The 56545-nt window shown below is 59.2% G+C and carries 55 protein-coding genes (2 of these 55 cut by a window edge); 31 read left to right on the top strand and 24 right to left on the bottom strand.

Going from position 1 to position 56545, the window contains the following annotated elements:
* The 6 genes from ASD46_RS00805 to dnaE form a co-directional block, all read left to right on the top strand.
* On the top strand, positions 1-359 hold the 3' end of the coding sequence (locus ASD46_RS00805) for a ribonuclease J (RefSeq protein WP_003512693.1). Its footprint begins 1309 nt before the window's first position; only the last 359 of its 1668 coding nucleotides appear in the window; its start codon lies beyond the left edge, outside the window; its stop codon occupies positions 357-359.
* 148 nt (positions 360-507) lie between these two features.
* Complete coding sequence (locus ASD46_RS00800; RefSeq protein WP_003512694.1) at positions 508-813, top strand: DUF1467 family protein; 306 nt, start codon at positions 508-510, stop codon at positions 811-813.
* Between the two features lie 685 nt (positions 814-1498).
* Positions 1499-2821 carry a proline--tRNA ligase gene (proS, locus tag ASD46_RS00795; RefSeq protein ID WP_019565481.1) on the top strand — a complete coding sequence of 441 codons (1323 nt, stop codon included), beginning with the start codon at positions 1499-1501 and terminating at the stop codon, positions 2819-2821.
* A gap of 122 nt (positions 2822-2943) precedes the next feature.
* Entirely contained in the window at positions 2944-4251 is a 1308-nt protein-coding gene (locus ASD46_RS00790) for a lipoprotein-releasing ABC transporter permease subunit (protein ID WP_003512696.1), read from the top strand.
* A gap of 15 nt (positions 4252-4266) precedes the next feature.
* Entirely contained in the window at positions 4267-4950 is a 684-nt protein-coding gene (locus ASD46_RS00785; protein WP_013635957.1) for an ABC transporter ATP-binding protein, read from the top strand.
* 483 nt (positions 4951-5433) lie between these two features.
* On the top strand, positions 5434-8934 hold the full coding sequence (dnaE, locus tag ASD46_RS00780; RefSeq protein ID WP_025593264.1) for a DNA polymerase III subunit alpha: 3501 nt from the start codon (positions 5434-5436) through the stop codon (positions 8932-8934).
* A 12-nt stretch (positions 8935-8946) separates the two neighbouring features.
* Here dnaE and ASD46_RS00775 read toward each other — a convergent pair whose 3' ends face one another.
* The 3 genes from ASD46_RS00775 to ASD46_RS00765 form a co-directional block, all read right to left on the bottom strand.
* Positions 8947-10185 carry a L,D-transpeptidase family protein gene (locus ASD46_RS00775; RefSeq protein ID WP_025593265.1) on the bottom strand — a complete coding sequence of 413 codons (1239 nt, stop codon included), beginning with the start codon at positions 10183-10185 and terminating at the stop codon, positions 8947-8949.
* 165 nt (positions 10186-10350) lie between these two features.
* Positions 10351-11634: a DNA polymerase IV gene (locus tag ASD46_RS00770; protein WP_025593266.1), complete on the bottom strand. Its 1284-nt coding sequence runs from the start codon at positions 11632-11634 to the stop codon at positions 10351-10353.
* 69 nt (positions 11635-11703) lie between these two features.
* A complete protein-coding gene (locus tag ASD46_RS00765) occupies positions 11704-12012 on the bottom strand; it encodes a DUF3572 domain-containing protein (protein ID WP_019565486.1) in 309 nt (102 codons plus the stop codon).
* A gap of 131 nt (positions 12013-12143) precedes the next feature.
* On the opposite strand from ASD46_RS00765, the gene ASD46_RS00760 reads away from it, so the two are divergent.
* Both ASD46_RS00760 and ASD46_RS00755 read left to right on the top strand, forming a co-directional pair.
* Positions 12144-12515 carry a response regulator gene (locus ASD46_RS00760; RefSeq protein WP_003496409.1) on the top strand — a complete coding sequence of 124 codons (372 nt, stop codon included), beginning with the start codon at positions 12144-12146 and terminating at the stop codon, positions 12513-12515.
* An 18-nt stretch (positions 12516-12533) separates the two neighbouring features.
* On the top strand, positions 12534-13904 hold the full coding sequence (locus ASD46_RS00755; RefSeq protein ID WP_003512711.1) for a PleD family two-component system response regulator: 1371 nt from the start codon (positions 12534-12536) through the stop codon (positions 13902-13904).
* Between the two features lie 880 nt (positions 13905-14784).
* Here ASD46_RS00755 and rpmG read toward each other — a convergent pair.
* From rpmG to topA, 6 genes are all read right to left on the bottom strand, one after another.
* On the bottom strand, positions 14785-14952 hold the full coding sequence (rpmG, locus tag ASD46_RS00750) for a 50S ribosomal protein L33 (RefSeq protein ID WP_003496403.1): 168 nt from the start codon (positions 14950-14952) through the stop codon (positions 14785-14787).
* Between the two features lie 89 nt (positions 14953-15041).
* On the bottom strand, positions 15042-16205 hold the full coding sequence (locus tag ASD46_RS00745; RefSeq protein ID WP_019565488.1) for an MFS transporter: 1164 nt from the start codon (positions 16203-16205) through the stop codon (positions 15042-15044).
* A gap of 17 nt (positions 16206-16222) precedes the next feature.
* Positions 16223-16891: an NUDIX domain-containing protein gene (locus ASD46_RS00740; RefSeq protein ID WP_019565489.1), complete on the bottom strand. Its 669-nt coding sequence runs from the start codon at positions 16889-16891 to the stop codon at positions 16223-16225.
* A gap of 20 nt (positions 16892-16911) precedes the next feature.
* Positions 16912-17355 carry a DUF983 domain-containing protein gene (locus ASD46_RS00735; protein ID WP_003512717.1) on the bottom strand — a complete coding sequence of 148 codons (444 nt, stop codon included), beginning with the start codon at positions 17353-17355 and terminating at the stop codon, positions 16912-16914.
* A gap of 46 nt (positions 17356-17401) precedes the next feature.
* Positions 17402-19756: a ribonuclease R gene (gene rnr / locus ASD46_RS00730; protein ID WP_025593270.1), complete on the bottom strand. Its 2355-nt coding sequence runs from the start codon at positions 19754-19756 to the stop codon at positions 17402-17404.
* The gene (topA, locus tag ASD46_RS00725) at positions 19753-22437 is read right to left on the bottom strand and encodes a type I DNA topoisomerase (protein ID WP_025593271.1); all 2685 of its coding nucleotides are present in this window, start codon (positions 22435-22437) and stop codon (positions 19753-19755) included. The genes rnr and topA overlap by 4 nt, the downstream gene beginning before the upstream one ends.
* A gap of 259 nt (positions 22438-22696) precedes the next feature.
* Here topA and ASD46_RS26120 point away from each other — a divergent pair, with 259 nt between their 5' ends.
* Complete coding sequence (locus ASD46_RS26120) at positions 22697-22927, top strand: hypothetical protein (protein ID WP_019565491.1); 231 nt, start codon at positions 22697-22699, stop codon at positions 22925-22927.
* Here ASD46_RS26120 and dprA read toward each other — a convergent pair.
* From dprA to ASD46_RS00705, 4 genes are read right to left on the bottom strand one after another with little or no spacing between them, the layout of a single operon-like run.
* Complete coding sequence (gene dprA, locus ASD46_RS00720; RefSeq protein ID WP_025593273.1) at positions 22883-24022, bottom strand: DNA-processing protein DprA; 1140 nt, start codon at positions 24020-24022, stop codon at positions 22883-22885. The two genes, ASD46_RS26120 and dprA, sit on opposite strands and share 45 nt — an antisense overlap.
* Positions 24023-24043: 21 nt before the next feature.
* Entirely contained in the window at positions 24044-24661 is a 618-nt protein-coding gene (gene plsY / locus ASD46_RS00715) for a glycerol-3-phosphate 1-O-acyltransferase PlsY (RefSeq protein WP_003512722.1), read from the bottom strand.
* Between the two features lie 48 nt (positions 24662-24709).
* Complete coding sequence (locus ASD46_RS00710) at positions 24710-26002, bottom strand: dihydroorotase (RefSeq protein ID WP_003512723.1); 1293 nt, start codon at positions 26000-26002, stop codon at positions 24710-24712.
* On the bottom strand, positions 25999-26940 hold the full coding sequence (locus ASD46_RS00705; RefSeq protein WP_003512724.1) for an aspartate carbamoyltransferase catalytic subunit: 942 nt from the start codon (positions 26938-26940) through the stop codon (positions 25999-26001). Before ASD46_RS00705 ends, ASD46_RS00710 begins: the two co-directional genes overlap by 4 nt.
* 129 nt (positions 26941-27069) lie before the next feature.
* Between ASD46_RS00705 and ASD46_RS00700 the strand changes: the two genes are divergently transcribed.
* The 5 genes from ASD46_RS00700 (at position 27070) to ASD46_RS00685 (ending at position 30987) form a co-directional block, all read left to right on the top strand.
* Positions 27070-28722, top strand: a complete 1653-nt coding sequence (locus ASD46_RS00700) for an acyl-CoA dehydrogenase family protein (protein WP_025593276.1) — start codon at positions 27070-27072, stop codon at positions 28720-28722.
* Positions 28723-28861: 139 nt separating this feature from the next.
* Positions 28862-29473, top strand: a complete 612-nt coding sequence (locus ASD46_RS00695; RefSeq protein ID WP_025593279.1) for a GNAT family N-acetyltransferase — start codon at positions 28862-28864, stop codon at positions 29471-29473.
* A 135-nt stretch (positions 29474-29608) separates the two neighbouring features.
* Entirely contained in the window at positions 29609-30253 is a 645-nt protein-coding gene (locus ASD46_RS00690; protein ID WP_003512728.1) for a TetR/AcrR family transcriptional regulator, read from the top strand.
* 258 nt (positions 30254-30511) lie between these two features.
* Positions 30512-30673, top strand: a complete 162-nt coding sequence (locus tag ASD46_RS26890; protein ID WP_013635969.1) for a hypothetical protein — start codon at positions 30512-30514, stop codon at positions 30671-30673.
* Positions 30670-30987 carry a DUF6105 family protein gene (locus tag ASD46_RS00685; protein ID WP_003512730.1) on the top strand — a complete coding sequence of 106 codons (318 nt, stop codon included), beginning with the start codon at positions 30670-30672 and terminating at the stop codon, positions 30985-30987. The genes ASD46_RS26890 and ASD46_RS00685 overlap by 4 nt, the downstream gene beginning before the upstream one ends.
* Here ASD46_RS00685 and ruvX read toward each other — a convergent pair.
* Positions 30939-31418 (bottom strand): Holliday junction resolvase RuvX, encoded by a 480-nt coding sequence (gene ruvX / locus ASD46_RS00680; RefSeq protein WP_003512731.1) that lies wholly within the window; start codon positions 31416-31418, stop codon positions 30939-30941. The two genes, ASD46_RS00685 and ruvX, sit on opposite strands and share 49 nt — an antisense overlap.
* 15 nt (positions 31419-31433) lie before the next feature.
* Positions 31434-31736, bottom strand: coding sequence for an alkylphosphonate utilization protein (locus tag ASD46_RS27305; RefSeq protein ID WP_025593281.1), 303 nt, complete (start codon positions 31734-31736; stop codon positions 31434-31436).
* Positions 31737-31820: 84 nt separating this feature from the next.
* Here ASD46_RS27305 and ASD46_RS27300 point away from each other — a divergent pair, with 84 nt between their 5' ends.
* From ASD46_RS27300 to gatA, 3 genes are all read left to right on the top strand, one after another.
* Positions 31821-32525 carry a metal-dependent hydrolase gene (locus tag ASD46_RS27300; protein WP_025593283.1) on the top strand — a complete coding sequence of 235 codons (705 nt, stop codon included), beginning with the start codon at positions 31821-31823 and terminating at the stop codon, positions 32523-32525.
* Positions 32526-32650: 125 nt separating this feature from the next.
* A complete protein-coding gene (gene gatC / locus ASD46_RS00665; protein WP_025593285.1) occupies positions 32651-32938 on the top strand; it encodes an Asp-tRNA(Asn)/Glu-tRNA(Gln) amidotransferase subunit GatC in 288 nt (95 codons plus the stop codon).
* Positions 32939-32993: 55 nt separating this feature from the next.
* Complete coding sequence (gene gatA / locus ASD46_RS00660; protein WP_060641777.1) at positions 32994-34475, top strand: Asp-tRNA(Asn)/Glu-tRNA(Gln) amidotransferase subunit GatA; 1482 nt, start codon at positions 32994-32996, stop codon at positions 34473-34475.
* A gap of 59 nt (positions 34476-34534) precedes the next feature.
* On the opposite strand, the gene ASD46_RS00655 is transcribed toward gatA, so the two are convergent.
* Positions 34535-34792 (bottom strand): YjhX family toxin, encoded by a 258-nt coding sequence (locus tag ASD46_RS00655; protein WP_003512746.1) that lies wholly within the window; start codon positions 34790-34792, stop codon positions 34535-34537.
* Between the two features lie 298 nt (positions 34793-35090).
* Here ASD46_RS00655 and ASD46_RS00650 point away from each other — a divergent pair, with 298 nt between their 5' ends.
* A complete protein-coding gene (locus tag ASD46_RS00650) occupies positions 35091-35600 on the top strand; it encodes a GNAT family N-acetyltransferase (protein WP_003512748.1) in 510 nt (169 codons plus the stop codon).
* Here ASD46_RS00650 and ASD46_RS00645 read toward each other — a convergent pair.
* Positions 35582-35914, bottom strand: coding sequence for a DUF1294 domain-containing protein (locus tag ASD46_RS00645; RefSeq protein WP_025593287.1), 333 nt, complete (start codon positions 35912-35914; stop codon positions 35582-35584). The two genes, ASD46_RS00650 and ASD46_RS00645, sit on opposite strands and share 19 nt — an antisense overlap.
* A 151-nt stretch (positions 35915-36065) precedes the next feature.
* Here ASD46_RS00645 and gatB point away from each other — a divergent pair, with 151 nt between their 5' ends.
* The 5 genes from gatB (at position 36066) to ASD46_RS00620 (ending at position 39789) form a co-directional block, all read left to right on the top strand.
* A complete protein-coding gene (gene gatB / locus ASD46_RS00640) occupies positions 36066-37571 on the top strand; it encodes an Asp-tRNA(Asn)/Glu-tRNA(Gln) amidotransferase subunit GatB (protein ID WP_003512750.1) in 1506 nt (501 codons plus the stop codon).
* 159 nt (positions 37572-37730) lie between these two features.
* Complete coding sequence (locus tag ASD46_RS00635) at positions 37731-38228, top strand: GNAT family N-acetyltransferase (RefSeq protein WP_025593289.1); 498 nt, start codon at positions 37731-37733, stop codon at positions 38226-38228.
* Entirely contained in the window at positions 38225-38698 is a 474-nt protein-coding gene (locus ASD46_RS00630; protein ID WP_025593291.1) for a GNAT family N-acetyltransferase, read from the top strand. Before ASD46_RS00635 ends, ASD46_RS00630 begins: the two co-directional genes overlap by 4 nt.
* A 109-nt stretch (positions 38699-38807) precedes the next feature.
* Positions 38808-39206 carry an NADH:ubiquinone oxidoreductase subunit NDUFA12 gene (locus ASD46_RS00625; RefSeq protein ID WP_013635978.1) on the top strand — a complete coding sequence of 133 codons (399 nt, stop codon included), beginning with the start codon at positions 38808-38810 and terminating at the stop codon, positions 39204-39206.
* 145 nt (positions 39207-39351) lie between these two features.
* A complete protein-coding gene (locus tag ASD46_RS00620; RefSeq protein WP_013635979.1) occupies positions 39352-39789 on the top strand; it encodes a DUF2155 domain-containing protein in 438 nt (145 codons plus the stop codon).
* A 16-nt stretch (positions 39790-39805) separates the two neighbouring features.
* On the opposite strand, the gene aat is transcribed toward ASD46_RS00620, so the two are convergent.
* From aat to ASD46_RS00595, 5 genes are all read right to left on the bottom strand, one after another.
* The gene (gene aat / locus ASD46_RS00615; RefSeq protein ID WP_003512757.1) at positions 39806-40420 is read right to left on the bottom strand and encodes a leucyl/phenylalanyl-tRNA--protein transferase; all 615 of its coding nucleotides are present in this window, start codon (positions 40418-40420) and stop codon (positions 39806-39808) included.
* Between the two features lie 5 nt (positions 40421-40425).
* Positions 40426-41772 (bottom strand): acetyl-CoA carboxylase biotin carboxylase subunit, encoded by a 1347-nt coding sequence (gene accC, locus ASD46_RS00610; RefSeq protein ID WP_013635980.1) that lies wholly within the window; start codon positions 41770-41772, stop codon positions 40426-40428.
* Between the two features lie 12 nt (positions 41773-41784).
* Positions 41785-42270, bottom strand: coding sequence for an acetyl-CoA carboxylase biotin carboxyl carrier protein (accB, locus tag ASD46_RS00605; RefSeq protein ID WP_003512759.1), 486 nt, complete (start codon positions 42268-42270; stop codon positions 41785-41787).
* 25 nt (positions 42271-42295) lie between these two features.
* Positions 42296-42733 (bottom strand): type II 3-dehydroquinate dehydratase, encoded by a 438-nt coding sequence (aroQ, locus tag ASD46_RS00600; RefSeq protein WP_025593294.1) that lies wholly within the window; start codon positions 42731-42733, stop codon positions 42296-42298.
* 124 nt (positions 42734-42857) lie between these two features.
* On the bottom strand, positions 42858-43625 hold the full coding sequence (locus tag ASD46_RS00595) for a DsbA family protein (protein ID WP_025593296.1): 768 nt from the start codon (positions 43623-43625) through the stop codon (positions 42858-42860).
* 171 nt (positions 43626-43796) lie between these two features.
* Here ASD46_RS00595 and ASD46_RS00590 point away from each other — a divergent pair, with 171 nt between their 5' ends.
* Positions 43797-44954, top strand: a complete 1158-nt coding sequence (locus ASD46_RS00590; protein WP_025593298.1) for a pyridoxal phosphate-dependent aminotransferase — start codon at positions 43797-43799, stop codon at positions 44952-44954.
* A 31-nt stretch (positions 44955-44985) separates the two neighbouring features.
* On the opposite strand, the gene ASD46_RS00585 is transcribed toward ASD46_RS00590, so the two are convergent.
* Entirely contained in the window at positions 44986-45669 is a 684-nt protein-coding gene (locus tag ASD46_RS00585; protein WP_025593299.1) for an ArsR/SmtB family transcription factor, read from the bottom strand.
* A 74-nt stretch (positions 45670-45743) separates the two neighbouring features.
* Here ASD46_RS00585 and ASD46_RS00580 point away from each other — a divergent pair, with 74 nt between their 5' ends.
* The 3 genes from ASD46_RS00580 to ASD46_RS00570 all read left to right on the top strand — a co-directional run bounded on the left by ASD46_RS00580 (position 45744) and on the right by ASD46_RS00570 (position 47284).
* Entirely contained in the window at positions 45744-46070 is a 327-nt protein-coding gene (locus tag ASD46_RS00580; RefSeq protein ID WP_025593301.1) for an NIPSNAP family protein, read from the top strand.
* The gene (locus tag ASD46_RS00575; protein WP_025593303.1) at positions 46067-46432 is read left to right on the top strand and encodes an antibiotic biosynthesis monooxygenase family protein; all 366 of its coding nucleotides are present in this window, start codon (positions 46067-46069) and stop codon (positions 46430-46432) included. The genes ASD46_RS00580 and ASD46_RS00575 overlap by 4 nt, the downstream gene beginning before the upstream one ends.
* Positions 46433-46579: 147 nt before the next feature.
* A complete protein-coding gene (locus ASD46_RS00570) occupies positions 46580-47284 on the top strand; it encodes an SDR family oxidoreductase (protein WP_025593304.1) in 705 nt (234 codons plus the stop codon).
* Positions 47285-47490: 206 nt separating this feature from the next.
* Here the strand turns inward: ASD46_RS00570 and ASD46_RS00565 are convergent, their stop codons facing one another.
* On the bottom strand, positions 47491-50448 hold the full coding sequence (locus tag ASD46_RS00565) for an Rne/Rng family ribonuclease (protein ID WP_025593305.1): 2958 nt from the start codon (positions 50446-50448) through the stop codon (positions 47491-47493).
* A gap of 645 nt (positions 50449-51093) precedes the next feature.
* On the opposite strand from ASD46_RS00565, the gene ASD46_RS00555 reads away from it, so the two are divergent.
* The 4 genes from ASD46_RS00555 to ASD46_RS00540 form a co-directional block, all read left to right on the top strand.
* Positions 51094-52365, top strand: a complete 1272-nt coding sequence (locus ASD46_RS00555) for an N-acetylmuramoyl-L-alanine amidase (RefSeq protein WP_025593308.1) — start codon at positions 51094-51096, stop codon at positions 52363-52365.
* Between the two features lie 326 nt (positions 52366-52691).
* Positions 52692-55136: a penicillin-binding protein 1A gene (locus ASD46_RS00550; RefSeq protein ID WP_003512768.1), complete on the top strand. Its 2445-nt coding sequence runs from the start codon at positions 52692-52694 to the stop codon at positions 55134-55136.
* 98 nt (positions 55137-55234) lie between these two features.
* Positions 55235-56366 (top strand): peptide chain release factor 2 gene (prfB, locus tag ASD46_RS00545; protein WP_097102382.1). Its coding sequence is split into 2 segments (ribosomal slippage): positions 55235-55303 and positions 55305-56366, totalling 1131 coding nucleotides; the frame shifts between segments, so codons are not numbered across the junction.
* Between the two features lie 73 nt (positions 56367-56439).
* Positions 56440-56545 carry the beginning of a cysteine hydrolase family protein gene (locus ASD46_RS00540; protein ID WP_035198176.1) on the top strand. The gene runs 365 nt beyond the window's last position, so 106 of the gene's 471 nt are visible here — the first part of the coding sequence; it begins with the start codon at positions 56440-56442; its stop codon lies beyond the right edge, outside the window.

The following is a 56545-nucleotide window of genomic DNA, read 5'->3' as shown; positions in this document are numbered from 1 at the left end:
ACGGCCGCGTCTTCAAGGACGGCAACCTCATCGGTGACCTCGACGAGATGGGGATCAGCAACCGCCGCAAGCTTTCCTTCGCCGGCCATGTCTCCGTCAATGTGCTGCTGGACAGCCGCTACGACTTCCTCGGAGATCCCGATGTCGTACCTTTCGGCCTGCCGGAATTCGATGATGAGGGCGAGGACATGGAAGATACGCTCTATGACGCCGTACTCGGCGCCGTGGAAAGCATCCCCCGGGCCCGCCGCAAGGACCTTGCGCTGCTGCGCGAGTCAGTGCGCCGCGCCGTACGCGCCGCTGCCAATCAGGCATGGGGCAAGAAGCCGATCGTGACGGTTTTCGTCACCAAGGTCTGAACCGGAAAATCCCGGGTTTTCAAACCGTCACGCCCCGTCATGTCCGGGCCATCTCGGACATGACGCAATCGCCGTCCGCGATCGTTCCTTCTCCTCTCGTGCAGCTTTTTATACATCTTGCAGGGAAGTGATTCCGGTTCGCGGATGAATGCGTTACAAGGGGCGCATCACGCAGGAGGACGTCATGCCGCTTCTTTCGGTCTTCGCCATTTATTTCATCGTCTGGTGGACGGTGCTTTTCGTTGTGCTGCCGATTGGCCTTCGCACCCAGGAGGAAGACGGCGATGTGGCGATCGGCACGGTTGCAAGCGCCCCGTCAAGGTTCAGGGGCGGGCGCATCGTGTTGTGGACAACGCTGATATCGGCTTTGATCTGCGGGCTCTGGTACGGCGTAACCTGGTGGTTCGGCGTCAGCATGGACGACCTTCCGAGAATTATCCCGGTTTTCGACTGAAGCACTTCACCCACGCGCCAGGATTAAGCGCGCCGTAGAATTTGCAGCGTGGCGGGCTTCGTGATGCGATTTAAGGCAACATAAGCTGTGCTGCCGTTTTATGAACGGTCGCCACAAGATGCGCCAGTGCTGTCACATGGATGTCATATCAGTCGTGCACACACCATGAGAGTGTCTGGCGGGCAATTTGCTGTCACAATTTTACCGGAATAAGCATTCGGGGTTGTGAACTTCGCCGGAATCAAAAAAAAACAAGGCATTTCAGCCTTGTTTTTCAGGTTTCGCGTGATCTGTAACCGTTACCGGGGCAGCGACAAGCGCGCCTAAGATCGAATCCTCCCAAGACTGACCGCGAAAACGGCAAGAATTTAGACTTCCTGCCTCTTTTGTGAGCTAAAGTTAGCCCAATCACCCATGCTTGTCATCTCATTTTTTGCATATTTGTTACAGTCGGCAAAAAATTCCCTGTGGTGCAATTTGTCGCACCGGATCAAGAATAATATTCCGGCCAAAGCGTTTTGACGCGAATTAGCTATCGCGAAAATGCCACGAAATCGCCTAGGCAGGTCTTTGCATGGCGGGTTTTCTTCTTGGTCAGAAACAGCTATGTACGGCGCCAATATCCCTCTATTCGGGGCGATTCCCGCGCCTTTGCGCGTTGTTGCCCATACCAATGGAAGTCGTCATGCGTCTCAGCCGTTATTTCATGCCCATCCTGAAGGAAAACCCCAAGGAAGCGGAGATTGTCTCCCATCGCCTTATGCTGCGTGCGGGCATGATCCGGCAGCAATCGGCTGGCATCTATTCCTGGCTACCGCTGGGCAAGCGCGTTCTGGACAAGGTCAACAGGATCATCCGCGAAGAGCAGGATCGCTCAGGCGCGATCGAGCTTCTGATGCCGACGCTGCAGACCGCTGAGCTGTGGCAGGAGAGCGGCCGTTATGACGATTACGGCAAGGAAATGCTGCGCATCAAGGACCGTCAGGACCGCCAGATGCTGTATGGCCCCACTAACGAGGAGATGATCACTGACATCTTCCGGTCCTACGTGAAATCCTACAAGAACCTGCCGCTGAACCTCTATCATATTCAGCTGAAGTTCCGCGACGAGGTGCGCCCCCGTTTCGGCACCATGCGCTCGCGTGAGTTTCTGATGAAGGATGCCTATTCCTTCGATCTGACCAAGGAAGACGCGATCCACTCCTATAACAAGATGTTCGTGGCTTACCTGCGCACATTCGAACGGCTTGGCCTGCGCGCCATTCCCATGCGTGCCGATACCGGCCCGATTGGCGGCAATCACAGCCACGAATTCATCATTCTGGCCGATACCGGCGAATCCGAAGTCTTCTGCCACAAGAGCTTCCTCGACCGCGCCATCCCCGCCGACGATACCAACTTCGACGATGTCGCAGCCCTTCAGGGCGTTTTCGACGAATGGACGGCCGACTATGCCGCCACCTCGGAAATGCACGACGAAGCTGCTTATGACGCCATTCCCGACGGCGAGCGCCTTTCCGCGCGCGGCATCGAAGTCGGCCACATCTTCTATTTCGGCACCAAATATTCCGAGCCGATGGGCGCCAAGGTGCAGGGTGCTGATGGCAAGGAACACCCCGTTCACATGGGGTCCTACGGCATTGGCCCGACACGCCTTGTTCCCGCCATCATTGAAGCATCGCATGACGAAAACGGAATCATCTGGCCGGCTTCGGTCGCTCCTTTCGATGTCGTGATTATCAACATGAAGGCAGGTGACGCAGCCTGTGATGCGGCGTGCGAAAAGCTGTATTACTCGCTCTCCAATGCCGGCAAGGATGTTCTTTATGACGATACGGACGACCGCGCGGGCCAGAAGTTCGCGACTGCTGACCTGATCGGCGTGCCGATGCAGATCATCGTCGGCCCACGTTCGGCAGCGAACGGTGAAGTCGAGGTGAAGGATCGCAAGACCGGCGACCGTGAAACCGTCACAATCGAAGCGGCAATGAACAGGGTGCTTGGCTAAGCGCGAAATGGTGAAAGTGACGAGCGGTTTTCGCCTGAAATCCGCTCCAGCTTTATGAGATCAAGATCAGGGGTCGGTTTTTTGTGAAAACCGGCCTTTCAAGTTCAGATCAGGGAGACGACATGGCAAAAGCCGAGGCTGACAAGGGTGCGGCTCCTTCCGCCCGGGAAAGGACCGCCCGGCCGTTTTCTGCTTTCGAGCGCATGGTGGCCTGGCGCTATCTGCGGTCGCGGCGCAAGGAAGCGTTCATATCCGTCATCGCCGGCTTTTCCTTCGTCGGCATCATGCTGGGCGTCGCGACGCTTATCATCGTCATGGCTGTCATGAACGGTTTTCGCACGGAGCTGATTTCGCGCATTCTCGGCATCAACGGCCATATGATCGTCCAGCCGATCGACCAGCCCTTCAACAATTACGATGAGCTGGCGAAGAAGTTCTCCGCCATTCCGGGCGTGACGATGGCCCTGCCGCTGGTAGAGGGGCAGACATTGGCCTCCGGTCGCGGTGGCGCCGGCTCGGGTGCGCTCGTGCGCGGCGTTCGCCAGGACGATATCGACAAGATCAAGGAAGTCGCCACTAACGTCAAGACCGGCGATCTCGTCGGCTTCATGGCGGGCGACGGGGTTCTGGTTGGCTCAAGGCTTGCCGCACAGCTTGGCGTGACGGCGGGCGACGATATCACCCTCATTTCGCCTGAAGGCGATGTGACGCCGATGGGTGTCAACCCCCGCGTCAAATCCTACAAGATTTCGGGCGTCTTCGAGATCGGCATGTCGGAATATGACGCGTCGATGATCTATATGCCGCTGTCCGAAGCCCAGCTTTATTTCAATGCCGAAGGCCTGGTGCAATCCATCGAGCTTTACGTCAGTCGCCCAGACAATGTCGACGGCATCCGCCCGCTGGTGGAGCAGGCAGCTGAACGGCAGATCTATATCACCGACTGGAGACAACGTAACCAGACCTTCTTTTCCGCCCTGCAGGTGGAAAGAAACGTGATGTTCATGATACTGACGCTCATCGTTCTGGTGGCGGCGCTCAACATCATTTCCGGCCTCATCATGCTGGTTAAGGACAAGGGCAGCGATATCGCCATTCTGCGCACCATGGGCGCCAGTTCCGGCGCCGTCATGCGTATCTTCTTCATGACGGGAGCTGCCATCGGCACGGTCGGCACATTCGCCGGTGTGGCACTTGGCGTCATCGTCTGTCTCAATGTGGAATCCATCCGGCAGTTCTTCTCCTGGGTATCAGGCACGGTGCTGTTTGATCCGCAGCTCTATTTCCTCAGCCAGCTTCCGGCCGAAATGGATATCAGCGAGACCATTACCGTCGTCATCATGGCGCTGACGCTTTCTTTCCTGGCAACCATCTTTCCGGCATGGCGGGCTTCCAAGCTCGATCCGGTGCAGGCCCTGCGTTACGAATAAGGACCGCTTCACAATATGGCAAAAAAATCAGTGCTGCGGCTTACCGGCGTCGAGAGGACCTATGGTCAGGGCGAGACGTCGCTCTCCATTCTGCGCAAGGCCGATTTCGAGTTGAAGAGCGGTGAGATGGTGGCGCTTGTTGCCCCCTCGGGCACCGGCAAATCCACGCTGTTGCATCTCGCCGGGCTTCTCGAGCATCCGGATGCTGGCGAGGTCTTCATCAATGACGCGCCGTGCAATGGTCTGCCGGATGAAAAGCGCACGGCGATCCGCCGCAGCGACATCGGTTTCGTCTACCAGTTCCATCATCTGCTGCCGGAGTTCACGGCGGTGGAGAATGTGATGATGCCGCAACTCATCGCCGGTTTGACGCAGGGCGAGGCCCGCAAGCGTGCGAGCGCGCTGCTCGATTACATGCGCGTCGGCCATCGCGGCGAACATCGCCCGGCTGAGCTTTCCGGCGGTGAACAGCAACGTGTGGCGATTGCGCGCGCCGTTGCCAACGCACCGCTCCTGCTTCTCGCCGACGAGCCGACCGGCAATCTCGATCCCGAGACTGCGCATTACGTGTTCGATGCGCTGGAGGCGCTGGTGCGCCAGTCCGGCCTTGCCGCACTGATCGCCACCCATAATCATGAGCTTGCCAACCGCATGGACCGCCGCGTGACGCTTGCAGACGGCAAGATCGTAGACTTCTGATCATGATGCAGTAAGGCGACCATAACGCCACCTTTGCGATCTTTTCTGCGGCTGGGTCTGTCTACGTTCAGGTTTCCCGCAAGGCCACTCGTCCTTCCACAATTGAATTTTCACGAACCCGGAGGTGTTTTTGCCTCCGGGTTTTTTTGCTTTGGAGTCAGTGGCTTGCCATTCACGAAGGTGGAACCGCAGCCGATTCTGTCGCGTTAGCAAGGGGAATATCGGTAAAAGCCTGTTGACAATCGAACAAAATGAGAACAAAGTTAGAACATAACGAGTAAGGAGAGACCAATGACTGATTTCATCCGTGACGTTGCCGCTTTCGCCTCCATCGCTGTGTTTGTCGCCAGCTTTTCGGTGATCCTCACTGCCCTGTGAAGGGCACACCGGCGCAGAAGCCTGTATAGACGCCGAAAGGCGGTGGACTTTGAAGGCCGAAAATCGGAAAATTGCCCCCTCGATTCAGAATGACAGGATGACGATATGGGCGAGACGGTTACGCGTGGAGAGACCTCTGGCGAAACGCTGAAAACACCCGGTTTCGTCCATCTGCGGGTTCACTCCGCTTACTCCCTGCTTGAGGGGGCTTTACCCCTCAAGAAAATCATGTCCAAGGCCGTTGCGGACGGCCAGCCGGCCATAGCCATTACCGACACCAACAATCTTTTCGTCGCGCTGGAGTTTTCCGAAAAGGCGCGTGATGAGGGCTTGCAGCCTATTATTGGCTGTCAGGTGTCGATCGACATGCAGGATGCGGTGGATGATCGCCGCAACCACAACAGCCACCTTGCCAAGCTTCCAGCCATCGTGCTGCTCGCGGCTGATGCCGGAGGGTACGAGCGGCTGGTGGACCTTATCAGCCGCGCCTATCTGGACGGCGAAAGCGGTGGCCAGTCCGTGCATATTACCCGTGCATGGCTGGAGGAAGCCTCCAATGCCGGGCTGATCGTGCTGACGGGTGCCTCCGGTGGTCCGGTGGATATGGCTCTGAAGGAAGGGCATACGGCGCAGGCGAGAGAACGCCTGCTGGCGCTGAAATCACTCTTCGGTGACAAGCTTTATATCGAATTGCAGCGTCAGTCCGGTTTCGACCGCGTCCATGAGCGGCGTATGATCGGGCTTGCTTATGAACATGATATTCCGCTGGTCGCCACCAACGAGGCCTTCTTCCCTTCGAGGGCCGATTATGAGGCGCATGATGCATTGATGGCGGTGGCGCATAACGCCATCGTTTCGGATGACAGCCGGTTCCGCCTGACCCCCGACCATTATATGAAAAGCCGTGAGGAGATGGCGGAGCTGTTTGCCGACCTTCCGGAGGCACTGGAAAACACCGTCGAAATCGCAATGCGTTGCTCGTATGTGCTGAAGAAGCGTGGGCCGATCCTGCCGCGCTTCACCGGTGCCAGCGACGATCCCGAAGCGGCGCAACGGGCAGAGGCCGAAGAGCTTCGCCGTCAGGCCGTCGAAGGTCTCGATCTTCGCCTTGCGGCCCTCGGCATGGCACCTGGCTACACAGAGCAGGAATATCGCGACAGGCTGGATTTCGAGCTTGGCGTCATCGAACGCATGGGTTTTCCAGGTTACTTCCTGATCGTTGCGGACTTCATCAAATGGGCCAAGCAGCAGGATATTCCAGTCGGCCCCGGCCGCGGTTCGGGTGCAGGCTCGCTCGTGGCCTATGCGCTGACCATCACCGATGTCGATCCTCTGCGCTTCTCGCTGCTGTTCGAACGCTTCCTCAATCCCGAACGCGTGTCGATGCCCGACTTCGATATCGACTTCTGCCAGGACCGCCGCGAAGAGGTGATCCGCTACGTGCAGCGCAAATATGGCCGCGAGCAGGTGGCGCAGATCATTACCTTCGGTTCGTTGCAGGCTCGCGCGGCATTGCGCGACGTCGGCCGCGTGCTGGAAATGCCCTATGGACAGGTGGACAAGATCTGCAAGCTGGTCCCCAACAACCCGGCCAATCCGACGCCGCTGTCAAAAGCGATCGAGGAAGAGCCGCGTCTGCAGGAAGAGGCGGACAAGGAACCCGTCGTTGCCCGACTTCTGGATATCGCCCAGAAGATCGAGGGGCTTTACCGTCACGCCTCCACCCATGCTGCCGGTATCGTCATTGGTGACCGGCCGCTGTCGAAGCTGGTGCCGATGTATCGCGATCCGCGCTCCGACATGCCGGTTACCCAGTTCAACATGAAGTGGGTGGAAAGCGCCGGCCTCGTCAAATTCGACTTTCTCGGTCTGAAGACGCTGACGGTGCTGAAGGTTGCCGTCGATTTCGTTGCCAAACGCGGCATCAAGGTCGATCTCGCCGCAATTCCGCTGGACGACGCCAAAACCTACGAGATGTTGTCACGCGGCGAAACCATCGGCGTGTTCCAGGTGGAAAGTGCCGGCATGCGCAAGGCGCTTATCGGCATGCGCCCGGACTGCATCGAGGACATCATTGCGCTGGTGGCGCTTTATCGTCCGGGTCCGATGGAAAACATTCCGGTCTACAATGCCCGCAAGCATGGCGAGGAGGAACTGGAGTCGATCCACCCCACCATCGACCACCTCCTGAAGGAAACGCAGGGCGTTATCGTCTATCAGGAACAGGTGATGCAGATCGCCCAGGTTCTGTCAGGTTATTCGCTCGGCGAAGCCGATCTTCTGCGCCGCGCGATGGGCAAGAAGATCAAGGAGGAGATGGACCAGCAGCGCGAGCGCTTCGTCGACGGCGCGATCAGAAACAGCGTGTCGAAGCCGCAGGCCAACACCATCTTCGACCTTCTGGCGAAATTCGCCAATTACGGCTTCAACAAGAGCCACGCCGCCGCTTACGCCATCGTGTCCTATCAGACCGCCTATATGAAGGCGCATTATCCGGTGGAGTTCCTTGCGGCCTCCATGACGCTGGATATGGCCAACACGGAAAAACTCAATGATTTCCGCCAGGATGCCAGCCGTCTCGGTATAGAGGTCGTGGCACCTTCGGTGCAGACGTCCTTCCGGCAGTTCGAGACGGGTGAGAACCGCATCTATTATTCGCTGGCCGCCATCAAGGGCGTGGGCGAGGGCGCGGTGGAACACATCGTTACCGTGCGCGACGGCAAGCCATTTGCGAGCCTGGAGGATTTCTGCCTGCGCATCGATCCGAAGCAGATCAACCGGCGTGTGCTCGAAAGCCTCATCAATGCTGGCGGTTTCGATTGTTTTGGCCGCGACCGCGCCGAGATGATCGGCGGGCTGGACCGTATCATCGGTTATTCGCAACGCGCGCAGGAAAGCCGTGTTACCGGCCAGTCGGACATGTTCGGCTCCGGCGGCGCAAGCGGTCCGGAAAAGCTCATCCTGCCTGCCTTCCAGCCGTGGCTCGCCTCGGAGAAACTGCTGCGCGAATATCAGGTGCTCGGTTTTTACCTGACCGCACATCCGCTCGATACCTACCGCCCTGTATTGGAAAAGTTGAGGGTGCAGAATTTCGCCGATTTTTCCGCCGCAGTGAAACAGGGTGCGACCGCCGGGCGTCTGGCCGGCACCGTCACCGGCAAGCAGGAACGCAAGACCCGCACTGGCAACAAGATGGGTATCGTCACCTTCTCCGATGCCTCCGGCCAATATGAGGCGGTGTTGTTTTCCGAAGGGCTTGCCCAGTTTCGCGATCTGCTCGAGGTGGGCAAATCGCTTGTTATCACCGTACAGGCGGAAGAGCGCCCTGAAGGCATCGGTCTTCGCATCCAGACGGCGCAATCGCTCGAGGAAAAATCCGTGCAGATGCAGAAGGCGTTGCGGGTTTATGTGCGCGATTCAGGCCCGCTGAAAACCGTTGCCCGCCACCTCAATACCAAAGGTGACGGATCGGTTTATTTCATCGTCATCAAGGACGAGGGGAGCCGCGAGATCGAGGTGGAGCTGACGGAGAAATACCGTATTTCCCCTGAGATCGCCGCCGCACTTCGCTCTGCCCCCGGCGTTGTTGATGTGGAGCTGGTGTGAGGCCTCAAGCCCTCAAACCGGCCCTTCCTTTGTCACGGTAATGAAGTCCGTTCCCATCCCTGTCTCCATCTGGTGACTGAGGTCGGAAACGGTAATCGAACTGCCGGTTGAAAGCTCTTTCTCGATTCGGGAGCGAATTTCAGCCGGTATTTCAAGGCGGCCGAGTACGGCGCTTAGCTGGTCAAAGCCACCGGGCGCTTCGGTAACGGTGATGCCGAGCCGCTTGCGGGCTGCGGCCGGCAGATGGTTTTCCAGTGTTACGCCATTCCATTCGGCGGTTCCGGCTGCGCGGTTGACGGCAACGGCTTCGAAGAAATGCGTTCCGAGTGCCACCTCGGGATCCTTGATGTCGATCGCAGCCTCGAATAGCGGCTTGAAATCCTGTCGCACCATGATCTGGCCATTCGGTGGATGATCTTCGCCGGCGGACGCGTAAAGTGCAGCAACGAAATCGTCGGTCAGTAGCGGCCCGGTGGTTTTCAGCCCCTTCCAGCGCTTGAAACCGTTGACGGCGCTGATCGTCATTTCTCCGGTATAGCCGTCCGGTGCGCCGGCATCGAAGCCAAGGCGGGTCAGCACGGCCTGAATATCCATCACCTTTTCGCGCTCGCCGCGCCGGGTGATGAGGATGCGCAAGGGCGAGGGCTCCTTGCCTTTGGCCATCGGTTTGATGGCTTGCGTTTTTTCATTCACGGCCACCTCAACGGTGCCCAATGCGGCGTCGAAGGTCGCGGGGCGCAGCTCGACGTCGGATAAAAGCAGCTTGCCGTCATCGGCATCGTCCCGCGGCTCAAACAGGGCTGAATGTTGTACGGAGCGTAGAGAAACCGGCCGGTCGGTGATGATGACATGCACGCCGTAGCGGGTCTCGCCGAACAGCGACTGCGCGAATTTCGAAGGCAGGCGCACGCAGCCATGCGAGGCGGGGTAATTCGGCACCTTGCCTTCGTGCAACGCGATGCCCGACCATGTCAGTCGCTGCATGAAAGGCATGGGCGCGGCCGAGTAGATGTTCGATTCGTGGTATTTGCGTTTTTCCAGAATCGAAAAAATGCCGCTCGGCGTCTCATGCCCGGCCTTGCCGGTTGAGACCTTGGATGTAGCAACGATCTCGCCGTTCTCGTAAAGCGCCAGCGATTGATCGCTTTTCGAAACGACGATCTGCAGGGACTTGTTGTCGGCGGCAAGCGCCGGAAAGGCAAGAATGCTAGCCGACAGCATGCCGGTCAGAAGACGGAAGCGAAGGGACATGACGCAATACACCACATGCACAAAACTTCGTTTACTCAACCACGCGAAGTTTAATGAAGTTTAAGGATGGGGCGTCTGCAACATCACTAATTTGTGTAATATCTAAAATAGGGGCGGGGTGTTGCAGGCCGCAGGGTTTCACGGCGTTTGCAAGCGGCATGGCCGCTATTTGCGTGTACCGAAAGTGTAGCCGGTCTCGACGCTGCCCTTGCCGAACTTGTCGCGCAGCTTGTCCATTGCCGCTTCCGCCGCCGCCCGCCGTTCCGCCTGCCTGTCGACGAGATCGGGAGGATCGGCAAGGTCCGCATCGCGCAGATCACTGACGCCTATGCCGATCAGGCGAAACTTGGTGCCGTCGGTTTCTTTCGCAAGCAGCGAAAGGCCGGTACGGAATATGCGGTCGGCAAGCTGGGTAGGGTCATCAAGCTTGCGGTTGCGGGTGCGGAGTTTGAAATCGGCCGTCTTCATTTTCAGCACAACCGTCTGGCCGGAAATGCCGCTCTTCTTCAGGCGCCAGGCAACTTTTTCGGAAAGCGACCGCAGGATCGGTACGAGGTCCTCGTGGCGGGAAATATCGTTGAAGAAGGTGGTCTCGGAAGACACGCTTTTCACGGGGTCGTTATTGTGCACGTGCCGTTCATCGATGCCGCGCGAAAGCCGGAACAGCCTTTGTCCCATCACGCCATAGCGGCGCATCAGGTCGCCTTCCTCCATCTCCTGCAACTGCGCGATCATGCGGATGCCGTCCGCCTCCAGCGTCGCCGCAAACGCCTTTCCAACGCCCCATATCGTCGTGACGGGCCGTGCTGCCAGAAAGGAAAGCGCTTCCGCTTCGCCGATCACCGAAAAGCCGCGCGGTTTTTTAAGGTCAGACGCGACCTTGGCCAGAAATTTGCAATAGGACAGCCCGGCCGAGACGGTCACGCCCACTTCTTTTTCCACCCGTTTCACAAATTTCGCCAGAACCCGGGCCGGCGGATCGTGATGCAGCCTCTCCGTTCCGGAAAGATCGAGAAACGCCTCGTCTATGGAAAGCGGCTGCACGAGCGGTGTCAAATCCTGCATCATGGTTCGGATCTGACGGCCGACGCGGCTGTATTTTTCCATGTCGGGCTTGATGACCACGGCGTCCGGACAGGCTTCCAGCGCCTTGAACATCGGCATGGCGGAGCGCACGCCCTGGATGCGGGCAATGTAGCAGGCAGTGGAAACCACGCCGCGTTTTCCGCCGCCGATGATCAACGGCTTGTCGGCAAGCTCGGGATTGTCCCGTTTTTCAACGGAGGCGTAAAAGGCGTCGCAATCGATATGGGCGATGCTGAGGTCGTAGAGTTCGTCATGGTAGACGAGGCGGGGACTGCCACAGGCGCGACAACGCCTCAGGTCCGCTGGCTGGCCGGCCAGACAGTCGCGGCAAAAACCGGGATCATAAAGATGCGACGTGGACATGGGCCGAAAACAAAACCAGAACGTCACCAACCATACTCCGGCCGTGACGGTGGCTCAAGGGGTGGCCTGTCAATACTCACCCGAATCCAACCCCGGGCCGGAAAAATGGTGCCAGGCGGCGGCAACCGTTTCGGGGGATGTGTCGGTCGCCGCGCAGAAGGCCATGAGGTCTGGTTCGTGGCTCATCAGAAAATCGGTGAGCCCCGCCAGAAAGCCGGGATCGTGGGCGGCATGGCGCAGCATATTGGCCTGCAATCCGCTCAGCGCCAGAAAACGCCCGAGCATTTCCGGCTCGTTTGCCAGCCAGCCAAGTATGGCGGCTGCCGTTTCTTGCGGATCTTTTCCGGCATTGTCTTTGTTTTTTGTATCTCTCAGCATTTCTCTACCGAAGTTACCTATTTTGAAACCAAATCGTTCTAGCCTTGCGCAACAAATGGACGATGGAATCGGTTCTCTGGCACCCTATATGTCTGGGAGAAGGTTTCAAAGCGAAACGGGGACTGCCCACCATGCCCAAGCAGGTCATGATAGTCGAAGACAACGAGCTGAACATGAAGCTCTTTCGTGACCTGATCGAGGCGTCTGGCTATACGACGATCCAGACGCGCAATGGCATGGAAGCGCTGGATCTAGCCCGCAAGCATCGCCCCGACCTCATTCTCATGGATATTCAGCTGCCGGAGGTTTCCGGGCTGGAGGTGACGAAATGGCTGAAGGAAGATGACGAGCTGCACGTCATTCCGGTCATCGCGGTAACCGCCTTCGCCATGAAGGGGGATGAGGAGCGCATTCGTCAGGGCGGATGCGAGGCCTATGTGTCCAAGCCGATCTCCGTTCCGAAATTCATCGAAATCATCAAGACCTATCTAGGCGATGCGTAAGGTGGTTGGGGAACTGTTATGACGGCGAGAGTTCTGGTTGTTGACGACATACCCGCAAACGTAAAGCTTCTCGAAGCCCGGCTTGTCGCGGAATATTTCGACGTCGTAACCGCCGAGGATGGTTTCAAGGCGCTTGATATTTGCGACCAGGAACAGGTCGATATCATCCTGCTGGACATTATGATGCCTGGCATGGACGGTTTCGAGGTCTGCGAACGGCTGAAGGCCAATCCGAAAACGGCGCATATTCCTGTTGTCATGGTCACCGCACTCGATCAGCCCTCAGACCGCGTGCGCGGCCTGAAAGCCGGCGCCGATGATTTTCTGACCAAGCCCGTTAACGACCTTCAATTGATCGCCCGTGTCAAAAGCCTCGTGCGCCTCAAGGCCGTCAGTGACGAATTGCGGCTGCGGGCCGAGACCGCGCGCGAGATCGGCATCGAGGAGATGCTGCGCAGCGATGGCCTCATGCAGACGCCTGGCCGCGTTCTGGTGGCGGATGGCCGCGCCAGCTCGCAGGAACGCATCGTCAGGGCGCTGAAGCCGGTTGCCGAGGTCGATGCCGTCACGGAGCCTCAGGCGGCCCTGTTGAAGGCCGCGAGCAACCCCTTCGAGCTTGTCATCGTCAATTCCAATTTTGAGGATTACGATCCGCTGAGACTGTGTTCGCAGCTTCGTTCGCTGGAGCGTACCCGGTTCCTGCCGTTGCTTCTGGTAGCGGAACAGGGGGCGGACGACATGGTGGCGCGGGCGCTCGATCTTGGCGTGAACGATTATATTCTCCGCCCGATCGATCCCAACGAACTTGTCGCCCGGTCTCTGACGCAGATCCGGCGCAAGCGCTATAACGAGCATCTGCGGCTCAATCTCCAGCACACGATGGAGCTTGCTATCGTCGATGGGCTGACTGGTCTTAACAATCGCCGTTATCTCGACAATCATCTGAAAATACTTTTCGACCGCGCCGCCGTGCGTGGCCGCCCGATTTCCATTTGCATGACCGATATCGACCGCTTCAAGCTGGTCAACGATACCTATGGCCACGATGTCGGCGATGAGGTTCTGCGCGAGTTTGCAGCCCGCATCCGCAGCACGGTGCGCGGCGCCGATCTTGCCTGCCGTTATGGCGGGGAGGAATTCGTGGTTGTGATGCCCGACACGTCGATGGAGCTTGCCACAAGCGTTGCCGAGCGCCTGCGGGCAATCATCGAGGACAAGCCGTTTCACGTTCGTTCCATCGACCGCGAGTTGAGTATCACGGCTTCGCTCGGCATCGCCACCAGCAGCGGAGCATTCGGCGCGCCGGACGAGCTTCTGAAGCAGGCTGACAGGGCGCTCTATGAGGCGAAACACACAGGACGCAACCGCGTCGTGGCGGCCGCCGCCTAAAAGGGCAGACCCATGACGCTGACAATCCGTGCCGCCTTTTGAGACTTTCGACGTTTACCGTTATCGATAGCCGCCCAAAGACCTGACGGCAAACTGTGGCAAGCGCGAAGTCCCTGACCTTGCCAGTATTTTATCTTCTTGCAATGAGGGGGTGAAGTCTAACAGGGTTAATAGAGTTCAAGTTGAAAAATACGTTGAATTCAATCGCTCACCGAACTATAGTGTGCCAGCGTTGTATATTTAACCATGTTTTCCAGGTGATGTATCTCTGGCTTAAGAATTTGTTGATTTTTATTTTACTTCTGCGCACACTCCCAATCGAGAATAACAGTTCTTCCGGCGGTTTTTCCGTCTAGTGATGAAGAAACGATGGCGGTTTACACCGCTGATGTTTTGGTCGTCAGGGGCTGGTATTGCGTAGTTTGAATGCCCCATGATGCTCAGGTCCGCCGCATCTCCTGGATCGTGGGGTCGGTCGGCTGACGATGTCCGAATCGGTTCCTCGTGCCGTGATCACATCGTTAGCCGACCGCCTTATCTCCCAAAATATTCTGTGCTTGTGCTGCCGCTTATAGCGCAGCACATCCGGCTGCGCGCGCAGGCTGCGCGCTGTCGCAGCGGTTGACGCATTTGGCCGATGAGACGCTGATTAGGAGAGGCGCTGGTTAGGCGAGACGGTGATAGAGAGCTTTCCCGCAGTGCCGATAGCGCCGACTGGGTTCCAAACTCAAGAACCGCAACTAGGAAGGTTGCGATTCGTTGGCCCGTGGCGGGCCTTGCGAGGGCGCTGGCGCAAAGAATGCCGTTGGCGGCAATCCTTTCCGTACAAACAAAAAACGCGCCCGTTGGGCGCGCTTTTGCCGGGGAACCCGATCAAGAATTACTTGATCTTGGTTTCCTTGAATTCAACGTGCTTGCGTACAACCGGGTCATACTTCGTCTTCGTCATCTTGTCCGTGAACGTACGGCTGTTCTTGGTGGTGACGTAGAAGGTACCGGTGTCGGCTGTCGACAGCAGCTTGATCTTGATTGTTGTAGCTTTCGCCATGGTCGTCCTGCCTTTAAACAAAAGAGAAGCCGCAGGCGCTTCTCACCTCGGCTAAATCTGGCGCGAAACTACGTATCGCGCCTGAAAAGTCAAGTCTGTTTTGCCCTGAAAACAAAACGGAAGGCATAAAGCACCACGTAAAGCCCGAAAAACACGGCAAGCGCCCAGGCGAAACCATCGGTACCCGCAACATCCATGGAAATGCCGACGGCCTGTGGTCCGGCTATAGTGCCCATGGCATAGCAGAAGATGAAGGCGGCGTTGGCGGCCACCAGATCGGCTCCTTTGAGACGCGATCCCAGATGGGTGAGGCCGACGGTATACATGCCGGATACGAGGCCGCCCCAGAACAGCAGCAGGGCCGCGACGAGAATCCATCTATCCACCAGCAAGGGCAGCGCCAGCGTGCCGCAAACGCCCGCAAAGGCCATCAGCGCCAGCATTGTGCGCCGGTCCTTCATTCGGTCCGAAAGCAGGCCGATCGGTATCTGGAAGACCATATTGCCGATGCCCATCACGGTCAGCAGAAGTGCCGCCTGCGATTCGTTGAAGCCTTCGCGGGTCGCATAGATGGGAAAGAGCGACAGACCGCCCGCTTGCACGGCGCCGAACACGAAGGCCGCCGCAGAAGCCATCGGCACCAGCCATATATAACGGGCGAAATGGTGGTTAGGCCTTTCGCTCAGCTCCGGGCTTTCGCCGCGCGCAAGGAAGATCGGGATCGCGGCAAGCAGTATAATTGCCGCCCCGACCAGAAATGGCAGGATGCCATCGCTGCCGACCACGGAAAACAATAACGGGCCAACCGCAAAGCCAACCGCAAGTCCGGTGGCGTAGATGCCGAGAACCATGCCGCGTTTTTTCGGCGGCGCGGTCATGTTGATCCAGTATTCGGAGAGGATGAACAGCGTGGTGGTTGCGCCATGGAAGACGATTCGCAGCGGAAACCACATCCAGAAGGCGTCGGCGAAATAGAAACAGAGCGCACTCAGGGCTGACACGACAACGGCAAATAGCATCGTTCGCGCCACGCCGAAATCATGGGCGATCTTGGTGGTCACCGGCGCTGCCATCATCGCCGCAACGCCGGCCATTGCCGAATTTACCCCGATCATGGTGGAGGAGATGCCGCGCTTCTCAAGGATGATCGACAGGAGCGGCAGGCCAAGGCCGATGGCGACACCGACCGCACTGATGGCGGAGATGGCGGCGATCAGTGAGGGCCAGTGAATGGCGTCCGCTTCGCATTTCATTTGTGACATGACGGCCTTTATACAAAGTCTCGAATGAATCGGCCGTGGCGCGTGACATAGAGCCGCGCGGGGCTTTCAAAGGGCAGTGACGGATCACCTATCATGAGTTTTGTGACATCTTCGAGAACCGTGCGTGTGATTTTCGGCATGTTCAGACTGGAAAGCGCTGTCATGTCAAGCCATTGCACATTGTGCAGCTCATCTGAATCCCTGATTAGCCGGGTATCCAGCCGCAACTCGTCGGCGTAACAGCAAAAGAATCGCGTGTCGTAACGCCTGATATTGCCGGGCGGGGTGATTGCGCGCGCCACATATCGAAAACGCGAAAGATCCGGACCATCAGCGTCCATGCCCATATCGACGCCGGTTTCCTCCACGAGCTCGCGCGCGGCGGCAAGCGCCAGCGCCCGTGCCCCGGCAGCGCTCAGGCGGCGCGCGGCAGACGAGGTGAGGCTGCGCAGCACGGCGGGGTGCAGATCGCCGGAGAAGGGCAGGGCGTGGTCGCGTGGATCGCGTTTGCCACCGGGAAACACGTAAGCGCCGGGCATGAATATATGGGCATTACTGCGCCGGCCCATCAGCACGCGAATAGCAGGGCCGGAACGATCAAACAGGATGATCGAGGCGGCATCGCGCGGCCGCAACGGGCCGCTCGCCGCTTGGGTGTTCGAGGGAAGCTCGGACACTTGCAAATTCCCGCCCGCCGTCAGTGGGAGGAGCCGTCTATCTGCACTTTTGGCTGTTTTCCGTCGAAGCCGTGCATTCTAAGTGCCCATTGCAGGCCGATGACGCCACCCTTGATCGGTTGCAGCGTCAGAAGCGCGGCCAGAATGGTGATAGGCACCCAGATGGCGAAGTGTACCCACATGGGAACGGAAAGCACGAGATCGGTCATCATGAAGCCGCCAACGGCGATATGGCCGATGATGACGATGGAAATATAGGGCGGCAGGTCGTCGGAGCGGTGATGATGCATTTCCTCGCCGCAGGCCGCGCAATTGTCCACCGGCTTCAGGAAGGCCCGAAACAGGCGACCGCTGCCACAGGCCGGGCAGCGATTGGCCATGCCCCGCATGATCGAGCGGCCAAGCGGACGCTCCGCGCTTCCATCTCCGAAGGTAACCGTTTCCGAGCCCTGATTTGCACTCATCCTGAAGTCCTTCTCCCGTTTGTCTTAACCGCTTGACGCGGTCTTGTTACCGACGTCCTCTCGGCGGCCTTGTTCCCGGCTTGGCGGAAGGACGTGATGTCCGCCGGCCTGCCTTGTGGAACGACCGCGAGCCGACCGGCATCTTGCGCCCCGGGCTCAGCATTTCAAACCGCAGCGCACCAGCCAAGGGTACCGCTTCTGCAAGCCGCACCTGAACCGTATCGCCGAGTTGATAACCGAGACCCGTCTTTTCCCCCGTCAGAGCCTGATGGGCTTCGTCGTAGAGGAAATAGTCGGTTCCAAGTGTAGATATAGGAACAAACCCGTCGGCGCCAAACTGCGGCAGCGCGACAAATAGTCCCGCCTTGGTGACACCCGCGACGCGGCCATCGAACTCCTCACCGACGCGCTCGGAAAGATGGTGCGCGATCAGCCGGTTGATGGTGTCGCGCTCTGCGGCCATGGCGCGGCGCTCGAAGGTCGAGATTTCGGCGGCTATATCGTCCAGCGTCGCCTCTTCCTGCGGGGTGATGCCGCCTTCGCCGAGGCCTAGCGATCCGACCAGCGCCCGATGTACGATCAGATCGGCATAACGGCGGATCGGTGAGGTGAAATGCGCGTACTTCATCAGGTTGAGGCCGAAATGGCCGATATTTTCCGGGCTGTAGATCGCCTGGCTCTGACTGCGCAGCACCATCTCGTTGACCATGATCTGGTGCGGCGTGTCGAGTGCGCGCGCCAGAATGCCGTTGAAGGAATTGGCGCGCATCGCGACACCCTTGGCCATGGAAATGCCGATGGTGCCGAGGAATTCGCGCAGCACTTCCTGCTTGGTAAGTGTGGGGGCGTCATGCACGCGGTAGACCAGCCGCTGCTTTTTCTTTTCCAGGGTCTCTGCGGCGGCGACGTTCGCCTGGATCATCATTTCCTCGATCAGCTTGTGCGCATCGAGGCGTTCGGGAATGACGACCTTGTCCACCGTGCCGTCGGGCCTGAGCTGGATCTTGCGCTCCGGCATGTCGAGTTCCAGCGGCTGGCGGCGATCGCGGCCGCGCTTCATCACGGCATAGGCGTGCCACAGCGGCTTCAGGATCGGCTCCAGCAGCGTGTCGGTCTTGTCGTCCGGGCGACCGTCGATGGCGGCCTGCGCCTGCTGGTAGGAGAGCTTGGCGGCACTCTTCATCATGATGCGATGGAAAGTGTGGCTCGCCTTGCGGCCTTCCTTCGAGAAGGTCATCCGCACAGCAAGGGCAGGGCGGTCGACGCCTTCCTTCAGCGAGCAGAGGTCGTTGGAGATGCGTTCCGGCAGCATCGGCACGACACGATCAGGGAAATAGACGGAGTTACCGCGCTTCAGCGCCTCGCGGTCGAGCGGTGCGCCTGATCGCACATACCAGGACACGTCGGCGATAGCGACGGTGACGATCACTCCATCAGGATTGTCGGGCGAGGGGTCGAGTTCGGCATAGACCGCGTCGTCATGGTCCTTTGCGTCGGCCGGATCGATCGTGATCAGCGGCAGGTCGCGCCAGTCTTCACGGTGAGACATGGTCGCGGGTTTTGCGGCATCCGCCTCGGCCAGAACATTCGGCGGGAAGATGTGCGGAATACCGTGGGCATGGATCGCGATCATCGAGATCGCCTTTTCCGAGGCGACTGAGCCGACGACCGAAAGAACCTTTGCGCGTGTCAGGCCGTAACGACCGCTGTTGCGCGAGGTTTCCACCTCGATCAGGTCGCCGTCCTTGGCATCGCCCACACCCTCGGGGTCGATGACCATTTCCTCGCCGCGCCGGTCGATCGGCATCAGGCGTCCGCCGCCGCCTTCCGTTTCCTTGAACACGCCAAGCAGCGCGTTCTGACGACGGTCGATCAGCTTGACGACGCGGGCCGTGTAGGCCGGGCCGACGCTGTCCTTTGAAGGGAATATTTTTGCCAGAATGCGATCGCCGAGACCGGCGGCAGGGGCTTTCTTACTGCGATCCTGCGAGGACTGGCGGATGAGCACGGCGGGGGCCGCGCCCTGATCTTCAGGCCATTCGGCAGGCCGGCCGATCAATTCGCCGTCCTTGTCGCGGGTGGTGATGTCGAGAACCGTCACCGGCGGCAGGCCACCCGGTCGCGTCAGCGTCTTGCGGCTCTTCTGCACCATGCCGTCGGTTTCAAGCTCCTTCAGCAGTGCCTTGAGCACAACGCGGTCGTCGCCTTTCAGCCCGAAAGCCTTGGCGATTTCGCGCTTGGAGGCCTGCTGCGGATGCTCGGCGATGAATTTCAGCAGCACTTCGCGGGAAGGCACCTCGCCATGGATGATGCCTTCACCTTCATTTGCCCGCTTGCCGCGCCCGGTACGTCCGAAGCCGTCGCTGGCGGAACCCTGTCTCTGACGCGGCGCCTTGCTCACGATTCTGCCTTCTTGGGTTTAGCTGCGGCCTTCGGCTTGGCAGCCGTCTTGCTTTTCGTTGCGGCCTTGGCTTTTGTCGCCTTCGGCTTTGCGGCTGTGTCGCCATCGGCCTTCTTGGCAGCAGTTTTCTTGGCCTTGGCGGGCTTGCCGCCGGTTCCTGTCTTGGCGATACGCTCGGCAATCAGCACCAGCGATTCGTCCAGCGTCACGGAGGTCGGATCCTGCCCCTTTGGAATGGTGGCGTTAACTTTGCCCCAGTTGACGTAAGCGCCGTAACGCCCGTCGCGGACGGTGATCGGGCCGCCATCGGGGTGATCACCCAGTTCCTTCAGCGCCGCAGGCGTGCCGTTGCGGCCGCGCCCCGGTCCCTTGCTCTGCTTCTCGGCAATGACGGTAACGGCACGGTTGAGGCCGATCGAGAACACGTCTTCGATGCTTTCGAGGTTCGCATAGGAACCGTCATGCAACAGAAAGGGTCCGTAGCGGCCAAGCCCGGCGGAAATCATCTTGCCGGTTTCGGGGTGCTTGCCGATATCGCGCGGCAGGTTGATGAGCGCCAGCGCCTTTTCGTGGTCGATGTCCTCAGGCTTCCAGCCCTTGGGCAGCGAGGAGCGCTTGGCTTCCTTGCCATCGCCGCGCTGGATGTACGGGCCGAAACGGCCAGACCGAAGCGTCAACTCCTCGCCGGTCATCGGATCGGCACCCAGCGCTTTCGGCTCGTTGGATACGGAAGCTTCGGCTTCCGAGCCATCGGACGTGAGCTGGCGGGTGAAGTTGCACTCCGGATAATTGGAGCAACCGACGAAAGCGCCATATTTGCCGAGCTTCAGCGAAAGGTTGCCGGTGCCGCAAACCTGACAGATGCGCGGATCGGAACCGTCCTCACGCTTGGGGAAGACCAGCGGGGCCAGAACTTCATTGAGCGCATCCAGCACGTTGGTAACGCGCAATTCCTTGGTATCTTCGATCTGCGCGAAGAAATCCTTCCAGAAATCGCGCAGCACCTGCTTCCAGTCCAGTTCGCCCGCGGAAATGCGGTCGAGCTTTTCTTCCAGATCGGCGGTGAAGTCGTATTCGACATATTTGGCAAAGAAGCTTTCGAGGAAAGCCGTCACCAGCCGTCCGCGCGAATGGGGAATGAGCTTGCGCTTGTCGATGATGATATATTCGCGGTCGCTTAGCGTCTTCAGTGTCGCCGCATAGGTGGAAGGACGGCCGATGCCGAGTTCTTCCATCTTCTTGATGAGCGATGCTTCCGAATAACGCGGCGGCGGCTCGGTGAAGTGCTGGCTGGCGTTGATCTTCTGCTTGGCGAGGTTCTCGCGCGCATTGATCTGCGGCAGGCGGCCTTCATCGTCACCGTCGTCGCTCTGCTCGCCATCTTCTTTCTGGTCGGTATAGGCGGCAATGAAGCCGTCGAAGCGGATGACGGAACCGACGGCACGAAGCCCGGCCTTTTCACCGTCCTTGTCGGCAAGGATTTCCACCGTGGTACGTTCGATTTCGGCAGATGCCATCTGGCTCGCAATGCCGCGCTTCCAGATCAGGTCGTAAAGACGCAACTGGTCGGCATCGAGGTAACGCTTCACCTGATCCGGTGTGCGGTTAAAATCGGTCGGACGGATAGCTTCGTGCGCTTCCTGCGCGTTCTTTGCCTTGGTCGAGTAGAAGCGTGCTTTTTCCGGCACATAGCGGTCGCCGAACTGCTCGCCGATGGCGCGGCGTGCGGCATCGATCGCTTCCGGCGCCATCTGCACGCCGTCGGTACGCATATAGGTGATCAAACCAACGGTTTCGCCGCCGATGTCGATACCTTCATAAAGCTTCTGGGCCACCTGCATGGTGCGCGAGGCCGAAAAGCCCATGCGCGAGGAGGCAGCCTGCTGCAGCGTCGAGGTGGTGAAGGGCGGCCCGGGATTGCGCTTGACGGGTTTCGCCTCGACCGTATCGACAATATAGGTCGCGCCTTCCAGGAGCGCCTTCAGGCGGTTGGCGTCATCTCCTGTCTTGATCGAACGGCCTTGCAGCTTCTTGCCATCGGCGGAAACCAGCTTCGCCTCGAACTCGTCACCGCGCGGTGTCTTCAACAGCGCGCTGATGTTCCAGTATTCCTCGGAGACGAAACGCTCGATCTCGGCTTCGCGGTCGCAGACGAGACGCAGCGAAACGGACTGCACGCGGCCGGCGGAACGGGCGCCCGGCAGCTTGCGCCACAAAACCGGCGACAGGTTGAAACCGACGAGATAATCCAGCGCACGGCGGGCAAGATAGGCATCGACCAGCGGCACGTCGATGTCGCGCGGGTTCGCCATCGCGTCCAGTACCGCCTTTTTGGTGATGGCGTTGAAGACCACGCGCTTCACCGGCTTGTCGCCGAGAACGCGCTTCTTCTTCAAGAGATCAAGCACATGCCAGGAAATCGCTTCACCCTCGCGATCCGGGTCGGTTGCGAGAAACAGGCCGTCGGAGGATTTCACCGCGTCGGCAATGTCCTTCATGCGCTTGGCGGATGCGCTATCGACCTCCCAGGACATTTCGAAGTCCTGGTCGGGCAGCACAGATCCGTCCTTGGCAGGAAGGTCCCGGACGTGGCCAAAGGATGCAAGAACCTTGTAGCCCGGACCAAGATACTTGTTGATCGTCTTGGCTTTGGCAGGAGATTCTACGACGACGACATTCATATTGTTTTTTCTCTGGGACTGGTCCGTTAACATAGCCGGATCACGGCATAATGCCGCAATTCGCCTTCTTTATAATTCGACATGGACAGGTAATGCGCGCGGGTCAAGAGGCAAGCCCGATTTTATCGCTCCAAGGCAATTGCAACCTATGGATAATCTGTCGTTGTATTGCAATCTTTGGTAAATTTGTTATAGTGACCAACATGATTTGAATTGACGTAATGATCTTTGTTTCAGGTTGAAATTCCAGGATAGATATATGGTCCCGAACGCAACAAACAATAATGCCGATAATGAAGGGACCAGAGAGAACTTGGCTTACATTCGCCAGATGCTCGCGGAACTGAGGCTCGTCGCCAATCGCGAGGGCGCCGACATGCTGTGCTATCTGATTGAAATGGCCTATGTGGAAGTCGGCGATATCCAGAGCGGGCGGCGCAAGCTATCAATCCGCGAGGAGCGAAACCCGCCCCCCGGCGTGCCGGTTTAACCGCCCGGCAATATCGAGTTCCAGCAGCACCATGTGAACCGTGGCCGCGGAAAAACCCGTGTGGCGAATGATGTCGTCCGTTTCGACGGGCGAGTGCCCGAGAGCGGCGGCAACGATGCTGCGCTCGTCATCTCCGGGCGGTGACATTTCCTCATCGGGTCGTGGTTCCTCGACCTTGCGGTCATAGGGCAATTGCGGTTCCATCAGCGGTCGTAGCGCATCGAGAATATCGGCCGCCCCCGTGGTCAGCATCGCGCCTTCCTTGATCAGCCGGTTGGTGCCTTCGCAGCGCGCATCGAGTGGGGAGCCTGGCACGGCGAAAACCAGCCGGCCCGCTTCGCCGGCAAGCCGCGCCGTGATCAGCGAACCGGATCGTTCCGCCGCTTCCACTATGACGACGCCGAGTGAGACGCCTGATATCAGCCGGTTGCGGCGGGGGAAATCCCGCGCGCGTGGCTCCCAGCCGAAGGGCATTTCGCTGATCGTCGCGCCGCCCTGTTCGTAGATGTCCTGCAAGAGCCCGAAATTTTCCTGAGGGTAGGGACGGTCGAGACCGCCCGCCAGCATGGCCACCGTGCCGGTTGCAAGGCTGGCCCGGTGCGCTGCCGCATCGATGCCGCGCGCCAGCCCGGATGCGATCGTATAGCCCGCACGACCGCAATCGCGCGCCAGCATCGCGGCGAATTTCGCGCCGTTGATGGAGGCGTTGCGTGATCCGACGATGCCGACGCAAGGTCTTGTTGCGGTGGATGCTGATCCCTTCATGGCGATCAGTGGCGGCGCGCCGTCGAGCTGTCGCAGGGCAGGCGGATAGTCCGGCTCACCGATGCCGACGAAGCGAGCGCCGAATCTTTCAGCCGTTTCGATTTCGCCTTCCGCTTCCGCCTGTGTGGCAATGCGCGGGCTGCGCAATGAACCGCCGCGCCTTGAAAGCTCGGGCAGGGCAGAAAGCGCTTTTTCAGCGCTGCCAAAATGATTGATGAGTTCGCGGAAGGTGACGGGGCCGATATTGTCGCTGCGGATCAGCCGAAGCCATGCGACCCGCTGCCGCGCGGAAAGCTCTATGCCCTGCCGTGTCGTTTCCTCATGCGGCATGACGTATCCCTAAAGCTGGCCTTAGCCCTTTTGCCCGATCCTGCTTTCCGTGCCGGCCAGAAGCCGTGCGATGTTTTCCCGGTGTTTCCACCAGGAAATCACGCTCAGCAACGTTACCAGAAGCGCCGTCTTTTCAGGCCCGACTATCCATAGGGCGACCGGGATCACAAGCATGGCAACCAGCGCCGACAGCGAGGAATACCGGGTGATGAACGCGGTTGCGAGCCAGATCAGCGCAAAAGCCAGCATCATCAGGGGGGCAGCGCCTAAAAGCACGCCGATATAGGTCGCCACGCCCTTGCCGCCCTTGAAACCGAGCCACACCGGAAACAGATGGCCGAGAAAGGCAAAGAAACCGGCAACCAGCGACGCCTCGTAACCCCAGAGCGCATTGGCGACGAGCACTGCGGCGGTGCCCTTCAGCGCATCGAGCAGCAATGTCGCTGCGGCGAGCTTCTTGTTGCCGGTGCGCAGCACATTGGTGGCGCCAATATTGCCGGAACCAATCTTGCGCACATCGCCCAGCCCCGCCATGCGGGTAAGAAGCAGGCCGAAGGGTATCGAGCCGAATAGGTAGCCAATCAGCGCCGCAAGCGCGAGAAGGGCAGGCGCCGTCTGCCAGTCAGTCAAAGCACTCATTCAACGTTCCCTCTCGTCGCGCGCCTGCGTGATCCCATGCCCGTGATCTTATGCCAAGGAATGAACCGCTTTGCCAGCCACATAAGTGGCGACAGCGCGGCCGCTGAAACGGGCATCCTCAAACGGCGTATTCTTGGATTTCGACACCAGTTGATCTCTCGCAACCAGCCAAGGCTCGTCCAGGTCGATCAGCGTGATATCAGCCTTCGCGCCGGCATTAAGCGTTCCCGCATCCAGTCCGAAGATTTTCGCCGGGCGGGTGGAAAGCGCATCGATCAACCGCATCAGCGGAACCTCGCCGCTATGGTGAAGGCGAAGCGCCGCCGCCAGCATGGTTTCCAGCCCCACCGCACCGCTTGCCGCATCCGAAAAGGGCAGGCGCTTGGTGTCCACGTCCTGCGGGTCGTGCGAGGAAACGATGATGTCGATCGTGCCATCCTTCAGCGCCTCGACCATGGCCTTGCGGTCGTCTTCGGCGCGCAAGGGAGGTGAGAGCTTGAAGAAGGTACGGTATTCGCCGATATCGTTCTCGTTCAGCGTCAGATGGTTGATCGAGATGCCGCAGGTCGCCTTGACGCCCCGCTGCCGGGCAAGACGGATCGCTTCTGCCGACTCCGGCACGGAAATCTTGGCGGCGTGATAGATCGCTTGCGTCAGACCGGCAATGCGCAGGTCGCGCTCCAGCGGAATGATCTCGGCTTCCTTGGGGATTCCGGACAGACCGAGCCAGCTTGCGAAAAGCCCCTCGTTCATGTCGCCGCCGCCGATATATTTGTCGCGGGTCTCAAGTGCAATCACCGCACCCAATTCGCGCGCATAGGTCATGGCGCGGCGCAGCACCAGCGTGTCGGAAAGCGCCCTGCGGCCATTGGTGAAGGCAACCGCACCGGCTTCCTTCAGCATGCCGATCTCGGTCATTTCCTCGCCGTTGAGGCCCTTGGTCAGGGCTGCGGCGGGATGCACATTGACGAGCGCCTTGTCGCGTGCCGCCTTTTTTACATATTCGACCAGCGCAATGTCGTCGATAACGGGGTCGGTGTCCGGCATGACGATGATGCTGGTGACGCCGCCGGCCGCTGCCGCGCGCGAAGCGGATTCGATCGTTTCACGGTGTTCGCCACCCGGCTCACCGACAAAGACGCGGGCATCCACCAGACCGGGAACGGCCAGCAGCCCCTTGCAGTCGCGAACCGTCGCACCCTCGGGCACACCCTGGTTGTGTGCCTGCCCGCCGGAGGCGAGGATCGTGCCATCGGCACCGATGACGATGCTGCCCACCTCGTCCAGATTGCGGGAGGGATCAACGATGCGAAGGTTTTTGAGAACGGTCACGGCACTCATACGCGCTCACCCTGATTTTGCGAGACAAGCAGGGTTTCCATGACAGCCATGCGCACGGCAACCCCCATTTCCACCTGGCTTTCGATGACGCTCTGCGGACCATCAGCCACTTCGGATGAGATTTCCACGCCACGGTTCATCGGGCCGGGATGCATGACCAGCGCATCTTCTTTCGCTGCCTTCAACTTTTCGGCATCGAGACCGTAATAGTGGAAATATTCGCGCACCGAAGGCACGAAGGAGCCGGACATGCGCTCGCGCTGCAGGCGCAGCATCATCACCACATCGGCGTTCTTCAGGCCTTCCTTCATGTCATGGAAGACCTCGACGCTCATGTCGCGGATACCGGAGGGAAGAAGCGTCGCGGGAGCCACGACGCGCACGCGCGCGCCCATCTGGTTGAGCAGGATGATGTTGGAGCGGGCAACGCGCGAATGCAGTACGTCGCCGCAGATCGCCACCGTTATTCCCGAAAGATCACCCTTGGCGCGGCGAATGGTCAGCGCGTCGAGAAGGGCCTGCGTCGGGTGTTCATGCTGGCCGTCGCCGGCATTGACCACAGAGCAGGCAACCTTCTGCGCGAGAAGGGCTGCGGCACCGGCCGAGGAGTGACGCACGATCAGCACATCGGGGCGCATGGCGTTCAGCGTCATCGCCGTGTCGATCAGAGTTTCGCCCTTCTTCACCGAGGAATTGCTGACCGACATGTTCATCACATCGGCGCCAAGCCGTTTTCCGGCAAGTTCGAAGGAGGATTGTGTCCGGGTCGAAGCTTCGAAGAACAGGTTGATCTGCGTGAGGCCCCGAAGCGTCGAGGTTTTTTTCTCGCGCTGACGGCTGATTTTCACCGCTTCGTCGGCCTTGTCGAGAAGCAGGGTTATATCCTGATGGGAAAGCCCCTTTATGCCGAGGAGATGGCGGTGGGGAAAATAGACCATGGAAATTGTCCTCCGGGTCGCAATAGTCAACGGGTCTATAAAGACAGGTGGCTTTGCGGGCAAGCATGCGATAAGCCGGGTTTTGGCATATACACGCAATAAAGCACGAATCCCGATAGAAGGATGCGAATGACAGGCATGAACCGGACAGAAGAATCGCTCGCCGAACTAAACCAGCCTAGCCTATGGTCCGGTATCAATGCCTATCGTTCCGATCCGCTGATCGTCGACCTCACATCCGGCCTGTCACGCAATCTGAGAGACGAGTTCGACCAGCTCGGCCGTTACGTCACCTCGCACGAAGCGCAGGAACTGGCGCGCATGGCCAATCAGGGCGTGCCGCAGCTGCACACGCATGGCCCGCGCGGCGAACGTCTCGATCAGGTTGAGTTCCATCCCGCATGGCACGCACTGATGCGCCGTTCCATGTCATCGGGTCTTCATTCCAGCGTCTGGGAAAATGCGGCTGAGACGCGCGGCAATGAACACAAGGCGCGCGCCACCAAATTTTATCTGACCTCGCAGCTCGAGGCCGGGCATCTGTGCCCGTTGACCATGACCAGCGCCTCCGTTGCCGCCATCATGACCTCGTCGCGTGTGCAGAAGGAATGGGTGCCGAAGATACTGTCGCGGAAATATGATTCCTCGCAGAAGCCGGCCTTGCAGAAAACCGCCGTCACCGTCGGCATGGGCATGACGGAAAAACAGGGCGGCACGGATGTGCGCGCCAACCGCAGCACGGCGGAGCGGGTGGGCGAGGGCATCTATCGCCTGTCCGGCCACAAATGGTTCCTCTCCGCGCCGATGAGCGACGGTTTCGTCATGCTGGCGCAGATGGGCGACGGCATGGGCTGTTTCCTGGTGCCGCGTTATCTGGAAGACGGTTCTGCCAACGGCCTGCATTTCCAGCGCCTGAAGGACAAGCTCGGCAACCGCTCCAACGCCTCCGCCGAAGTCGAGTTTACCGATGCTTTCGGTTATCTTCTGGGTGAGCCGGGCAGCGGTGTGCGCACCATTCTCGACATGGTGACGCTGACGCGGCTCGACTGCGCGCTGGCATCATCAGGCATGATGCGCGCTTCGCTCGCAGAAGCCGTGCATTTCGCACGCGGCCGTTCCGTCTTCGGCAAGACGCTGGTCAGCCAGCCGATCATGACGCGCGTTCTCGCCGATATGGCGTTGGATGTCGCAGCCGCGACGGCACTTTCCTTCCGGCTGGCATCGGCATTCGATGCCGCCCGCAACAATGCCGCCGAGGCGGCCTATGCGCGGGTGATGACGCCGATTGTGAAATACTGGTGCTGCAAGATCGCGCCGGCGTTGATCTACGAGGCGATGGAGTGCCTTGGCGGCAACGGATATGTGGAAGAACGGCCGATTGCCCGCCACTACCGCGAAGCGCCGGTCAATGCCATCTGGGAAGGCTCCGGCAACGTCATGGCGCTGGATGTGCTGCGTGTTCTTCAGCGCGGCAAGGATCTGTTCGATCTCGTTTTCCAGACGCTGGAGCGCGACCTCGGACCCGCCGGAAAAAAGACCACGGATGTGCTGCGCGCCGCAATCGCGCTTGCCGAACGCGATGAGGGTGCCGCCCGCCTGCTGGTGGAGCAATTCGCACTTGCTGCCGCTGCCGCCGAGCTTTGCCGGCTCGGTGCCGGCAAGATCGCAGACGCCTTCCTCGAAACCCGTCTGGCGGGTGGTTGGCGACATACTTACGGCATGCTCGATTCTCGCTTTGATCCGAATTATATAATCGATTTATTGTATCCGCCCGCGTCCTGACGGATAAAGGGTGGAAAGCTGTTGTTGCAGTCCCTGTGGGAGGGGTATCGGATTTGAGAAAAGGCGTTGGCGTGGGGCGTATTTCTGTCTTTCAGTCGTCGGGCGCGTGCGCGCGCATGGAGATGGAGGTCGATAGCAGATGCTGACCTTCCGCTCCGCCCGTCCTGAAGATGAAGAGGCGCTCTACGCCATCAGTCTTGCCACCGGCGATGCCGGGCAGGATGCCACCCCGCTTTATCGCGATGGCCGCATGGTGGGGCATATTTATTCCGTGCCTTATCTGCATCTGTGGCCCGATGCCGTTTTTGTGGCGGAAGACGAAGAGGGTGTCTGCGGCTACATCGCCGGCGCGCTCGATACCGCCTTGCATGATGAGCGGCTGGAGCGTGAGTGGTGGCCGCATCTGCGCGTCCTTTATCCCGACCCCGTTGGCGACCAGCAAACATGGGACGCCGATCAGCGCCGTGCACATTTCATCCACCACCCGCGCCACACGCCAACCTGGCTGACCGATCCGTTTCCGGCCCATATCCACCTGAACCTTCTGCCACGCACGCAGGGCAAGGGCGGCGGCACGCGGCTTTTGTCGCGCTGGCTGGATATGGCGAGACAAAACAACGTCTACGGCATCCACCTCGGCGCCAGCGAGCGCAACGAGGCGGGTATCCGCTTTTGGGAAACCCGCGGCTTCAAACGTCTCGAAACCCACGACACACCAGGCACCGTGTGGTTTGGAATGGCGCTGGAGTGATTATTTGCGGGGTACGGGTCCTCGATCTTCATTCATCCACAGGAACCTTCTCCCCAGCCGCTGCGCTGCATTGTCCTCGTCTTCATGCTTTGTTAACCCGTTGGGTCAGGCCTTTAAAAAGACGGGTAGGGAAGCATGCTGGCGACCGCAGAGGTGATTTCAGCCGACAAGCCGGAAAAGCGCATCAAGGATCGCGCTGCGACCGAAAAGGCGATTTTTGAGGCGGCCCGGTCGCTTCTGGCCGAAGAGGGCTTTCAGGGTTTTGGCATCAATGCCGTTGCCCGCCGCGCCGGATGCGACAAGCAGCTGATCTACCGTTATTTCGGTGGTCTGGAAGGGTTGATCGAGGCGATCGGCGAGGATCTCGGATCCTGGGTGAAGGACCGTATTCCTGAAGATACCGGCGGCATGTTCCTGTTGACCTATGGCGATCTCATGGAAAAGCTGGCGCTTTATTTCATGGATGCGCTGCGCAGCGATCCTCTCGTCTGCAAGATCATTGCCTGGGAAGTGTCGGATGGCTCGCCGCAGGTCAGGCAGCTTGCCGAAGCCCGTGCCAAATCGCTTGGCAAATGGCTGGAGCGCATGCGCGGATCGCTGGCAGCACCCAAGGGCGTAGATACCGCAGCCGTCAATGCCGTGTTGTTCGCCGCCATCCAGCATCTCGTGATTTCCGCCGCCACCAGCGGCCAGTTCGCCGGCGTGCCGTTGAAGTCGGACAAGGACTGGGACAAGATTGCAACCGCCGTCAAAAGACTGGTGCGCGGCGTTTACGGCTGAGCGCGGCGTAACGAGCCGGGCGAGACGGTCGCCTTAACAAAATCGGCCGTTATTTGACGAAAAATCAACCATGTTTTCAGTGGTCCGGCAACCTTGCGGCATCGCATGCCGTTGGCTTCGTGAGGGGTGTTTTCCACAGCCGGACCGGCCACCGTTAACCATACCGACAGCTTTCATTTGCTTAGCCATGGCTACCGGTCCAGTGTGAATTAACAAAATGTTAACCATGCGCAATGACTGCGTATAAGGGAGCCGCAAGTGAGCCGCTGGACAGCTTTGGGCGTCATGATGACGTTTTTTGCTATGCTGCCGTTGGATATTGACGCGCCAGCGTTTAACCTTTGCCTGATGGCTCTGGTGCGCTGGGCGGTGCTTGCTGGCATTCCCGATACGATTTTCACGCGGGAGCAGACTGCATGAAGTGGTTTTTGATCCTCTGGGCCGGTCCCGTTGCATTGCTCGGCAGCTGGTACTGGCTATCCTATTACGACTTGAGCTTCGGCTTCTTCATGCTGACGCGCCAGACGCATGATCTGGTATTCCAGATTTACGGCAATATCCTCGGCCTGCCGCCGGAAAGCCTGCCGCCGCTGGTCGCGCGCGCCATAGCGGTCGACAGCCTGATCGTTTTTGCGATCCTTGCTTTCCGCAAGCGAAAACAGATTGCCAATTGGTGGCAGGGACGTCAGCCCGTTGCGCGGGCGAGTGCCGAAAGCCTGTCCAGCGCGCCCTGAAGAATGAAGCTTGCGGCTGCCGAATCGATGCGTTCGGCCCGTTTGGCGCGTGAGACATCCATTTCCAGAAGCACACGTTCGGCGGCGACCGTTGAAAGCCGTTCATCCCAGAAAATGAAGGGCAGGGCGGTTTTTTCCCCCATGGTACGAACGAAGGCGCGAGTTGCCTGCGCGCGTGGTCCGGCCGATCCATCCATGTTTATGGGCAGGCCGATGATGAAAGCGGATACCTTTTCCTTTTCGGCAAAGGCCAGCAGCACCTCGGCATCCCTAGTGAATTTGACCCGTTTGATGACGGGGCGCGGCGTGGCGAAGCGCCGCGACAGGTCCGACATGGCAAGGCCGATGGTTTTCGTCCCAAGGTCGAGGCCCGCAATCGCCTGTGCCGGCTGAAGCGTTTCCGCGAGCTCCTCGATGGTAAGTATCGCCATGTCGTACGCTGTCCTTTATCTTTTGCGGACGAATTCGGTGCGCAGCACCAGACCCTTAACCGTCTCGTGCCTGCAATCGATTTCTTCCGGATTTCCGGTCAGGCGGATCGATTTGATGACAGTGCCCTGCTTGATGACCGTATTGGTGCCTTTGACCTTCAGATCCTTGATCAGCGTTACCTGGTCACCATCCGCAAGCACGTTGCCTGCCGCATCGCGCACTTCGTTCGCGCGCGAAGCTTCTGCGGCCAGCTCGGACGCAGGCCGCCATTCGCCGGTCGCCTCGTCATACACGTAATCGTCATTATCTGCGGCCATTGTCGCCTCTCTGAAATATCGGTAGTGCGGTTGTTCAAGCCGTCCTATGTCATAATATACGGGCAATACAAAGGAGAACTTCCCATGAAAATCACCTGGCTCGGCCATTCCGCCTTCCGCCTTGAAAACGGCAGCGCGAAGATCCTTATCGATCCGTTTTTCACCGGCAATCCCGGTTTTGCCGGACAGGATGCGAAAAGTGCGGCTGAAGGCATCACCCATATTCTCCTGACCCACGGCCACGGCGATCATGTGGGGGATACCGTCCAGCTTGCTCGCGAAACGGGCGCGACTGTGCTTGCCAATGCCGATCTCGCCGCCTGGCTTTCCACCAAGGGCGTGGCGAAGGTCGATATGGGTAATACCGGCGGCACGGTACATTTCGACGGTTTTTCCGTAACCTTCACCAATGCACTGCATTCATCCGCCCAGATCACCGAGGATGGCGTTTCCCATTCACTCGGCAACGCCAATGGACTGATGCTGCATTTCGAAGACGGTCCGACCGTCTATCATATGGGCGATACGGATATTTTCTCCGACATGAAGCTCATCAACGAATTGCACCAGCCGGATATCGGTCTCGTGCCAATCGGCGACCGCTTCACCATGGGTGGTGCGGTGGCTGCACTCGCCTGCCAGCGCTTTTTCAAATTCGCCAACGTCATTCCCTGCCACTACGGTTCCTTCCCGATCGTTGACCAGACGCCGGAGAAGTTCGTGGCCGGCATGGAAGGATCGGATGCGCGCGTCCACACGCCGAAGCCGGGCGAAATACTGTCCTTCTGACATTTTGCTGACGCATGTCGCTACAGCAAAACCGCTACACAGTTTTACGCGACATGCTTTCTACCGTTGCGAATGGCGGACATGGTGATTATAGCGGTTAGGAAAATTCTGACCGGAGTAGAACCATGTCCGTCGATCTCGCCACCGTAAAGCGCGTTGCGCGCCTTGCCCGTATCGCTGTTACTGAAGACGAAGCACAAAATATGCTTGGCCAGTTGAACGGCATACTCGGTTTCGTGGAGCAGCTTTCGGAAGTGAATGTTGACGGCGTCGAGCCGATGACCTCCGTTACCCCCGTGGATATGAAAAAGCGTGCCGACGTCGTGAGCGACGGCAACAAGGCGGAAGACATCGTCGCCAATGCGCCTGCGACCGACCGGGACTTCTTCATGGTTCCGAAAGTGGTCGAGTAATCCGACCGCCGTTTGCCGCCCGATTTTTCCAAGATTTCGAAAGCCGTTGCCGACCATGACCGACCTGACGAGCCTGACCATTGCCGAAGCCCGCGAAAAGCTGAAGACGAAAGAGTTTTCCGCCCTTGAGCTGACCGACGCCTATATTGCCGCCATCGACGCCGCCAACGGCGCGCTGAACGCCTATGTTGCCTTGACGCCTGAAAAGGCGCGCGACATGGCGAAAGCCTCCGATGGCCGCATCGCCGCAGGCGCGGCGGGCGAGCTGGAAGGCGTTCCGCTTGGCGTGAAAGACCTTTTCGCCACCCGTGACGTGCACACGCAGGCGTGTTCGCATGTTCTCGATGGCTTCAAGCCGAAATACGAATCGACCGTCACCCAGAACCTTTGGGACCAGGGCGCCGTCATGCTCGGCAAGCTCAACATGGACGAGTTCGCCATGGGCTCGTCCAACGAAAGCTCCTGGTACGGTCCGGCCATCAATCCCTGGCGCGCCAATGGCTCCGAGCAGAAGCTGGTGCCCGGTGGTTCCTCCGGCGGTTCGGCCGCAGCCGTTGCCGCGCATCTGTGCGCCGGCGCCACGGCAACCGACACCGGCGGCTCCATCCGCCAGCCTGCGGCCTTTACCGGCACCGTCGGCATCAAGCCCACTTATGGCCGTTGCTCGCGTTACGGCATTGTTGCTTATGCTTCCTCGCTCGATCAGGCCGGCCCGATCGCCCGTGACGTGCGCGACGCCGCTATCCTGTTGAAGACGATGGCGAGCGTTGACGCAAAGGATACGACCTCCGTCGACCTGCCGGTGCCGGATTACGAAAAGGCCATCGGCCAGTCGCTCAAGGGCCTGAAGATCGGTATCCCCAGGGAATATCGCGTCGATGGCATGCCGGAAGAAATCGAAAAGCTCTGGGCAAAGGGCGTCGAATGGCTGCGCGATGCCGGTGCCGAAGTGGTGGATATCTCGCTGCCGCACACCAAATACGCGCTTCCGGCCTATTACATCGTCGCGCCCGCGGAAGCTTCGTCCAACCTCGCTCGTTATGACGGCGTACGTTACGGCCTGCGCGTCGACGGCAAGGACATTGCCGACATGTACGAGAAGAGCCGTGCAGCCGGTTTCGGCAAGGAAGTGCAGCGCCGTATCATGGTCGGCACCTACGTGCTTTCAGCCGGTTATTACGACGCCTATTACCTGAAGGCGCAAAAGGTCCGCACGCTGATCAAGCGCGATTTCGAAAACGTCTTCCATGAGGGCGTCGACGCCATTCTGGCGCCGATTACCCCGTCTTCCGCCTTCGCTGTCGGTGATGAGGAACTCGCTTCCGATCCCGTGAAGATGTACCTGCAGGACGTCTTCACCATCACGGTCAACATGGCCGGTCTTCCCGGCCTCTCGGTGCCTGCCGGCCTGGACGGCAAGGGCCTGCCGCTCGGCTTGCAGCTCATCGGCAAGCCTTTCGAAGAAGAGACGCTCTTCAAGACGGCGCATGCCATCGAGCAGGCTGCCGGCAAGTTCACGCCTGCAAAGTGGTGGTAAGCGGCTGAAAAAAAGCTCTATAATTGTCACGGGCGGCATCAAGTGCCGCCCGTTTGTTTTTATCGATTGTCCAGCTCACCCCGTACGAGTTCCAAGCCACGCGTCGTGATGCGGTAAGGCTTGCCGCCCGAGGAGGCGATGGCTCTCTTCCGTTTCAGTTTGCGGAAGGTGAGGAGATCGAGGCCGCTGAAAATCCAGCCGTCGCGCGTATAGAGCGCGAGTTTTTCGATTTTGTGATGGTCGTCTCGAACGAGTTCGATGCTGCCGCCCTGGGCGAGCAGGTGAAGAATGCGCTGTTCGGCGCGGGAAATGTCCATTGTCGGAAATCCGGTCGGCGTCTTCTAGACGCATGAAAACAAGTCCGGGTGCCGTTAAGGCATCCAGGTCGGTTTCATCATGGCCCGGCGCGCAAGAAACTTGCGGGCAGGGCCGTTACCGGGACTCCGATTGAGCGAACATAAAAGCTCCTTGTTTGCTCTTTTTGGTTAGCGGGCGAGACCTGCGCGGTCAAGTCCCACGGGCATCACCCGACCGGGCGGGCAGGGCGGTGTGGAAACCGCACTGGCCGAATCGCACCGCCGGTGCTTTACTTCGTTGGGCCATGGAGGGCGCGGCTTGATCGTCATTCGCAATGCGCAGGAGCAGGAAGCGGAGGTTCTGGCAGCCATCGGCCTCAGGGCATGGCGGCAGGCCACAACGGCGCTCGGCATTACCGCGACGCTTTACGATAACGCAGCCAGTGCCTTTTCCAATTTCACCCGCTCGTCCTGGCTTGCCATCCGCGTGGCCGAGTTCGGCGGCGCGGTTGCCGGATGGGCGGCGCGGGAACATTTCAACGAGGCGATTTCCGATTTCTGGATCGATCCGGATTTTCAGCGCAGGGGTATAGGCAGCCTCCTGCTTGCGGATATCGAACGGCAGATATTGCAACGTGATTTCGAAACCATCCGGCTTGAAACCCATGCGCAGAACGAACCGGCGGTCGCCTTTTTCCGTCATCACGGTTACAGCGTCCACTGGCTCTCCGTCTCCTATGCGCCAAAGCTTGATCGCGACGTGCAATCCGTCGGCCTGCAAAAGCAGCTGGTCGAGGTCGAGAGCGGCCTTTATGGGCCGGGGTTCTGAGAGAGCGTCTGCAGGCCGGTTACAAGCCGTATCGGCCAGTCCGGCATGATGGCAAGGGACGCGACAAGGCCCACCTGTAAAATTACGATGGATATCAGGATGCTGCGGAAGGGTTCCTTGCGGGTTTTGTGGCGCAGCAGTTGTTGAGCCGAGACTGCGCCCAAGCTGCCGCCAATGAAAGCAAGCAATAACAGAGTACTTTCCCGAATGCGCCAGCCACCCTTTCTTGCGGCCTCCTTGTCCCACCAATAGACAAGAAAGACGAAAAGATTGAAGGCCATATAGGTCATGAAGCAGAGAGCGATCATGGTCATGACGTGAATAGAAACTGAGAACCGTAAAAAACGCGTATCCGGTTTCGGCGAAAATCCGGTGCCTGGCGCGACAGGGTGCAAGATGTCTTGCGCCCGCGCTCCATTTGTTCTACCCACCAAGGCCAAAGAACCCGTATATCGTGAGCTTCATATGACCCTTGTAGACGTGCGCACCCCCGACCCGAAACGCTTCATTCCCGGCGCCACCGGCGATTGGGAAATCGTGATCGGCCTGGAGGTGCATGCGCAGGTTCTCTCCAATTCCAAGCTGTTTTCCGGCGCTTCGACCACTTTCGGCAATGCGCCGAACTCCAACGTGTCGCTGGTGGACGCCGCCATGCCCGGCATGCTTCCCGTCATCAACGAGGAATGCGTCAAGCAGGCGGTGCGCACCGGTCTCGGCCTGAAGGCCAAGATCAACAACCGTTCGATCTTCGACCGCAAGAACTATTTCTATCCGGATTTGCCGCAGGGCTACCAGATTTCGCAGTTCAAGGACCCGATCGTCGGTGAGGGCATCATCACGATTTCGCTGGGTCCGGATCGTCAGGGCAATTTCGAGGATATCGAGATCGGCATCGAGCGCCTGCATCTGGAGCAGGACGCTGGCAAGTCCATGCACGACCAGCACCCGACCATGTCCTTCGTGGACCTGAACCGTTCGGGCGTGGCGCTGATGGAAATCGTCTCCAAGCCCGACATGCGCTCGTCAGATGAGGCAAAGGCCTATCTCACCAAGCTGCGGTCCATCGTGCGTTATCTCGGCACCTGCGACGGCAACATGGACGAAGGCTCGATGCGCGCCGACGTCAACGTCTCCGTGCGCCGTCCCGGCGAAGGTTTCGGCACGCGCTGCGAGATCAAGAACGTCAACTCCATCCGCTTCGTCGGCCAGGCCATCGAATATGAGGCGCGCCGCCAGATCGCCATTCTCGAAGACGGCGGTGTCATCGATCAGGAAACTCGCCTGTTCGATCCCGGCAAGGGCGAGACGCGTTCCATGCGCTCCAAGGAAGACGCGCATGACTATCGCTATTTCCCTGATCCGGACCTGCTGCCGCTCGAATTCGACGATGCTTTCGTCGAGGCGCTGAAGGTCGATCTGCCGGAACTGCCTGATGACAAGAAAGCCCGTTTCGTCGCCGATCTTGGCCTGTCGGTCTACGACGCCTCGATCCTCGTTTCGGAAAAGGCGATCGCCGATTATTACGAGTCGGTTGCTGCCGGCCGCGACCCGAAGGCCGCCGCCAACTGGGTCATCAATGATCTTCTCGGTGCGCTGAACAAATCAGGCAAGGACATCGAGACGACGCCGGTTTCTCCCGAACAGCTGGGCGGCATTATCGATCTCATCAAGGCAGAGACCATTTCCGGCAAGATCGCCAAGGATGTGTTCGAAATCGTCTGGAACGAGGGCGGCAACCCGGCCGAAATCGTCGAGACGCGCGGCATGAAGCAGGTGACGGATACCGGCGCCATCGAAAAGGCCGTGGACGAGATCATCGCCGCCAACCCAGATCAGGTCGAGAAGGTGAAGGCGAAGCCGGCGCTTGCCGGCTGGTTCGTCGGCCAGGTCATGAAGGCGACGGGCGGCAAGGCCAACCCGCAGGCCGTGCAGGCGCTGGTGAAGGCCAAGCTCGGCATCGAGGACGAGTAAGCGGACGCTGCTTCCCGTGCCTGTACAAAGGCATTGAAGTAGCAAGTTCTCATCCGTCATTCTCGGCATAAGCCCGAGGATGACGTCGAGCACTGGGACTGACATTGATTTATGCCGGGATCACGCCCGGCATTTCTGTTTCGAGACGGAGCAAACATCATGTTTTTTATACGCACGGCAAGCCAGCGCGATATCGAGCCGGTCCGGGCGCTTCTGGCTACCACCTGGCATGCGACCTATGACGCGATCTACGGCGCAGACAAGGTGAAGGAGCTGATTGCCGCATGGCATTCGCCACAGGCCATGAAGGACCGCATCGAGAAAAAGGGCGGCGAATTTCTGGTGGCCGATAATGGCCGGCAGATCGGCGGTATGGCATATGCTTCCATGTCTGCGAAGATGAGCAAGACGGCCCTGTTGCACCAGCTTTATGTCGGGCCCGAATTCCAGCGTCAGGGGGTCGGCCGCGATCTCTTCGCCGAGCTTGAAACCTGCTTTCCGGATGCGGAAATCATGCGTCTGGAAGTGGAGCCCAAAAATACTGTCGCAATAGCCTTTTATGAAGGCGTCGGATTTAGCGAGGTTGACCGAATCGAGCGCATGGCGGGTATCGATGGTTTTCCCGGTATCGTCATGGAAAAGAGCCTGAAACGATGAATGCGACATTAGATACGCTGATAATCCGCGCGGCACGGCAAGAGGATGTTTCCGCACTCGCGGCCATCTATGCCGCTGACGAAATCGGAGGCCACGGCGATACGGCCGACGAATCGGCGCTGCCGGACTATCTCGCGGCCTTCCGCGATATCGAGGCGTCCCCCACCGAGACGCTTTACGTGGCGGAACTGGACGGCGAGATCGTCGGCACTTTCCAGACGGCCATCCTGACCAAGCTTATCGGGCGCGGCGCCAAATCCATGGTGATTGAAGCGGTGCAGACGCGGCCCGACATGCGCGGCCGTGGCATCGGTGCGGTCATGATCAACTATTGCCTTGATGAAGCGCGCGCCAGGGGCATGAAAGCCGTGCAGCTCACCTCCAACGTGGCGAGGCTCGATGCCCATCGCTTTTACGAGCGGCTGGGTTTCGAGAAGCGGCATCTCGGTTTCAGGATGAAGCTGAAATAGCGCGGATATATCGGGAAATACTGGACAATCGCCGTGAGGGGCGGCATAAGCTTGTCTTGTGCCGTGCACGGAAAATCGCTGCGGCGCATTCAAGCCCGAGGAACGCATAATGAAGACTCTCCTGACGCAAATCTTCACCTGGTGGAACGGCCAGACGATCGGAACGCGGTTTCACACCTGGCGTTTCGGCAAGAAGGTCGGACAGGACGAGTTGGGCAACACCTATTACGAAGGCGGCACCACCTCCTGGGGCATGCCGCGCCGTTGGGTGATCTATAACGGTTATGCCGAAGCTTCGGCCATTCCGCCCGGCTGGCATGGCTGGATGCACTACCGCACCGACGTGCCGCCGAGCCAGGAAACATACGTTCCGCGGGAATGGCAGAAGGCGCATCAGGCCAACCTCACCGGCACATCCAAGGCCTATCGCCCACAGGGATCGCTGGCGGTCGCAGGCGAGCGTCCACGCGTAACCGGCGACTACGACGCCTGGACCCCCGGCAACTGAGCAGGGTAAAATGAGCATTGCGATGCGCGGTGTTGTGCAAAACGCCGCGCTTGGCACACGACCTCACCGGTTTTTGCCACATTCCGCCCTTACGCGTTGATCCGGTCGTCGTCTCGACACAGGCAATTTTTTGGAGACATATCGTATGAGGATATTCACGCGGGATCGTTCTTTGCGTGCGCTGACAGTCTCGCTGTTTGCAGCGGTCTCTGCTGTCATCCTCGTATCGCCCGTCTCCGCCGCCCGTCTTGAAAACCGCGTGGCAGTGTTTTCTGGCATCGACAAGATCACCGGCCGCATTACGTCTTTCGATGTCTATATCGACGAAACGGTTCAGTTCGGCGCGCTCCAGGTGACGCCTAAGGTCTGTTACTCGCGCGACCAGACGGAAGCCCAGAAGATCGATGCTTTCATCGAGGTGGATGAAATCACTCTCGACCGCAAGATCAAGCGGATTTTCACCGGCTGGATGTTCGCCGACAGCCCCGGCCTCAATGCTGTCGAACACCCGATCTATGACGTATGGCTGACGGGCTGCAAGCAGGACTCCGAAGTTCCCGCTCCCTCAACGGCAAGCAAATAACGTTACGTTATGATTTTTAGAATTGCAGGTCTGGCTGGTTGACGGCCTGATCGAGCATTTTCGCGTATTGCTGCTTCGGCACGTCGATCGCGCCGAATGTCTTCAGATGCTCGGTGGTGAATTGAGTGTCGAGCAACACGAAACCGCTTGCTCTCAGCCGCTCCACCAGATGCACGAGGCAAATTTTCGAGGCGTTGGTGCGGCGGGAAAACATGCTCTCGCCGAAGAATGCGGCCCCAAGCGATACGCCGTAAAGTCCGCCGACAAGTTCCTTGCCATCCCACGCCTCGACACTATGGGCATGGCCGATCTGGTGCAGTTCGGTGTAGAGTTTGCGAATTGTGGCGTTGATCCAGGTGCTCGGCCTGTCCGGCGCTTCAGCCGCACATCCTGCCATCACCGCTTCGAAAGCGGTATTGAAGCGTATCTCGAACGGCTTCTTGCGCATCGCCTTGGCGAGGCTTTTGGAAATGTGGAAATCGTTGAGCGGAATGATTCCGCGTATTTCCGGCTCGACCCAGAAAAGCTCGGGATCATCAGCCGAATCGGCCATCGGAAACAGGCCGGCGGAATAGGCGCGCAGCAATATATCGACGGTTATGCCGTTATTTTTGCTGCGCCTCCCAACCATATCTCTTAGTGAGACGCATCACCGGCCAGGTATTTTTCCAGCCAGTGAATGTCGTAATTGCCGCTGAGGATATCTTCGTTCTGAAGAAGATCCTGGAAAAGCGGGAGCGTGGTCTTGATGCCGTCGACGACGAACTCGTCCAGTGCCCGGCGCAGACGGCGGATGCATTCGTCACGGTCGCGACCGTGAACGATAAGCTTGCCGATCATGCTGTCGTAATAAGGCGGGATCTTGTAGCCCTGATAGGCACCCGAATCGACGCGCACGCCAAGGCCGCCCGGCGTATGGAAATAGGTCAACGTGCCGGGGGAGGGAACGAATGTGCGCGGGTCCTCGGCATTGATACGGCATTCGATGGCATGGCCATGGAATTCGATATCCGCCTGCGTGACCGACAGGCCCTGTCCCGAAGCAACCCTGATCTGTTCCTGCACGAGGTCCATGCCGGTGATCGCTTCCGTCACCGGATGTTCCACCTGAAGACGCGTGTTCATTTCAATAAAATAGAACTCGCCGTTTTCGTAAAGGAACTCGATGGTGCCGGCACCGCGATATTTCAGCTTGCGCATGGCGCTTGCACAAATTTCGCCGATCTTCATGCGCTGTTCAACGGTGAGGGCCGGGGAGTTCGCCTCTTCCAGCACCTTCTGGTGACGGCGCTGCAGCGAGCAGTCGCGTTCGCCAAGGTGAATGGCGTTGCCTTCACCGTCGCCGAAAACCTGCACTTCGATATGACGCGGCTTGCCGAGGTATTTTTCCATATAAACGGCGTCGTTGCCGAAGGCAGCTGCCGCTTCGGAGCGGGCCGTCGAGACCGCCTCGTCGAGATCCGCTTCCGTCTTCGCCACCTTCATGCCGCGACCGCCGCCGCCTGCCGTCGCCTTGATCAGGACCGGGAAGCCGATCGTCCGGGCGATTTCGAGCGCATTCTCGGGCTTCACTTCGCCGTCGGAGCCGGGAACCACGGGAATACCGAGTTCTTGCGCCGTCTGCTTGGCGGTGATCTTGTCGCCCATAAGGCGGATATGCTCTGCGGTCGGTCCGATGAAGGTAATGCCGTGCGCGTCGAGGATATCGGCGAACTTGGCGTTTTCCGACAGGAAGCCGTAGCCGGGATGAACGGCGTCCGCACCGGTGATTTCGCAGGCCGCAACGATCTGGTGGATGTTGAGGTAGCTGTCACGCGAAGGCGGCGGGCCGATGCACACACTTTCGTCGGCAAGGCGCACATGCATGGCGTCCGCGTCTGCGGTGGAATGCACGGCGACTGTCGGAATGCCAAGCTCCTTGGCAGCGCGCAGGACGCGCAGCGCAATCTCGCCGCGGTTGGCTATGAGGATCTTCGAAACCATGCTGAACCGCCTTTATTCGATGACCACGAGAGCTTCACCATACTCCACGGGCTGTGAGTCGTTGACGACGATTTCCACGACCTTGCCGGACTTCGGAGCCGGGATCTGGTTCATGGTCTTCATGGCTTCGACGATGAGGATGGTCTGGCCTTCCTTGACGGTCGCGCCCACTTCGACGAACGGACGTGCGCCCGGAGCAGGCGACAGGTAAACCGTGCCGACCATTGGCGAGGTAACGGTATTGGCCGGGTTGCGGGCAGGTGCTGCGGCGACCGCAGGTGCTGCCGGAGCGGCAACTGCCGCCGCTGCAGGGGCTGGTGCCGGCGCTGCGTAACCGGTGGGCGCTGCGGCATATACCGTGGTGGGCGGAGCGGCGCGGGAAACGCGGATGCGCAGGTCTTCCTGCTCCACTTCGATTTCCGAAAGGTCGGTATCGTTGAGGATATTCGCGAGCTCGCGGATCAGTTCCTTGTCGATACCCTGTTTCTTTTCAGACATGACAAACCCTATTCTTTGTTTCTTTTTATGCCGTGATGTTCTTCAGCGCGTGAAGCGCCATGATGTAGCCATATGGTCCGAAACCGCAGACCATGCCCTTCGCGGCGGGCGATACCATCGATTTGTGACGGAACTCTTCCCGCGCGTGGATGTTGGAAATATGCACTTCCACGACAGGCGTGGAAATCGCACGAATGGCGTCATGCAGCGCAATCGAGGTGTGGCTGTAGGCGCCGGGATTGATGACGACACCTGCCGCTCTCTCTCCCGCCTCATGCAACCAGTCCACGAGCACGCCTTCGTGGTTGGACTGGCGGAATTCCACAGCGAACCCGAGATTTGCACCAGCAGCAAGACAATCATTCTCGATGTCTTTCAGCGTCTTGCCACCATAGATACCCGGTTCCCTTTTTCCCAGCATGTTGAGATTGGGGCCGTTGATGACGATGATGATGTTGCTCATTCGTGTTTCCATAAGAAAATCAGCGACACCTATAGACTGCGCAGCCTTCAAGGAAAAGCCCCCGAAAGCCGTAAAGAGCCGGCAGGCCCGGCATCCACAGGGAATGCAGCGGCTTTTTGCGGAATCAGGAGCAGGTGGCTTTTCCGCAGCTGCGCATATTGGCGATTTTTTCCTTCAACGGGTCCGCACCAACAGCGCCGAAAACAGCCTCGTTGCCGACGATATAGGACGGTGTTCCTGTTATGCCGAGGCTGTTGGCGAGCTTGTAGGTTTCCTGCACCTGCGCGTCGTTGGGGTTTTCTGCCATCGATTTGCGGATGTCGGCCTCCTTGAGACCGAGCGACGTCGCGACTTCCATGGCGCTGTCTTCATTCGCCCGTCCGCGGCCGCCCAGCAAGGTGCGCTGGAATTCGGGATATTTGGCAGGCGCAAGCAGCTTGACGGCGTTGGAGACCCGATGCGCGGCGACCGATTCCGGCCCGAGGATCGGGAATTCCTTGAGCACGACGCGCACTTTCTTGTCCGTCTTCAGAATATTGTCCATGTCGCCCATGGCGCGTTTGCAATAACCACAATTGTAATCGAAGAACTCGACCAGTGTGACGTCGCCGTCCGGATTGCCGAGCGCCAGATCGTATTTCGATTCGAAGATGGTCTTCTGGTTGTCGGCCACGGCTTCCGCCGCCTTGGCGTTGCGGGTCGCATATTGCTTGCGTTCAAGCGCGTCCTGAACTTCAAGCATGATCTCGGGGTTCTCGATCAGATATTGCTTGATGAACTCGCCCATTTCCTTCTTCTGCTTGTCATCGAGGGCATGGGCGGGCAGAGAAGCGAAAGCCATGGAAAGGGCCGTTACGCTGGCGAGAAGGGTTGAACGGAGAAGATGCGCCATATCGGTCCTCATACTGTGCGGCCAATGCCTCATGAATGTTATGATGCAATTACCTTACTTTAAGCCAAATGCCATACGCCAAAAATAGTTGTCCGCATTATGGTCGCACGATTGTGAAGCGTGTGATTCTGGGGCAAGTCTCTGAAATACGGTTCAGGAAAGAGCATGCCCTTGATAACGATGTCGAAGCGGAGCGCAGTCGAACCCTTTCACGCCATGGATATTCTGGCGGAGGCGAACCGGCGACGGCAGGCGGGACGCCCCGTCATTTCCATGGCGGTTGGCCAGCCTTCCCATCCCGCACCGAAAGCCTCTCTGGCGGCCGCGCAGGAGGCGCTGAAGCATGGGCGGATCGGCTATACCGATGCGCTGGGCCTGCGTGAATTGCGCGAAGCGATTGCTGGCCACTACCGGCTGCGCCACCAGGTTATCGTCGATCCGGCGCGCATTGCCGTTACCACCGGGTCTTCTGCCGCTTTCAACCTCGCCTTCCTCAGCCTTTTCGATGCCGGTGACCATGTCGCGATCGCAAGGCCCGGTTATCCCGCCTATCGCAATATCTTGAAAGCGCTTGGCCTCAATGTCGTGGAAGTGCCGGTAACGGCGGAAACCGGCTATACGCTGACGCCTGCCAGCCTCGAGCGGGCGGAGACGAGGGCGGGCTGCAAGTTAAAGGGCGTGCTCCTGGCAAGCCCGGCCAACCCAACCGGCACGGTCACCGGCCGCGAAGCGCTGAAACGGCTGGCAAACTATTGTGAAAGCCGGGATATCGCCTTCATTTCCGACGAGATCTACCACGGCCTGACTTTCGTCGGCGAGGAAACGAGCGCGCTCGAACTCACCGACAATGCCGTCGTCATCAATTCCTTCTCTAAATATTATTGCATGACCGGCTGGCGCATCGGCTGGATGGTCCTGCCGGAAAATCTCGTCCGTCCGGTCGAATGTCTTGCTCAGAGCCTGTATATTTCACCGCCGGAACTATCCCAGCTGGCGGCAACCGCAGCCTTTTCGGCGGCGGAGGAACTGGACGTCTACCGGGAAAGCTACCGCACCAACCGCGATTTCCTGATGACGCGCCTTCCGGAAATCGGCCTGCCGCTGGCGTCTCCCATGGATGGCGCATTTTACGCCTATGTCGATACCAGCCGCTTTTCCAATGACAGCATGGATTTCGCCAAACGCATGCTGGCGGAAATCGACGTGGCGGCGACGCCCGGCATGGATTTCGATCCAGAGGAGGGCCACAGGGCGCTGCGCATTTCCTATGCGGGTTCGGTGTCGGATATTGCAGAGGCGGTTGGGCGCATTGCTGGCTGGCTGAAATAAGCCCTTGGGTTCTTCTCCCCTTTGGCGGGAATCACGCGGGCGAGCAACCGAAGGTGCTGGCAAAGGCCTTTTCACCCTTTGTGGTGAAGGTCAGCACGCGCCCGTTTCCTTGCCGCAGCCAGTCGCGCTGCTGCATGGCTTTCAGAAGCGATGCGCCGAGCCCGCCGCCGAGGTGGTGACGACGTTCGCTCCAGTCCAGGCAATGCAGGCAAACCGGGCGCCTTGCCTTTTCCAGCGGCGAAAGATCAATGCCGAAGCTCGAGAAGAAACCCCGCCCGCTATCCGTAAGTGCGGGATCGTCGCCTGATGTCACGAGACCTTTTGCGGTGATAGTCGAAAGCAGTGCCACGCCGCTTTCTCCGGCCAGATGATCGTAACAGATGCGCGCCTCGCGAAGCGCGGTGTCCTTTGGTCCGGTACGCACGCGCACGGCCCCGGTGCGCTGCGCAAGTCCCATCAGCGCTTCAAGAACCTGCGCTACATCCGCGTCGGAAAGCCGGAAATAGCGATGCCGCCCCTGTTTTTCCGCTTTGAGCAATTGGGCGTCGGAGAGTTTTGACAGATGCCCGCTAGCAGTCTGCAGTGTCACGCCGGCGGCTTCGGCAAGCTCGCTTGCCGTCAGCGCGCGTCCGTCCATCAGCGCCGTCAATATGTTGGCGCGGGCGGGGTCGCCGATCAGGGCGGCGACATTTGCGATCAAGGGTCCGTCTTTCATAGTTCGATGATAGCCGAAGCATTGATGTGAGGCAATGGCGTAGACAGGGAAGGCAGAACACGAGGAGACCGACGATGCTGACCTGTTTCATCCGTTACGAGATCGACCCCTTTAAGGTCGATTCCTTCGATCAATATGCCCGCAACTGGGGTGAGGCGATACCGCGCTGCGGCGCCGATCTGATCGGCTATTACGCGCCGAAAGAGGGATCGAGCACTATTGCCTACGGCGTCTATAACATCGAAAACCTTGCCGCGTACGAAGCCTACCGGGCGCGACTTGCCGCCGACCCGGCAGGGCGGGAAAATTATGAATTTGCCCGGCGCGAGCAATTCATCCGCCGTGAGGACCGGCTGTTCCTGAGGCTGGCATCTGCGCCGCACGGCGGAGGCGAACGATGATCGCCGTCATATTCGAGGTCTGGCCGGCTGAGGGTGAAAAACAGCATTATCTCGATATTGCCGCCAGCCTGCGCGCCGAGCTCGAAACCATCGACGGCTTCCTGTCCGTCGAACGCTTTCAGAACATCAGCAATCCCGACAATATGCTTTCGCTGTCATTCTTCAGGGATGAGGAGGCGGTGAAGGCATGGCGCAACACCACGTCGCATCGCGCAGCACAGTCGCTGGGACGGTCCGGCGTCTTTTGTAATTACCGCCTGCGTATCGCCACCGTGATGCGGGACTATGGTTTGAAGGAGAGGGAGGAGGCCCCGACCGACAGCAGACAGGCCCATGCGGCGGATAATCAAGTGCGGCGTTGACGGGCCTTCAGATCAGTTTTTCTTCAAGCCGGTCCAAGGCTTTCTGGTTCGAACTCGCTGCCAAAACCCGCTATAGAAGGAGCGGGTTATGGATGGAGAAGGGCTGCCACGCGGCGGTCCGCCCGATTGGACATGGAGAGAAGAACGATGTCGGCAGAAAAAGTGGCGATTGTGACGGCAGGCGGCAGCGGCATGGGGGCGGCCGTGGCGAAACGTCTAAGCGCTGATGGTTACAAGCTCGCGATCCTGTCGTCCTCCGGCAAGGGAGAGGCGCTGGCGAAGGAACTGGGCGGCATCGGCGTCACCGGCTCCAACCAGTCCAACGACGATCTCAATCGACTGGTGGAGCTGACGCTCGAAAAATTCGGCCGTATCGACGTTCTCGTGAACAGTGCAGGCCATGGCCCGCGCGCTTCCATCCTCGATATCACCGATGAGCAATGGCACACGGGACTTGATGTCTACCTGATGAACGTCATCCGCCCGACACGGATCGTGGCTCCATTCATGGTGAAACAGAAAGCCGGGTCGATCGTCAACATCTCGACTGCCTGGGCTTTCGAGCCGAGCAGCATGTTTCCGACTTCTGCAGTGTTCCGCGCCGGCCTTGCTTCCTACACCAAGATTTTTTCCGATACCTATGCGGCCGACAATGTGCGCATGAACAATGTTCTGCCCGGTTGGATCGATAGCCTGCCAGCCACGGAAGAGCGCCGCCAGGGTGTGCCGATGCAGCGTTACGGAACGAGCGAGGAGATAGCCGCAACCGTTGCCTTCCTCGCCTCGGAAGGTGCGGGTTACATCACCGGCCAGAACATCCGCGTCGATGGTGGTCTGACACGGTCTGTTTGACGATTGGCATATCGGGCTTCCGTCACCCCGGACTTGGTCCTTTGCCAACGCGGTCAAGTCCTTGATCGCGAGAGATTTCTTTCACGGCGCAGACGCGCCGTGGCTGGATGCGGGATCGATTACGGCATGAGATAAACCTAACATCCGCCATGAAAGCAAAACGCCCGCAACATAGTTGCGGGCGTTTTTCGTTTCAGTGTCTTCTATCAAAAGAAGCCTTTGCGCTGCCACCAGCCGCCCTTGCGCGGCTTCGGCTCGTCGCCGTCAGGGTTGGCGGGCGTGCCCGACGAGGTCACGACCGGCTCCGAATTCGAGACATTGCTGCCCCGGTTCGCGCGAACCTTTTCTTCCGCCGCGGGTGCTACGGCTTCCGAACCCAGATCGGCCGAGGCTTCACCCACTTCGTCGAGGGCGACATCGACGACGGTTTCCACAACGACTGCGGACTCGACGATCACCGGCTCGACCGTTTCAACGGTTTTGGCTGCGACTTCAGCCTGCGGTGCCGCTTCAGCCGGCGGTACGTCTTCGGTCTTGGCCTTCGCCTTGCGGGTGCGGCGCGGTTTCTTCGGGGCTTCCGCTTCCACGACGTCGGCAACCACACCTTCCACCACTTCGGCAGCGGTAGGCTCTTCGGTTACGGATGCTGCGGCGGAAATCTCTTCGCTTTCGCCTTCCGTTTCGCCTTCTTCGCCGGACTCAGTGCCTGCGGCATCGAGAGCCTCGTCTTCAGCACGGTTGCGACGGCCGCCACGCTTGCCACGACGGCGACGCTTGCGCTTGCCTTCTTCATCAGAGCTTGCAGCTTCGTTCACACCGTTTTCATCAGCGTCGTCTGCGGCTTCATCGGTTTCGACGCCATCTTCGTCGTCCGCATCATCAGCGCCGGTGTCATCGCCAGCCTGCGCATCAACTGCACCGTTCTGGTCGTTCTGTCCGCCCTTGCCACGACGGCGACGACGACGCTTGCGCTTGCGCTTGCCGTCTTCACCATTGTCGCCCTGCTGCTGTTGCTGGCGCGGCTCGCTGGCCTGCGCCTTGACGATTTCTTCCTCTTCTTCGTCCTCTTCCACCTCAACAACGAAATCGTCTTCCTCTTCCACGAAGCTCGGGAGCATCTGGATAAGGCTTTCGATCTTCACCGGATTTTCAACGGCCTCACCGCGATCGATGGCAAAATGCTGCGCGCCGACGCCGGCATCGGCCGCAATGATGATCGCCACACCGAAGCGGCCTTCATAATCGACAATCGTGCCGCGCTTGTGGTTGAGCAGATAGAGAGCCGTTTCCGGCGTGCAGCGCACGGTGATGTTGTGGGTCGTGTTGCGCAGCAGATATTCCTCAACGCCGCGCAGCACGTGCAGCGCGATGGAGGATTCCGAGCGAACGTGACCCGTGCCGCCGCAATGCTGGCAGACCTGCGTGGTCGATTCCAGCACCGAAGCGCGGATGCGCTGGCGCGACATTTCCAGAAGGCCGAAATGCGAGATACGGCCGACCTGGATGCGCGCCCGGTCGTTTTTCAGGCAGTCCTTGAGCTTCTTCTCGACGGAGCGGTTGTTACGCTTTTCCTCCATGTCGATGAAGTCGATGACAACAAGACCGGCAAGGTCGCGAAGACGCAGCTGGCGAGCCACTTCTTCCGCCGCTTCCAGATTGGTCGTCAGCGCCGTTTCTTCGATGGAATGCTCGCGGGTCGAACGACCGGAGTTCACGTCGATGGCAACCAGAGCTTCCGTCTGGTTGATGATGAGGTAACCGCCCGATTTCAGCGTAACCTGCGGCTGCAGCATGCGGTCGAGCTGGGCTTCAATGCCCGAGCGCGAGAAGATCGGGTGGATGTCGCGGTAAGGCTGAACCACCTTGGCGTGGCTCGGCATCAGCATCTTCATGAAGTCTTTTGCTTCACGGTAGCCTTCTTCGCCCGAAACGATGATCTCGCTGATATCCTTGTTGTAGAGATCGCGGATCGAACGCTTGATGAGCGAGCCTTCCTCGTAAACGAGGCAGGGGGCCGTGGAGTTCAATGTCAGCGTGCGGACGTTTTCCCACAGGCGCATCAGATATTCGAAGTCGCGCTTGATCTCGACGCGGGTGCGGTTGGCGCCTGCGGTACGCAGAATGACGCCCATGCCCTGCGGAACTTCCAGATCGCGCGCGATTTCCTTCAGGCGCTTGCGGTCGGTCGGCTGGGTGATCTTGCGGGAAATGCCACCGCCGCGTGCGGTATTCGGCATCAGCACGGAATAACGGCCGGCAAGCGACAGATAGGTGGTGAGTGCGGCACCCTTGTTGCCGCGTTCTTCCTTGGCAACCTGCACGAGAAGGATCTGGCGGCGCTTGATGACTTCCTGAATGCGGTACTGCTTGCGCGGCTTGCGGGCAACGCGATCGGGAACCTCTTCCATGGCGTCTTCGGCGCCGACGGATTCGATCACTTCCTTTTCGTGATGATCGTCATCATCGTCGTCGTCATCATCGTCATTGCCACGGCGAAGACCCTCGACTTCCTCGGAAATCGTATCTGTATCGACCATGGCAGCCATTTCGCCGCCCGTGCTGCCGTCTTCTTCGGAAGAGGCCTCAGCAGTAGTGTCGGAAACGGCTTCTTCTTCCGCTACCTTCTTCTTGGCGCGGGGGCGGCGGGTACGCTTCTTCGGTGCTTCTTCCGCAACGGCCTCGACGGCCACAGCAGTCACATCTTCGGATACCTCTTCGGCAGCGGCAGCGGCAACGGTTTCGTCCACGACCACGGCGTCCGTCGTTTCGCTGACGGCAACGATGCCGACATCCGGCTGGTCCGCCTGCGACAGATCGACAGCCGGTGCGCCGGGCTCGGGGGCGTCAGCCGATTCAAAGTCGTCGCTGCGGCGATGATCCTCGGCTTCCGCCTTGAGGAGCGCCTGACGGTCGGCGAGCGGGATCTGGTAATAGTCAGGGTGGATTTCCGCAAAAGCGAGAAACCCGTGGCGATTTCCACCATAATCGACGAAGGCCGCCTGAAGGGAGGGCTCAACCCTCGTGACCTTGGCAAGGTAGATATTGCCGCGGATCTGTTTCTTGTGCTCCGATTCGAAGTCGAATTCCTCGATCCGGTTCCCACGGACAACGACTACGCGTGTCTCCTCTTCGTGGGAGGCGTCGATAAGCATTTTGTCTGCCATGTAAGCTGTGCTCCTCGGCGCAGCCTTGTTTTATACGAGAACAGGCCCGCCACACGGACGAGCCTTTCATATGAGTGCAAGGATGTGCCGGAAATGAAGTCTCCAGCCGGGCCTCTGTAAACTGGCAGCATCCGGACCGACGGCGAGGCGCTTGGCCTGCTCCTGGTATCCGGTTCATATGAAAACTGCTGCGACATCATTGGCCAGGCGGAACGACAATAATATATAGACCCCTTGGGGTCCGATGAATTTGCTCTCCTCAGAGCAGCGGTGGCATTGCCACCGGGTAGGTCTCCGGCCACGGCCGGAATTGATCCAGTTTCAGGATAAATGTAACGACGGCAGATGATTGCCCGTTTTGCAGCGCCAGCGTCTTTTTCGATTGGCAGCCGGCGGGCATCTATCCCGTCAACACTTTTAACCCTCATCCTTGTTGTATGTTTTCTCTGTCATAATAGCAATAGGCTGGCTAAATATGCCATATTGTTGGTGGAATTTCCGGGTTAACAATTGGTTCACCAACGCCTGCGATTGTGGGGCGCAAACGCACAAACACGTGTCCGGCGTGGCCGAAATTACAACGTTCCCGGCACTTTGCCGCACCATTTATGAAAAATGACTGAAATACGGAATTTCTTGAAGACCATGAATTTCACGCGCAGCGCAGCGATATTCGATGGGGCAGGGCCGCTTGGCGCGCGAATCGCGCGGCTTGCGGGTGCCCTTGTCTTGCCGGTTGTCTTTTCGGTCGCCGCATTCGTCTCCTGCGTTCCACAGGCCTTCGCCGTGGAGCCGCTCATCGCCAATCAGGCACGCATCATCGGCGACGAGGCGCGCACGCGCATCGTTCTCGATTTTGCCGAGGAGCCGGAATTCGACATTCACTATCTCGATTCGCCCGCCCGCATCGTCGTGGACTTTCCTGCGGTGAATTTTGCGTTCCCCGCATCGGCTCTGGCGCCAACCGGCCTTTTCTCGGACATTCGCTTCGGTAGCATGGGGCAAGACAGCGCCCGCATCGTGCTGACGGCAAAAAAACCGGTTCAGGTGGCGGTTGCCGAAACCAAGAAGGGCGAGGACGGCACATCGTTCCGTTTCGTCCTGGATGCGGAGATCACCACCAAGGCCAAATTCGCCGAACTGGTGAAAGAGCAGCAATGGCGCGCGCCGGCGCCGGTCTCGACAGCGGCGATCACGCCTGACGACAAGACATCGCGGCAAACGGATTTCGTCATCGCTGTTGATGCCGGCCATGGCGGCATCGATGCCGGCGCTTCCGGCGGCGTAACCGGCACGGAGGAAAAGGTCATCACGCTGACATTTGCCAAGGAACTTGTGGAGCGGATGAACCGGGAGCCCGGCATCAAGGCGTTCCTGACGCGTGATTCCGACACGTTTCTCGCTCTGTCCGAACGGGTGACGATCGCCCGGCAGAACAATGCCAACCTGTTTATTTCATTGCACGCCGATACACTGAAGCAGAAGGGCATCCGGGGCGCGACCGTCTATACATTGTCAGACCGCGCCTCAGACCGCAGGGCGCAGGAGCTGGCCGAGCGCGAAAACAAGTCCGACCAGATTGCCGGTGTGGCAGCCTCCAGCGAGCCGCCTGAGGTGGCCGATATCCTTCTCGATTTCACCCGGCGCGAAACACAGGCCTTTTCGGTGACGCTGGCAGAAAATATCGTATCGTCCTTCGAGGGACAGGTCGGCCTCATCAACAATCCGCATCGTTATGCCGGTTTCATGGTGCTGCGCGCCCATGACGTGCCATCGGTGTTGTTGGAACTCGGCTTTCTCTCCAATCCGGAAGATGAAAAACTGCTTCTTGATGCGGAATGGCGCAAGAAGGTCGCCGATACGCTTGCAACTGCGGTCGGACGATACCGCACCAAGGCCATGGCGAACGGCGGCTGAAGGGCCGGGCAGGTGAGCGGCGCCCCCGTTGTCGCCGTGCCCCTTGCTGCCGAAGAGCTGTTCAATTCTTGGGCCTTGCGGACGATTACGTTGGCGAAGCCCTATTTTACTCACATTCGCCGCGTTATTGCGGAAGCGGATTCTGTGGTGATCCGCCATTGCGGCTGGAACCGCAATTGCGGCAGTCGGCCCGGTAACATATCAGCGAATGCTGTCGTTCCGGCTTGTCATCGAAGGTATGGTGTGCAAAACGGCACGCGATATGCAAGGATGCGCCCGTATCATCGGGCGTTGATGGTTACGATTCGAATTATCGGTAGCTTGGTATGATCAGACTGATTGGATATTTTTTCGGCTTGGCCAGCGTGCTCTTCCTGTGCGCCGCCGCCGCCGGTGCAATTTATTTGCACGGCGTGACGAAGGACCTGCCGGATTACGCAGTTCTGAGCACTTATGAGCCGCCGGTGACGACCCGCGTGCACGCCGGCAACGGCGCGCTCATGGCGGAATACGCCCATGAAAAGCGCCTGTTCCTGCCGATCCAGGCTATTCCGGACCGTGTGAAGGCAGCTTTCCTTTCGGCGGAAGACAAGAATTTCTACAACCATCCGGGTGTGGACATCTGGGGTCTCGGCCGTGCCGTTCTCGTCAACCTCCAGAATATCGGCTCCGGCCGTCGTCCGGTCGGTGCGTCCACAATCACCCAGCAGGTGGCAAAGAACTTCCTGCTCACCAATGACCAGACCTTCGACCGCAAGCTCAAGGAAGCGCTTCTGTCCTTCCGCATCGAGCAGACCTATTCCAAGGACAAGATCCTCGAGCTTTATCTCAACGAGATCTTTTTCGGCCTGAATTCCTACGGTATCGCCGGTGCGGCACTCACCTATTTCAACAAATCGGTCACCGAACTGACGATCGCGGAAACCGCCTATCTCGCATCGCTGCCGAAGGGCCCGGCCAACTACCATCCGATCCGCCGCGAGAAGGCGGCGCTGGAACGCCGCAACTGGGTGATCGACCGCATGGCCGAGAACGGCTACATCACGGTCGGCGATGCCGAGGATGCAAAGAAGCAGCCGCTTGGCGTCAATCTGCGCCGTGGCGGCGCGCATATCTTCGCGTCTGACTATTTCGCCGAGGAAGTCCGCCGCCAGATCGTCGAGAAATACGGCGAGCAGGCGCTTCTTGAAGGCGGCCTTTCGGTTCGCACCTCTTTCGATCCGCAGATCCAGATGGAGGCGCGCAAGGCGCTTCAGGACGGTCTGGTGCAATATGACGAGCGTCGCGGTTTTCGCGGACCCGTCGAAAAGATCGAGACAACCGGTGACTGGACCGCGGCGCTCGCCAAGGTAAAGGGCCTTCGCGACGTTCCCGAATGGAAGATCGCAGTTGTCCTAGCCGTTGCTGCCGATGGTATCGATATTGGCGTGCAGGTCGATCCTGATGCCGAGGATGGCGACAAGCGCACACGCGGCCATATCTCCGCTGAAAACATGCGTTGGGCCTATCGCGATGCCACCGGCAAAAAGCCGACGGCTAAGTCTCCGGTTGGCGTTCTGGCTGTTGGTGACGTCGTTTACGCACAGCCGCTGTCCGGTTCCGGCAACGAATATCGCCTGCGCCAGCCCCCGAAGGTGCAGGGCGGCATGATGGTGATGGACCCGCACACTGGCCGCGTTCTGGCCATGGTCGGCGGCTTCTCCTATGCGCAGTCGGAATTCAACCGCGCCACGCAGGCGATGCGCCAGCCCGGCTCCTCCTTCAAGCCGTTCATCTATGCGGCTGCACTCGACAACGGCTATACCCCGGCCTCGGTCATTCTCGATGCGCCGATCGAGGTTGTTTCGGGCGGTCAGGTCTGGAAGCCGCAGAATTACGGCGGGGGTTCCGCCGGTCCTTCGACCCTGCGTCTCGGCATCGAAAAATCCCGTAACCTCATGACAGTGCGACTGGCGCAGGACATGGGCATGAATCTGGTCGCTGAATATGCCGAACGCTTCGGCATCTACGACAAGATGCCGCCGCTTCTGGCAATGTCGCTCGGTTCGGGCGAAACAACCATCATGCGCATGGTCTCGGCCTATTCTGTGATCGCCAATGGCGGCAAGCAGATCAAGCCGACTCTGATCGACCGCATCCAGGACCGTTACGGCAAGACGATCTTCCGGCATGAGGAGCGTGCCTGCGAGGGCTGCAACGCCACCAGCTGGCAAAATCAGGACGAGCCGGTCATCGTTGATAACCGCGAGCAGGTTCTCGACCCGATGACCGCTTACCAGACGACCTCCATGCTTGAAGGTGTCGTGCAGCGCGGCACGGCGGCGGGCAAGATCAAGGTCGATCTGCCGGTTGCTGGCAAGACGGGCACCACCAACGATGAAAAGGACGCCTGGTTCGTCGGTTACACGCCGGACATGGTTGCCGGTCTTTATATCGGCTTCGATTCGCCCGCACCGCTTGGGCGCGGCGGCACCGGTGGTTCGCTTTCGGCTCCGATCTTCGGCGAGTTCATCGCCGATGCGGCCAAGCACCTGGAACCGAGCAAGTTCATCGTGCCTGAAGGCATGAAGTTCATCGCCGTCAACCGCAAGACCGGCATGGCCGCTTCGGAAGGCGAACCTGATACGATCATGGAAGCCTTCAAGCCGGGCACCGGCCCGGCCGATACCTTCTCGGTGATCGGCGCGGAAGGCATGTCGCAGGAGGATATTCTGAAGACCTCGCCACAGGCCCAGCAGGCCATCACCGGCGGTGGCGGCGGTCTTTATTGATACCAGTCTTATGTTTGGCGGGGGGCGCGGGTCTTTACATCCGCGCCCCCCGCATTTATTTGAGCTACCAGTTTAAATGAAGGCGAAGAACCAGCGAAATGCGCAATGAAATTGTGAACGTAGTCGACGAAATCAAGCAGGCCATAAGCCTGCTGAGGAGGCATCTTTGACTGGGACCAGGCGATAAGACGACTGGACTGGTTGAATAACAAGGCAGAGGACCCGACCCTCTGGAACGATGCCACCGAAGCGCAGAAACTGATGCGCGAGCGCCAGCAGCTGGATGACAGCATCAATGGCGTGAAGGCGCTTGAGCAGCAGCTCAAGGACAACGTCGAGCTGATCGAACTCGGCGAGATGGAAGGCGACGACGAGATCGTCAAGGACGCCGAAGATGCGCTGAAGGCGCTGAGGAGCGAGGCGAACCGCCGTCAGGTGGAAGCCATGCTTTCCGGTGAAGCTGATAGCAACGATACCTATCTCGAAGTTCATTCCGGCGCCGGCGGTACGGAAAGCCAGGACTGGGCCAACATGCTGCTGCGCATGTATACCCGCTGGGCTGACCGCGAAGGCTTCAAGGTTGAAGTGCTGGAAGTTCATGACGGCGAAGAGGCCGGCATCAAGTCCGCGACGATCCTCGTCAAGGGCCACAATGCCTTCGGCTGGCTGAAGACGGAATCGGGCGTACACCGCCTCGTCCGCATCTCGCCCTATGACAGCAATGCGCGTCGCCACACATCGTTCTCCTCCGTCTGGGTTTACCCAGTGGTCGATGATTCGATCCAGATCGACATCAACGAGAGCGATTGCCGCATCGATACCTATCGTTCGTCCGGTGCAGGCGGCCAGCACGTTAATACCACCGATTCGGCCGTGCGTATTACCCACATACCGACCGGTATTGCCGTGGCCTGCCAGCAGGAGCGTTCCCAGCACAAGAACCGCGCCAAGGCGTGGGACATGCTGCGCGCCCGCCTTTACGAGGTGGAGCTGCAAAAGCGGGAAGATGCGGCAAACGCTCAGGCCGCATCCAAGACCGATATCGGCTGGGGCCACCAGATCCGTTCCTACGTTCTGCAGCCCTACCAGTTGATCAAGGACCTGCGCACCGGCGTGGAAAGCACCGCACCCGGCAACGTGCTGGATGGCGATCTGAACCAGTTCATGGAAGCGGCCCTCGCGCACCGCATCAGCGGTGGCGCAGACGTGGAAGTGGCTGATATCGACTGACGCGCCACAGCGTCGCGTGAAAAAATCACCCCTCGCAAACCCATTGCGAGGGGTTTTTCGTTGGAGGAGATGGATGAAACAGGCGCTTTACATCGTCGACGTTCAGCCGAGCTTCAATCCGCCGGCTGCGCTTGTGGCGGACATATCCGCGCTGGCCGCCACCATGCCAAGCGTTGCCA

The sequence above is a fragment of the Rhizobium sp. Root491 genome (assembly GCF_001427205.1).
In the GTDB taxonomy this organism is placed as follows: domain Bacteria; phylum Pseudomonadota; class Alphaproteobacteria; order Rhizobiales; family Rhizobiaceae; genus Agrobacterium; species Agrobacterium tumefaciens.
This window is presented reverse-complemented; position numbering and strand designations above follow the sequence as displayed.

What these genes read in the sequence shown, in the direction of transcription:
- ASD46_RS00775 (WP_025593265.1), bottom strand. Translation starts at nt 10,185, where the DNA reads ATGTCCCTTCGCTTCCGTCTTCTGACCGGCATGCTGTCGGCTAGCATT.
- ASD46_RS00790 (WP_003512696.1), top strand. Translation starts at nt 2,944, where the DNA reads ATGGCAAAAGCCGAGGCTGACAAGGGTGCGGCTCCTTCCGCCCGGGAA.
- gatA (WP_060641777.1), top strand. Translation starts at nt 32,994, where the DNA reads ATGACCGACCTGACGAGCCTGACCATTGCCGAAGCCCGCGAAAAGCTG.
- ASD46_RS00700 (WP_025593276.1), top strand. Translation starts at nt 27,070, where the DNA reads ATGACAGGCATGAACCGGACAGAAGAATCGCTCGCCGAACTAAACCAG.
- ASD46_RS00565 (WP_025593305.1), bottom strand. Translation starts at nt 50,448, where the DNA reads ATGGCAGACAAAATGCTTATCGACGCCTCCCACGAAGAGGAGACACGC.
- accB (WP_003512759.1), bottom strand. Translation starts at nt 42,270, where the DNA reads ATGTCTGAAAAGAAACAGGGTATCGACAAGGAACTGATCCGCGAGCTC.
- ASD46_RS27300 (WP_025593283.1), top strand. Translation starts at nt 31,821, where the DNA reads ATGAAAATCACCTGGCTCGGCCATTCCGCCTTCCGCCTTGAAAACGGC.
- ASD46_RS00765 (WP_019565486.1), bottom strand. Translation starts at nt 12,012, where the DNA reads ATGCTGAGAGATACAAAAAACAAAGACAATGCCGGAAAAGATCCGCAA.
- gatB (WP_003512750.1), top strand. Translation starts at nt 36,066, where the DNA reads ATGACCCTTGTAGACGTGCGCACCCCCGACCCGAAACGCTTCATTCCC.
- ASD46_RS00755 (WP_003512711.1), top strand. Translation starts at nt 12,534, where the DNA reads ATGACGGCGAGAGTTCTGGTTGTTGACGACATACCCGCAAACGTAAAG.
- ASD46_RS00585 (WP_025593299.1), bottom strand. Translation starts at nt 45,669, where the DNA reads ATGAAAGACGGACCCTTGATCGCAAATGTCGCCGCCCTGATCGGCGAC.
- ASD46_RS00800 (WP_003512694.1), top strand. Translation starts at nt 508, where the DNA reads ATGCGTTACAAGGGGCGCATCACGCAGGAGGACGTCATGCCGCTTCTT.
- ASD46_RS00620 (WP_013635979.1), top strand. Translation starts at nt 39,352, where the DNA reads ATGAGGATATTCACGCGGGATCGTTCTTTGCGTGCGCTGACAGTCTCG.
- gatC (WP_025593285.1), top strand. Translation starts at nt 32,651, where the DNA reads ATGTCCGTCGATCTCGCCACCGTAAAGCGCGTTGCGCGCCTTGCCCGT.
- ASD46_RS00685 (WP_003512730.1), top strand. Translation starts at nt 30,670, where the DNA reads ATGAAGTGGTTTTTGATCCTCTGGGCCGGTCCCGTTGCATTGCTCGGC.
- ASD46_RS00735 (WP_003512717.1), bottom strand. Translation starts at nt 17,355, where the DNA reads ATGAGTGCAAATCAGGGCTCGGAAACGGTTACCTTCGGAGATGGAAGC.
- aroQ (WP_025593294.1), bottom strand. Translation starts at nt 42,733, where the DNA reads ATGAGCAACATCATCATCGTCATCAACGGCCCCAATCTCAACATGCTG.
- ASD46_RS00595 (WP_025593296.1), bottom strand. Translation starts at nt 43,625, where the DNA reads ATGGCGCATCTTCTCCGTTCAACCCTTCTCGCCAGCGTAACGGCCCTT.
- dnaE (WP_025593264.1), top strand. Translation starts at nt 5,434, where the DNA reads ATGGGCGAGACGGTTACGCGTGGAGAGACCTCTGGCGAAACGCTGAAA.
- ASD46_RS00555 (WP_025593308.1), top strand. Translation starts at nt 51,094, where the DNA reads ATGAATTTCACGCGCAGCGCAGCGATATTCGATGGGGCAGGGCCGCTT.
- plsY (WP_003512722.1), bottom strand. Translation starts at nt 24,661, where the DNA reads ATGAGTGCTTTGACTGACTGGCAGACGGCGCCTGCCCTTCTCGCGCTT.
- ASD46_RS00625 (WP_013635978.1), top strand. Translation starts at nt 38,808, where the DNA reads ATGAAGACTCTCCTGACGCAAATCTTCACCTGGTGGAACGGCCAGACG.
- proS (WP_019565481.1), top strand. Translation starts at nt 1,499, where the DNA reads ATGCGTCTCAGCCGTTATTTCATGCCCATCCTGAAGGAAAACCCCAAG.
- ASD46_RS00570 (WP_025593304.1), top strand. Translation starts at nt 46,580, where the DNA reads ATGTCGGCAGAAAAAGTGGCGATTGTGACGGCAGGCGGCAGCGGCATG.
- ASD46_RS27305 (WP_025593281.1), bottom strand. Translation starts at nt 31,736, where the DNA reads ATGGCCGCAGATAATGACGATTACGTGTATGACGAGGCGACCGGCGAA.
- ASD46_RS00630 (WP_025593291.1), top strand. Translation starts at nt 38,225, where the DNA reads ATGAATGCGACATTAGATACGCTGATAATCCGCGCGGCACGGCAAGAG.
- ASD46_RS00710 (WP_003512723.1), bottom strand. Translation starts at nt 26,002, where the DNA reads ATGAGTGCCGTGACCGTTCTCAAAAACCTTCGCATCGTTGATCCCTCC.
- dprA (WP_025593273.1), bottom strand. Translation starts at nt 24,022, where the DNA reads ATGCCGCATGAGGAAACGACACGGCAGGGCATAGAGCTTTCCGCGCGG.
- ASD46_RS00745 (WP_019565488.1), bottom strand. Translation starts at nt 16,205, where the DNA reads ATGAAATGCGAAGCGGACGCCATTCACTGGCCCTCACTGATCGCCGCC.
- ASD46_RS26120 (WP_019565491.1), top strand. Translation starts at nt 22,697, where the DNA reads ATGGTCCCGAACGCAACAAACAATAATGCCGATAATGAAGGGACCAGA.
- ASD46_RS00655 (WP_003512746.1), bottom strand. Translation starts at nt 34,792, where the DNA reads ATGGACATTTCCCGCGCCGAACAGCGCATTCTTCACCTGCTCGCCCAG.
- ASD46_RS00580 (WP_025593301.1), top strand. Translation starts at nt 45,744, where the DNA reads ATGCTGACCTGTTTCATCCGTTACGAGATCGACCCCTTTAAGGTCGAT.
- rpmG (WP_003496403.1), bottom strand. Translation starts at nt 14,952, where the DNA reads ATGGCGAAAGCTACAACAATCAAGATCAAGCTGCTGTCGACAGCCGAC.
- ruvX (WP_003512731.1), bottom strand. Translation starts at nt 31,418, where the DNA reads ATGGCGATACTTACCATCGAGGAGCTCGCGGAAACGCTTCAGCCGGCA.
- ASD46_RS00690 (WP_003512728.1), top strand. Translation starts at nt 29,609, where the DNA reads ATGCTGGCGACCGCAGAGGTGATTTCAGCCGACAAGCCGGAAAAGCGC.
- accC (WP_013635980.1), bottom strand. Translation starts at nt 41,772, where the DNA reads ATGGTTTCGAAGATCCTCATAGCCAACCGCGGCGAGATTGCGCTGCGC.
- aat (WP_003512757.1), bottom strand. Translation starts at nt 40,420, where the DNA reads ATGGTTGGGAGGCGCAGCAAAAATAACGGCATAACCGTCGATATATTG.
- ASD46_RS00705 (WP_003512724.1), bottom strand. Translation starts at nt 26,940, where the DNA reads ATGGTCTATTTTCCCCACCGCCATCTCCTCGGCATAAAGGGGCTTTCC.
- ASD46_RS00575 (WP_025593303.1), top strand. Translation starts at nt 46,067, where the DNA reads ATGATCGCCGTCATATTCGAGGTCTGGCCGGCTGAGGGTGAAAAACAG.
- ASD46_RS00760 (WP_003496409.1), top strand. Translation starts at nt 12,144, where the DNA reads ATGCCCAAGCAGGTCATGATAGTCGAAGACAACGAGCTGAACATGAAG.
- ASD46_RS00695 (WP_025593279.1), top strand. Translation starts at nt 28,862, where the DNA reads ATGCTGACCTTCCGCTCCGCCCGTCCTGAAGATGAAGAGGCGCTCTAC.
- ASD46_RS00635 (WP_025593289.1), top strand. Translation starts at nt 37,731, where the DNA reads ATGTTTTTTATACGCACGGCAAGCCAGCGCGATATCGAGCCGGTCCGG.
- ASD46_RS00645 (WP_025593287.1), bottom strand. Translation starts at nt 35,914, where the DNA reads ATGACCATGATCGCTCTCTGCTTCATGACCTATATGGCCTTCAATCTT.
- topA (WP_025593271.1), bottom strand. Translation starts at nt 22,437, where the DNA reads ATGAATGTCGTCGTCGTAGAATCTCCTGCCAAAGCCAAGACGATCAAC.
- ASD46_RS00785 (WP_013635957.1), top strand. Translation starts at nt 4,267, where the DNA reads ATGGCAAAAAAATCAGTGCTGCGGCTTACCGGCGTCGAGAGGACCTAT.
- ASD46_RS00550 (WP_003512768.1), top strand. Translation starts at nt 52,692, where the DNA reads ATGATCAGACTGATTGGATATTTTTTCGGCTTGGCCAGCGTGCTCTTC.
- ASD46_RS00770 (WP_025593266.1), bottom strand. Translation starts at nt 11,634, where the DNA reads ATGTCCACGTCGCATCTTTATGATCCCGGTTTTTGCCGCGACTGTCTG.